Below are 51,492 nucleotides of genomic sequence, written 5' to 3'. Positions count from 1 at the left end.
GTGATCGTGGGAGCGCCCCACTTCTTCTCCAGCACGACGTTGCGGCCCTTGGGCCCCAGGGTCACCTTGACGGCGTCGGCGAGCTGGTTCATACCGCGCTCGAGGCCGCGCCGGGCGTCCTCGTCGAACGCGATCATCTTCGAAGCCATTCCTGCTCCTGTGGTCGATGGGGGTTTGCCGGGACGGCGCCCGCGACGGACGGCCCGCCGGGCGGGCGGACGGCCCGCCCGGCGGACCTCGCCGTCCTGGCACACGCCTTGCGGTTGGCACTCTCCAGGCGTGAGTGCCAGGCGTCTCGTCGTACTCTACCCACAACTTGCGTGGCGCGCACCTGGTGCGCGCCACGCAATATCGGGTAGGGTCGCGTCATGAACGACGACGCCATGGACCTCCGGGCGCGCAACCGGCAGGCCACCCGCGAGGCGATCAGCCACTCCGCGCTGCGCCTGGCCATCGAGCAGGGCCCTCACGGGCTGGCCATGGTCCGCGTGCACGACATCGCCACGGCCGCGGGTGTCTCACCCCGCACCTACAACAACTACTTCTCCAGCAGGGAGGAGGCGATCTGTTCCTTCCAGGCCGATCAGTCCAGGCGGGTGGGGCAGGCGCTGCGCTCCCGGCCCGCCGGCGAGCCGCTCGACCAGGCCGTCATCGCGGCCGTGGTCGAGCTCTACACCGACCCGGAGCCCGACAAGGCCGGCCTGCGCATGATCATGTCGACGCCCGCGCTGGAGGGCGAGGCGCTGAAGGCGTTCAGCATGGCGGAGGGCCCGCTCGCCGAGGCGATCGCGGCGCGCACCGGCGCCGACCTCTCGCGCGACCTGTTCCCCGCCGTCACGGCTGCGGCGGTGGCCGGCGCCATCCGGGTGGCCGGGCGGCGCTGGCTCGAGCCGGGCAACACCGACGCGTTCGCCGCCATCCTGCGCCGCGCCCTGTCGTGCGTCCTTCCCGCCGGGCCCGCCGAAGACCAGCGCGATCGGTGACCCGGCCGAAACGTGCCGGCCGGCTGCCACTGGGCGGCAGCGGATGGTGGACCGCGCGAGGTCCCGTGCAGGACGATGCCGGACGTGGTTCCCGAGGGCGGGCGCCGTCGGGGTTCGAGAGAGGACGACCGGGAGGTCCGCGGTGGCGAAGGTGGACGAGGACAGGATCGCGATTCGCGAGCTCGTGGAAAACTGGGCCTTGTGGCGTGACGCCGGTCTCTGGGAGCGGTTCGCCACGCTCTGGCATCCCGTGGACGGCTGGATGAGCGCCACCTGGTTCCAGGGGCCGGCCAATGAGTTCATCACGCGCAGCCGCGAGGGGTTCGAGGCCGGGGTGAGCATCCTGCACTTCCTCGGCGGTCACACGTGTGACGTGGCGGGGGAGCGGGCGGTGGCCCAGACCAAGATGACCATCAACCAGCGGGCGGCGGTCGACGGCGTGGAGGTGGACGTGGTCTGCACGGGCCGCTTCTACGACTTTCTCGCCGTCCACCACGGCGTCTGGAAGCTCGTACGCAGGCAGCCGATCTACGAGAAGGACCGGCTGGACGTCGTCGACCCGGCGGCGACGCTGGCCTTGGACGCCGAGCTGCTGGGGCGTTTCCCGGTCGGCTACCGCCACCTGGGCTATCTGCAGACCAAGGCGGGTTTCACCGTGAAGGGCGGCCTGCCCGGCCTGGTCGGCCCGGCCGTTCAGCGCCTGTATGACGAGGGCGCCGAGTGGCTGGCCGGTTCGCCCACGCCCGGCACCGTCTGAGCGCCCCCGGGCCAGTCCGGGGGCAGTCCCGGGTCAGTGGACGATCATCCACATCTGCTCCTCGTTGTAGTGCTCGGTGCGTGACAGCATCTCGAACTCGGTGGCCGGCACCACCTCGTCGCGGCGGCCATTGATCGCCCGGCCGTAGCCTGAGGGCCGCACAGGGCCGGCATCCCGCTGCGGGTGCCGTCCCGACGCGCTCGCGGGCTCGTTTCCCGAAAACGGGGGCGCAGCAGGACTGCCAGTGACGAAATGACGTCTAGCGCCGGGTATGCCCCAAATGGCGCGAATAACGACAATAACCGCGCTGGCCGCGTTGTACCGCACCGACCAGATCGACTTCCACCTGCGCAAGGGCCTGGACAACGGGCTGACCAAGGACGAACTGGTCGAGGCGATCACCCACCTGGCCTTCTACGCCGGCTGGCCGGCCGCCATGACCGCGATGAAGACCCTCAAGACCATCGTCGAGCAGGCCGAGGGCGACACCGGCTGACGCGGCCCCATGACCCGAGAGCGAGGAGCCATCATGCGAGGAGCCGTCTTTCACGCCCCCGGCGACGTGCGCTTGGAGGAGCGTCCCGCCCCGACGGTGGTCGATCCCGGCGATGCCGTCCTCCGTACCGTGGCCACCTGCGTGTGCGGGTCCGACCTGTGGTACTACCGTGGCATCACTCCGTTCCCCGAGTCCTCACCGATCGGGCACGAGTACGTCGGCGTCGTCGAGGAGGTCGGCGGCGAGGTCGCCACGATCAAGCCCGGCCAGTTCGTCATCGGCTCGTTCTTCGCCTCGGACAACACCTGCGCCAACTGCCGGGCCGGCTACCAGAGCTCGTGCCTGCACCGTGAGCTTATGCTCGGCTGCCAGGCCGAGCTGGTACGCGTCCCGCTGGCCGACGGCACCCTGGTGGCCACTCCCGGCGAGCCCGCCGCCGAGCTGGTGCCCACCCTCCTGACCCTGTCGGACGTCATGGGCACCGGCTGGTACGCCGCCGTGGCCGCCGAGGTCAAGCCCGGCGCGACCGTCGTCGTGGTCGGTGACGGCGCCGTCGGGCTGTGCGCTGTGCTGGCCGCCGCGCAACTCGGCGCCGAACGGGTGATCGCCATGAGCCGTCACGAGACGCGGCAGAAGCTCGCGAGCGCGTTCGGCGCCACCGACATCGTGACCGAGCGAGGGGACGAGGGCGTCGCCCGCGTCAAGGACATGACCGACGGAGTCGGCGCCGACTCCGTGCTGGAGTGCGTCGGCACCCACGAGTCGATGCTGCAGGCCCTGCGCTCGACCCGGCCCGGCGGCAACGTGGGCTTCGTCGGTGTCCCGCACGGAGCCGACCTCCCGGTCGAGGAGCTGTTCTACTCGCATGTCGGCCTGCGCGGCGGTCCCGCGCCGGTGCGCCGTTTCCTGCCCGACATGATCGAGCGGGCGTGGGACGGGCGGATCGACCCGGGCAGGGTGTTCGACCTGACGCTGCCGCTGGAGCAGGTCGCCGACGCCTACCGCGCCATGGACGAGCGCCGCGCCATCAAGGTGCTGCTGCGCCCCTGACCCGCGCGCGGTCAGGGGCGCGGACGTCGGACAGGACGTGCGGCGCGCGGGCGTTGATCTCAACCGTGGTTGAGGATGCAGGATGGGTGGTCAGGCCTCGCTTCGACCCCGAGGAGCACGTACGTGAGCAAGGACACCGGCTTCTACTCGATCATCGACTACACCGTTGACGGCTTCGACACCCAACGGGAGTTCGTGGAGGCGTTCGCGGAGATCATGGAGCGGTGGGTGCGTTTCCATCCCGGCTACCGGTCGGCCCGCTTCCACGTGAGCACCGACGGCACCCGCGTCTACAACATCGTGCGCTGGGCGAGCGAGGCGGACTACCGCCACTTCGTGGAAACGTCGGACACCGACGGCCGGATGGCCGCCATCAGCGGCGCCCTGGAGAGCCTGTCCGGCACGGCCGAACCCCGGATGAGCGGGATTCCCACCTACACCGTCGTGCGGGAGATCGGCCCCGGGCCACAGCACCTGGACTCCTGACCGCATCGGACATCCCGCCTCACGACAAAGGACCTTCATGCACGTCGAGATCTACGCCGATGTCCTGTGCCCGTGGTGCTACATCGGCAGGCGGCGCCTGACGGCGGCCCTGGAGACGGTCAACGACCGTGACCGGGTGCGGACCATCTGGCGCGGGTACGAGCTCTCACCGGAGGAAGGCCGGGTCCCGGGTCCGACCGCGGCCGAGGCCATGGCCGGATGGTGGGGCGCCCAGGCATCGGCCCGCGTGGCGCTGATCCGGTCCCTGGGCGCCGCGGAAGGGCTGGAGCTCAACCTGGAGCTGGCCCGGCCGGTGAACACCTTCGACGCGCACCGGCTGTGCCAGCTGGCCGCCGACCGGGGCCGGGCCGACCAGATGATGGAACGGCTGCTTCGCGCCTACCACACCGAAGGGCTCAACGTGGCCGACCCGCTGGTGCTGCGAGACCTGGCCCGCGACGCCGGCCTGGACGCCGATGAGGCGCAGGCCGTCCTGTCCGGTGCCGACTACGCCGAGGCGGTGCGGGCCGACCGGCGCCGCGCGGCCGAGTACGGCGTCACCGGAGTCCCCTCACTGGTGATCGACGGGCGGCCACCGGTCTCGGGCGTCCAGCCCGTGGCCGAGCTGCGCCGGCTCCTGAACCATGGTCTGACCAGCCCCTACGGTGCTCCGGCCAGGTCCGACCGGTCCGGCTGACCTGTCTTCCACGCCCGGTGCCGCGCTCAGGGCGTGCCGGTGTGGCGCGCGACGACCCCGGCCGCCAGCTCGGCTCCGTCGAACGCGCCGGAACGGGCGCGGCCGGCCAGGGTGCGGGCGATGATCCGGTCGGTGACCGAGGGCAGGTGCCGGGCCAGGAACAGCTCGACGGCTCCGCGCCGGGTGGTCGCCAGGTCGCGGCGCCGTCGACGGCCGAGCGCCGCGCGAAGCACCGCGTCGACCACGCCCTCCAGCGGCTCGTAACTGCTCAGGCCCTCCAGCGACAGGCCGGCGGCGGCGGTCGAGTCGTGGATGGGGCTGCGCACCGCCGACGGGTAGACGCACGAGACGGTGACGTGAGTGCCGATCTCCAGGCGCAGCGCGTCGGCGTACGCGACGAGCGCGCGTTTGGAGGCGCCGTACGCGGCCGCGAGAGGCAGCTGCATGACGGCCATCCGCGAGGAGAGCATGACGACCCGGCCACGGGATCGGACGAGGTCGTCCACGCAGGCGGCGGTGACACGCCAGGTGCCGAGCAGGTTGATGTCGAGCTGGCGGCGGGCCTCGGCTCCGGGCGGCAGCTCGGCCGGGGCGGGGCCGCCGACGCCGGCGTTGTTGATCAGCAGGTCGAGGCCGCCGAGTTTCGCGATGGCGGCCGACACGGCGGCGGGCACGCCGGCGTCGTCGGTGATGTCGCAGGCCAGGACCTCGACCGGGTCGTCCGAGCGCGGGTTCAGATCCAGGCCGACGACGTGCGCGCCGAGCCCGGCCAGCCGGGCGCTGATCGCCCGGCCGAACGTGCCGGACGCGCCGGTGACGATGACGCGCAGGCCGCGCGCGTCCCGGCGGCGACCGGTCGTCCGGCCAGGAGCGGCGGGGGAGGTAGGGGAGGCGGGGGAAGTGCTCACGCGCGGGTCTCCTCGCGGCGGGTAGGGGTGAACGGCCGGGCGCCGCGCAGCAGCCGCGCCCGGCCGGCCTTCGTCTCGCGCGGCAGCGCGGCGACGTAGCGGTCGAAGTCGACGCGCATGGCCGGTCGCCGGTCGCCCCAACGCTCGGTGGCGGCGCGCAGCGCGCGGGCGACGGAGCGCCGCTGCTCGGCCGCGGAGGGCAGCGCGTAGCGGCCGGACAGGTGGGCGGCGACCAGCTTGGCCTGGGCTTCGACGATGGGCAGGGCCGCGCCGGTCGACTGCATGAGCCCGACGAAGGCCAGACTCGGATCCCGCAGGTGGAAGATCCGCTGGTACAGCGGCAGCCGTTCCGGATCGTCGCCGAGCCAGTGTGAGGTGAGGAAGGGCATGGTCACGCGGTAGCCGGTGGCCCAGACGATCACGTCGACCGGGTCGGAGGCGCCGTCCGCGAAGACGACGCGCCCGCCGTCGAGACGGTCGATGCCCGGCCGGGGGGCCACCTCGCCGTGGGTGAGGCGGTGCAGGATGGTGTCGCTGATCGTGGGGTGGTTCTGGAAGAGGCCGCCCGAGGGGGCGGGCAGCCCGTACCTCTGCGGGGTGCCGACGGCCAGTCTGAGCAGGGTCTCGGCGATGCGCTGGCGCACCCGCCAGGGCAGCGCCGACATGGCGGCGCCGGTCGCGTCGGCGGGCCGGCCGAACAGGTACTTCGGCACGATGTGCACGCCGTGACGGGCCGAGAGCAGGACGGGCCCGCGCGCGACGTGGGAGGCGTCGACGGCGATGTCCATCGCGGAGTTGCCCATGCCCACCACCAGCACCCGCCGGTCGCGGAAGACGTCGGGGGTGCGGTAGTCGTGGGCGTGCATCTGGATGCCGGCGAACGTGCCGGGGTAGCCGGGCTCCGGCAGGCGCGGGTCCCAGTTGTGGCCGTTGGCCACGGCGACGGCGTCGTAGCGGCCGGCCTCGCCCGATGCGGTGGTCACGGTCCAGGAGTGTCCGGCGTCGTCGCGCTCGACGGAGCCGACCGTGGCGCCGAACCGCAGGTGCGGGGTGAGGCCGAAGGTCTCGGCGTAGTCGGCGAGGTAGCCGGCCACCTGGCCGGCCGACGGATAGTCGGGCCACTCGGCGGGCATCGGGAAGTCGGCGAACTCGGTGCGGCCCTTGCTGGTGTTGAGGTGCAGGGAGGCGTAGGCGGGGGACAGGCCGCTGCCGTTGTCGCCGGCCCACAGGCCGCCGGGCCGGTCGCCCTTCTCGTACGTGACGACGTCGAGGCCGGCGTCGAGCAGGGCCTTGGTCGTGGCGAGTCCGGCCGCTCCGGCGCCGATCACGGCGACACGGCAGGCAGGGAGCATGGGGGCGTTCTCCTCGAAGGGCGCGGCTACGTCAGAGAGCGGGGCTATGTCAGAGGGCGGGCTACGTCGGAGGGCGGGCTACGTCGGAGGGCGGGGCGAGTGGGGCCACCGTCCGCCTGCGGGTAAGTGTTGTGGCAGTTTCCAACGTATGGCCTGATCGCGGCCTGGGCCATGGTGCTCCTTACGGTTTTGCCGCCCGAGGTTGTGACGGATCACAACCTCGGGCACGATCGCGGGGTGGACTCTCGCGACGACTGGACCCCCGTGGTCGACCTCATCGAACGGATCGCCGGCGACGCCGACCTGATGGCGTCAGTCGCGTCCGTGGTGCGGGCGAAGGTGCGGGAGATCGCCGTCCTGCCCTCGCCCGACATCGCCGGGCACACCCGCGCGCTGCTCGTCGCGGCGACCCGGGCGCTGGCGGCCAGGCGCGGCCCGACGGAGGCGGAGCTGTCGTTCGTGGAGGAGCTCGCCGTCACGCGGGCCCGGCAGGGCGTGCCCATCGAGGCGGTTCTGGGAGCCATCCACGTGGCCGAGCGGGCGATCTGGTCACGGGCGCGGGAGGTCGCCGGCGCGGCAGGGGTCGGCCCTGACCGCCTGCTGGACGCGCGCGAGCTGTACGACGACTGGGCGGAGGCCATGCGGGCCCGGCTGATCGCGGCGCACCATGCCACGAAGGCGGGGCAGGGCCCGCGCACCTGGGATCGGGAGGCGTCGATCCTGCGCCGCCTGCTCGACGGAGGTTCGGCGGCCGCGCTGGCGGCGGCCGAGGCGGGCCTGCCGGTCACCGGCGGCCTGTGGGTGGTGGCCGCCCGTCCGGGCGAGGCCGCGACGGGCCTGGAGCGTTCGCTGCGCGAGCAGCCCCCGGTGCTGTGCGCGGTGGTGGACGGCCTGCTGGTCGGGGTGCTCGGCCGCGCTCCGTCGAGCCGCGCCGCCAGGGCGGGGGCGGTGGCCGGGCTCGCCGGTCCGGCCGACCCGGAGGACCTGGCGACCGTACGGCGCCTGGCGGTCGCCGCGCTGAACGCCGCCGAGTCGACGGGCCGGGACGGCGTGGTGCACGTCGCCAGGGTGCCGGCGCTGGCCGCGATGGCCGACCGGACCGAGCTGGCGGCGGTGCTGCTCGACCATCACCGGCCTGCGTGGACGGCACTCGGCACGCGGGCCGAGCCGGTCGCCCGTGCGGTGTGCGCCTGGCTGGAGGCCGACCGCGACGTGGCCACGGCGGCCGAGCGGCTGTTCGTGCACCCCAACACGGTGCGCAACCGGCTGCAGCGCTTCGCCGACGTCACCGGCATCGACCCGTACGCGACGTTCGGCGCGGTGGACGCCTGGTGGCTGTGCCACGCCTGGCTGACCCGGGCCTGACCGTCCTGCCGCTCGACGGCGAGACCGGCTACCGCTGACCGGCCGCCCTTGATTCGGTGATGAGCCTGAAGGTCACCGCCGACGCCCACAGCCAGATCAGCGCCCCGCCGAGCAGCAGCCATCGCAGGTCCGCCAGAGGGAAGGCGGCGAACCCGAGGACGAGGTAGGCCGGCGCGGTCACCAGGCAGTAGGCCGCCCACCCGCGCTGCCCGAGCCGGACGAAACGGCGGGCGAAGACCAGGCAGGCCACGATCAGGGTCAGGCCGGTGAAGACCGGGGCCAGGTTGTGCAGCATGCCGTGCCAGCTCGGCTCGCTCACCACGTCAGGCGTGCCGGGTGGGAAGCCGGCGGCCGGATCGGTGGGAAACACGCCGCCCCAGATCAGCCCGAACCCGTACAGACCGATCAGTAACGGCCCCCACGTTCCGGCGGGACCCGGATGCAGCAGGCGCCGCAGGCCGACGGCCGAGACCAGCACCAGCAGGCCGGAGACGACGAAGTTGGCCGTCTGGATCCAGCCGTGATCGCCCAGGCTCAGCTGGCTGAGCGCGTGGCGCACGGGATCGAACCCGTCGCGGGTGAGCTCCTGGAGGACGACCGTGGCGACGAACAGCGGGCCGGCGGCGACGCCGCACCACAGCAGGGCCGTCGTCGAGGCTGCTGCGGGTGCCGTCTCGAGCGCTCGCGGGGCGTGACTCATGTGCACTCCTTTCATCGGGATGCGCGTACCTTTTCAAAAGGAATCTTGAATATAAAAATCAATTTTGTCAATGCGTCATCGCGATCCCCGTCCGGGATGACCGCTCACCCTCCGCCGCGGCGACGACGGGTGAGCCGAGGGTGCCCGGCCGGTCGGTCAGTCCTTGAGCCGCATGGCCGGATCGGCCGTGCGGACGAAGCCCAGCGAGCGGTAGAGCGGCTCACCCTGCGTGGAGGCGCGCAGGTGGACGGCGGTGATCCCGCGGTCGCGATACCAGTCGAGCAGTGCCGTCACGCAGAGCCGCGAGTAGCCCCGTCGCCGGTAGGCCAGATCGGTCACGACGTTGAAGACGTATCCGGACACTCCGCTGGGATTCCTCGGGCCGCCGAGCCGGAACTCCACGGCCCCCACCGCGCAGGCCGCCAGCTCGCCCGGCCGGTCGGGGCGTTCCACGACGAACGCGACCATCGACGGGTCCGGCTCGTCCAGCCGGCGGCGCAGCGCCTCCACGGCGCTCCGCATCCACGCGTCGCCCTCGGACTCCTGGCCCGGCAGGTCGGCGAACATCACGCCCCGCAGTCGTACCAACTCCGCGGCGTCCGCCGCCGTCGCCCTCCGCGCGTCACCCATCCGCCAGACCTTAGCCGCTCGGCCTCGCGCGGGGCCGAGCGGTCCGGGGTCGGCGGTCCGGCTCACGCCGCTCGACGTGCCGTCCGCCGCCCTGGGCGAGGGCACCCGCGACCCGGCGCCGGGCGAAACGCTCAGGTGGCCGGACGGGCGAGCCACTCCGCGAAGCGGGTCTCGGCGATGCGCGCCTCGCCGACGGGGACGAGGGTGTCCTCGACCAGTTCGATGCCGAAGTAGCGCGCGTGAGGGTCGGGCACCACCTCGCGCGGATCGCGCCACGCGCTCAGGCCGCGCCGTACGAGGTCGTCGAGACGGAACCGTTCGGGCCCGGCCACCTCGACGACGCCGTTCACCGGCGGGCCGACGGCCACGGCGGCCACGGCGTCGGCGATGTCGCCGGCCGCGATGGGCTGGATGAACGCGGTCGGCACGCGGATCACGTCACCATCGGAGCCCGCCTCGGCGATGCTCTTGACGAACTCGAAGAACTGCGTCGCCCGGACGATCGAGTATTGGATCGAGGAGCCCTTGATCAGCTCCTCCTGCGCGGCCTTCGCGCGGAAGTAGCCGCTCTCGGACAGCCGCTCGGTGCCCACCACGGACAGCGCGACGTGATGTCCGACGCCCGCCTCCGCCTCCGCGGCGAGCAGGTTGCCGGTCGACGTCCTGAAGAAGTCCAGCGCCACCGCGTCCTCGAAGGAGGGCGAGTTGGACACGTCGACGACCACCGACGCGCCCTCCAAAGCCTCCGCCAGTCCGGCGCCGGTGACGGTGTCGACGCCCGAGGACGGCGACGCGGGCACCGCCTCGTGACCGCCCTCGCGCAGGTCGTTCACCACTTTCCTGCCGATGAGCCCACTGCCGCCGATGACCACGATCTTCATGGGATCCCCCCGTTGCCCCTGTCGACCCGGAGAGATCTCCGCACCGCTCACCGGTCGTTTCTGACACCTTTCAAACGGTTGACATCCTCCCCTTCGTCAGCGAGGAGGAATCCCGAGGCCGCGGTTGAGGGGTCCTGTCTCAACTCCGGCCCTCGCGCCGGCGGGACGCGGTGTGCCCCGTCGCGCTGCGTGTCGTCACAGCGCGGGAGCGAGGCCGGTCACGGCGTCGCCGATCCGGCCGCGCCACAGGCGGGCCTGTTTGGGCATGTTCCAGCCGAGGACGCCGGTGATGGTGGCGTTGCGGTGGTAGAGCGCGACGAAGCGGCGTTCGGCCGGGTCGCCGTCCACGACGGTCGGCTCGGCGCCGGCGGACGGGGTCCCGTGGACGTGGATCCTGGCGTCGAACTGGTCGGTCCAGAAGTAGGGCACGGGGCGGTAGGGGCGGTCGTCGCCCAGGATGCAGGACGCGACCAGGCCGCCCTGTTCGGTGGCGTTGGTGCGGTTCTCCAGCCTGATCAGGGTGCCGGCCAGCCAGCCGGTCTCGGGCACGGCCCCGATCGCGACCACGACCACGTCGGCCGGCAGCACCTCGCCGGTGCCGAGGCGCACGCCCGTCACCCGCCCGTCGTGCCCGTCCAGCCCGCTGACGCCGGCGCCCGGCCGCAGCCGCACGCCGCGCTCGGCGTGCAGGTCGGCGAGCAGCCCCGCGATCATCGGTCCGAGCCGGCCGGCCAGAGGCGCGGGCTCGGGGCCGGCCAGCGTGACCGCCGCGCCCAGCTCGCACGCGGTGGCGGCGATCTCGGCGCCGAGCACCCCGTCGCCGACCACCACCAGCCGCGCCGGATCCCGCAGGTCGGCCCGCAGGTCGGCCCGCAGCGCGAGCGCGTCGTCGAGGGTGCGCAGCACGTGCACCCCGGCCAGCCCGGCCTGCCCGGGCAGCGTGCGCGGGCGCAGCCCCGTGGCGACCACCACGGCGCCGGCGCGCAGGGTGCGGCCGGACGCGGTGTGGACGGCGCGCCGCTCCACGTCCAGCCCGACGGCCGGGTCACCGAGCAGGAACTCGGCGCCCAGGGCCGACAGCGCCTCCCGTGGCCGCAACCGGGCCCGGTCAGGGGCCCAGGCGCCGGACAGGACCTGCTTGGACAGGGGCGGCCGATCGTAGGGCAGGTGCGGCTCGGCGCCCAGGACGGTCAGGCCGCCCTGGTAGCCCTTGCGCCGCAACGCCTCGGCCGTGGCGAGCCCGGCGGCGGAGGCGCCGACCACCACGACATCGGCGGGAACGCTCACCCGGCGTCGCTCAGTTCGATGGCGGACGCGGGGCAGACGGCCGCGGCCTCGCGCACCGTCGCATGCAGGTGCTCGGCTGGCTCGGCCTCCAGCAGGACCACGATCCCGTCGTCCTCACGCTGGTCGAACACCTCCGGCGCGAGCAGCACGCACTGGCCGGCGCCGCAGCACCTGGCCTCGTCCACGGTGACTTTCATCAGGGGGTTCCTCTCCGTATCAGGTCGGGTCGGGTGTGACGGGGGCCGTCCACACCGCCACGATCGCGTCGATCAGCCCGGTCGCCGCGCCGTGCCAGCCGGCGCGGGGAGTGGGCATGCCGTCGGCGAGCGCGCGCTCGCGTTCGGCGCACATGTGCAGCAGCAACTGCGTCGCCATGTCACCGCGTTCGGCCCGCACCTCGGGCGGCAGCGCGGGCAGGCAGCGGTTGAGCCCGTCGAGGATGTCCAGGAGCGTGGGCGAGGTGAGCGCCTCGTCGATCATGATGTCGCGCAGGGCGGGATCGGTCAGCACCTGGACGCTGAACCGGGCGAACCAGGTGGGGTTGCCCAGGGCGGCCAGGTGCTCGGTGAACGGGCGCACCAGGCAGGCCACCCAGTGCCGTACCTCAGCGGAGTCGCCGGCCTCGGCCAGCATGCGGGTGCGGATGCGCTCGATCGGCTCCACGTGCTTGCGCACGATCGCGCGCACCAGGTCGGTCTTGGTGCCGAAGTGGTAGCCGACCGCGGCGTTGTTGCCCTGTCCGGCGGCCTCGCTGACCTGGCGGTTGGACACGGCGAACACCCCGTGCTCGGCGAACAACCGCTCCGCCGCCGCCAGGATCTGCCCGCGCGTCGCGTTGACCCGCTCGGCCCGGGCCGCCATCCTCACCACCGCACCGGGACTTCGCGCAACCCCCCGACGACCAGGCCGTCCACCTTCGGCAGCTCGTCCACCGGCACGGCGAGCTCCAGGGTCGGCAGCCTGCGCAGCAGCACCTCCAGCACGACCTGCAGCTCGGTCCGGGCGAGCGCCTGGCCCAGGCAGGAGTGCGCCCCGGAGCCGAAGGACAGGTGCGGATTGGGGCTGCGGCTCAGGTCCATCTCGTCGGCGCCGTCGAAGACGCTCTCGTCGCGGTTGGCCGCGGCCATGCTGCAGATCACCGTCGTACCGCGCGGCAGCACCGTCCCGCCGACCTCGGTCTCCTCGCGGAGGTAGCGCGGCAGCCCGAAGCCCGAGTTGGCGTCGAACCGCAACGACTCCTCCACGGCCGTGCGCACCAGCGACCGGTCGGCCAGCAGACGCTCCCAGCGGGTGCGGTCGGCCAGCAGCATGCCGACCATCTTGCCGATCATGTTGGCGGTGGTCTCGTGCCCGGCCACCAGCAGCGCGATGCCGGTGACCAGCAGCTCGACGTCGGACAGGCCGCCGCCGTCGGCGTCCGCGCTCCTGATCAGCTCGCTGATCAGGTCCTCGCCCGGCTGCTCCCGCTTGGCGGCGACGTGCTCGGACATGTACTGGGCGAACTCGGCCTGCGCGGCGTCGATCTCCACCTTGGCGAACTTGGTCAGGTTGAGCATCGTGTCGGACCAGTACGCGAACCTGTCGCGGTCGGCGGCGGGCACCCCGAGCAGGTCGCAGATCACGTACACGGGCAGCGGGAAGCCGAGGCTCGCCTTGAGATCGGCGGGCCGGCCGAGCTTGACCATGTCGTCGATGAGCTGGTCGGCCATCTCCTCCATCACGGGCCGCAGCGCGGCCATCCGCTTGGCGGTGAACCACTTGCCGACCAGCCGCCGCCAGCGCTGGTGCCCCTCGCCGCTGTCGGGGATCACCTGCGCCATCTCGCTGCTGAACAGCCCGCCCGAGTCGTCGGCCGACAGCCGCGCCGCGTCGTCGGCGTTGAGCAGCCGGGTGAAGCGCGGATCGGCCAGCACCTGCTTGACGTCGTCGTAGCGGGTCAGCAGGGACGCCTCGTCCCCGCTGGGCAACTCCACCCGCGCGACCGGGCACTGCCGCCGCAGCCGCGCCCACTCGGCCGGCGGCTCCAGCGGCGCGTCGTTGGGGATGGGATAGCTCAGCGTCTTCTTACCGTGGTCCTGGCTCATTGTCACCTTTCGGGTCAGCCTCCGTCGTCAGGCAACCAGAGCGGCCAATTCAAAGTCAAGCGACTGACTTAAAACCTTGGCCAAGACCCGGCTGTGCGACCATGGTGCGAAACCGCCTCTCGTGATGAGTGACCGTCGATGGTGCGCACCTTGGTCGTCCTCCTGGTGACAGCGGCGCTGCTGGCCGGGCTGTTGTGGGCGGTCCAGCGCCGGCTGATCTACCTGCGCGACCGCGGGCCGGTGCCGCGTGCCGCCGACGTGATCCAGGGGGCGCGCGACGTGTCGTTCACCACGGACGACGGGGTCCGGCTCGGCGCCTGGTTCGTCCCCGGCGACCACGACGTGACCGTGCTGATCGCGGGCGGCAACGCGGGCAACCGGCTGGACCGCGCGGCGCTGGCCCGCGCCCTCGCCGCGCGGGGGCTGCCGGTGCTGCTGATGGACTACCGCGGCTACGGCGGCAATCCCGGCAGCCCGACCGAGGAAGGCCTGCACCTCGACGTCCTCGCCGCCCGCCGGTTCCTCGGGGACACGCGGATCGTCTACTTCGGCGAGAGCCTCGGCGCGGCGGTGGTGACCAGGCTCGCCACCGAGCACCCGCCGGACGGGCTGGTGCTCCGCTCGCCCTTCACCGACCTCGCGGCGGCGGGCCAGGTCAACTACCCCTACCTGCCGGTCCGGCCGCTGCTGCGCGACCGCTTCCCGGTCGCCGAGCGGCTCGCCACCGTACGAGCGCCCACCATGATCCTGTACGGGACGGGCGACACGATCGTGCCCCCACGGCTGAGCAGGGCGGTCGCCGAGGCCGCCGGGGGAGAGGTCACCCTGGTCGAGGTGCCGGGAGCGGGCCACAACGACCCCGTCCTCCTGGACGGCCCGGACGTGGTCGGCGCGGTGGTGGACCTGGCCCACCGGATCGCCGGCGGCCGTTGAACCACCCGCCCCCGGCGACCGGCGCGACCACTCACCCGCCGTACGGACGCGTGATGATCTCCAGATTGTGGCCGTCCGGGTCGGACCAGTAGAGGCCGCGGCCGCCGTCGTGGGTGTTGACGGTGCCGGGCTGGTCGTGGCGCGGGTCGGCCCAGAACGTGAGGCCGCGACCCTTGATCCGGTCCCAGATCTGGTCGAACTCCTCCTCCGTGACCAGGAAGGCGTAGTGCTGCGGGTGCACCGGACCGCCGCTCTGCATCACGTCCAGGGAGACGCCGTTGCCCAGCTCGACCACGCGGAACGGGCCGAACAGGGGCGCGGGCTCCAGCCCCAGCAGATCGGTCAGGAAGGCCGCGGTGCCGTCGCGGTCGGTGGATTCGACGATGGTGTGGTTCAGCTGCACGGCCATGGCGCGGCCCCCTCCGCTCGCTCCGGGTCTTCCTCGAACCTAACCCGGGCCCGGCGCGGGCGGCACTCCGCCACGCGGCACCCGCCTTAGGGGTGATAAATCCGGCGACTCCGGCGAGCGACCGGGGTAGAGTTCCAGAGTCCTGTCGTCTCCGATAGAGGTGGACGTTGCGCATCTGAGGTCCGCGATCACCGCGCGGTACGGCCTGGGCCGTACGCGTCACCCCGCGGCCGGCTTTCCCGGCCCCGTGACCCCGCGTGGAATGCGACCTCGGTGCATGAGCCATCCTCACCCTTCGGAGGGCCGCCGCACCCTTCTTCCGGCCCGGTCGCCGCGTGGTGCTCGCACACGAAGTCCCCATCCACCGCGTGCGACTGCGAGAAACCATCATGACCAATCCCGTCAACGCCTCCGTGACCTGCTCCGCCCTGTCCTTCCGGTGGCCAGACGGCACGACCGTCCTCGACGGGCTCTCCCTCAGCATCGGCCGGGGCCGCGTCGGCCTGGTCGGCGCCAACGGCTCGGGCAAGTCCACCCTGCTGCGGCTGCTGGCCGGCCGGCTGCGCCCCTCCCAGGGGTCGGTGGCCGTGGGCGGTGACCTCGCCTACCTGCCGCAGAACCTCACGCTCGACACGACCCTGCGCGTCGACCAGGCGCTGGGCATCGCCGAGCGGCGCGCCGCGCTGCGCGCCATCGAGGCCGGAGACGTGCGCGAGGAGCACTTCGAGATCGTCGGCGACGACTGGGACGTCGAGGAGCGGGCACTGGCGACGCTGGGCTCGCTCGGGCTCGGCGACGTCGAGCTGGACCGCACCGTGGGGCGGCTGTCCGGCGGCGAGACCGTCCTGCTGCGGCTGGCCGCGCTGTTGCTGGAGCGTCCCGACGTGCTGCTGCTCGACGAGCCGACCAACAACCTCGACCTGTTCGCGCGCCGCCGGCTGTACGAGGCCGTCGACTCCTGGCGTTCCGGCGTGCTGGTCGTGGTCAGCCACGACCGTGACCTGCTGGAACGGGTGGACCGCATCGCCGAGCTGCGTGCCGGTACGGTCACCTGGTACGGCGGCGGCTGGTCCGCCTACCAGGAGGCTCTGGCCGTGCAACAGGAGGCGGCCGGGCGGATGCTGCGGGCCGCCGAGGCGGACGTGCGGCGGCAGAAACGCGAGCTGGAGGAGACCCAGATCAAGGTGGCGCGCCGCCAGCGGCACAGCAAGAAGCTGGACGCCCAGCGGCGGGCCCCGAGGATCGTCGCCGGCGAGCGCAAGCGGTCGGCGCAGGAGTCGGCGGACAAGCTTCGCAACCTGCACGAGGAACGCCTGGAGGAGGCGCGCGAGCGGCGCGAGGAGGCCGCGGACGCGATCCGTGACGACGCCGAGATCCGGGTGAGCCTGCCGCACACCGCCGTGCCCGCCGGCCGTACGGTGCTGCGACTGCGCGAGCTGAGCCTGCGGTTCGGCGGGCTGCGGGGCGGCGAGCTCCAGGTGCACGGGCCCGAACGCGTCGCGCTGGTCGGGCGCAACGGATCCGGCAAGACCACGCTGCTGCGGACCCTCGCCGGTGAGCTCGCGCCGCTGGCGGGCGAGGCCAGGGCGCTCGTGCCGCTGCGGTTCCTGCCGCAGCGGCTGGACGTGCTGGACGACGAGCTGAGCGTCGCCGCGAACGTGGCCCGCCTGGCTCCCGGCGTCGCCGACAACCACATCCGCGCGCAGCTCGCGCGGTTCCTGTTCAAGGGGGCACGCGCCGAGCAGCCGGCGGGCACACTGTCAGGCGGTGAACGCTTCCGGGCCGCCCTCGCGGCGACGATGCTGGCCGCGCCGCCCCCGCAGCTGCTGATGCTGGACGAGCCGACCAACAACCTCGACGTGGCCGGCGTCCGGCAGCTGACCGGTGCCCTCGACTCCTACCAGGGCGCCCTCCTGATCGCCGGGCACGACCTGCGGTTCCTCGAATCGGTGGGCATCACCCGCTGGCTGCTCCTCTCGGACGAGCTCCGGGAGACCACCGCCGAGGAGGTGCGCGACCTGCTGGAGGCGACGGCGGGCTGACCACCCGGGGACCGTCCTGTCTAGGCGGGCAGCGGCCGGTCGTTCACCACGTGCTTCATCACGAGCGTGGAGTTGAGCCGCTGCACGCCCGGCAGCGCCGACAGCACGTCGTCCTCCAGCTCCTGGTAGGCGGTCAGGTCGGCGGTGACGACGCGCAGCAGGTAGTCGGGGTCGCCGAACAACCGCTGGGCCTGGACCACCTCCGGCACCCGCGCCACCGCCTCCTCGAAGCCCAGCAGCGTGTCACGGTCCTCCTGGCGCATGGTGACGAACACCAGCGCCTGGAACGTCAGGCCGACCGCCGCCGCGTCCACGATCGCCCGGTAGCCGCGGATGACACCGCCGCGCTCCAGCTCCCGCAGCCGGCGGTGGCAGGGCGAGACGCTCAGGCCCACCCGCGCCGCCAGCTCCGTGATCGTCAGACGGCCCTCCTCCTGCAGCAGCGCAAGGATTTTCCGGTCGATCGCGTCCATGTAGAAGATTCTTCCACAGTAGCCGCAGAACGGGGCAAGAGTTGGAAGCACTTTCCGGCTGATCGACACTATTCTTCGCCCATCATCGCTATCAGGGGAGATGGTGTGCGTGACGGCCGGTTCCGTGTTCGCCTTCTGGGGCGTCGCGCTCCTGCTCATCGTCGTGCCGGGCGCCGACTGGGCGTTCACCATCGGCGCCGGGTTGCGTGGCCGGTCGGTGTATCCGGCGGTGGGCGGGCTGGTCGCCGGCTACACCGTGGTCACCCTCGTCGTCGCGGCCGGGGTCGGCGCCCTCGTCGCCGCGAACCCCGCCATCCTGACCGGCCTCACCGTGGTGGGCGGCCTCTACCTGATCTGGCACGGCGCGACGACCTTCGCCCGCCCCGCCACGCTCACCGCGCCCGCCGACGGCCCGGCCGGCACCGACTGGAACACCTTCCTGCGCGGGATCGGCGTCAGCGGCCTCAACCCCAAAGGGCTGCTGATCTTCCTCGCCCTGCTCCCGCAGTTCACCGACCCGCGTGCCGCCTGGCCGGTCGCCGCGCAGATCGGCGTGCTCGGCCTGGCCTTCGCGACCACCTGCGGCCTGTTCTACCTCGCCGTCGGCCGGCTCACCCGCGCGCTCCTGCACGGCCGTTCCGCCGGCCGCCTGATCGGACGTCTGTCCGGAGCCGCCATGATCGGCATCGGCGCATCGCTCCTCGTCGACCGTCTGGTGGGCTGAACCGCGCCGATCAGCGAGGTGCCGGGGCCGGGGCCTAACGCGGGGACGCCGGGAAGCACCATCCGTCGAGGAGCTCGCCGATCGTGGCGGCGCACAGCAGGTGCGGGTGCAACCGCCTGGCCCGCTCGCCCGGGATGCCGCCGGCGAGGGCGGCGTCGATGAGCGCGGCGCCGATCCACGCGGGGTCGGCGGGCTGCCCGTCTTCCCTGGTGATCAGCAGCTCGCCGGCGGGCCGGCCGCGGCGCAGCACGTCCAGCAGCAGGCGGGCCGGCCGGGGCACCGGGACGGCGACGATGTCACCTCCGTGGTTGCGGAAGGTGATGACACTGTGCTCGGTGCCGTCGACCTCGGCCACGGTACGCAGCCCGCGGGCGGTCAGGCCGGCCAGCGTGCCCATCGGGGCTCCGGTGCCCTCCAGCAGCGCGACGGCGGCGGCGGTGGCCAGCCGGCCGTCGGCGGCCAGCCGGGCGACACCCTGGCGCAACAGCCGGCGTTCCTCGCGCGAGAGCGGCCGGCGGGCGCGGGTGGCCTCGGCGGGCTCGGCGGGCTCGCCGGCGGGACCGTGCGCCGGCGCGCCGCGCAGCCGGGCGTAGGTGTGGAAGGACGCCAGGGTGGCGCGCCTCCTGGCCACCGTGGAGCCGCCCAGCGGCTTGCCGGGTGTGCGCACGCCGACGGTGAGCGTGCCGGCGGCGGCGGCGTCGCGGTAGGAGTCGAGGTGCTCCTCGGTGACCGCGAGCAGCTCGACCGGGGGCCGAAGGGCGTGCAGCCAGCGCAGGAAGGCGGCCAGCACCCGCAGCCGGGTCCGCCGGCCGGTCAGGGAAGGCGTGTCGGCCAGCCAGCCGGCCACGGTGCTCCGGGCCTGCGCGTCGAGGGCGTCGACCAGGTCGACGTCGTCGCCGGGCACCTCGCCGCCGTCGCGGGACCGGCGGCGCGGTCGTAGCCCGGCGATCTCCCCGACGCTGGTCACCGGCGGGCCGATCGGGGGAGCGGCGGTCTCGGTCACTCCTCGGACGCCGGCTGAGGGGGAGCTGAGGGGCAGGGTCGTCCTCGCCTGCGGGCCGCTGCCGTCGAGTGGGTGCGTGTTCATCGACCGCTCCAGGTGACGACCAGATCAGTGGGGACGTTCAGCCGGAAGCCCCCGGCCGCCGCGAAGGCACGGCGACGACGGGATGGCGAGCTGGGGAGGCCGGTCACGATGGTGATCGTCTCACGATGGCCGCGCAGGCTCCAATTCCGGCGGCGGCGCGTGACCGCCCGTCCCGGGTAGAACGCCGTTCGGTTGCCGCGTAGGGTGGCGGGATGCGCGCGTTGATCTGTGAGAAGCTGGGTTCGGTGACGGTGGCCGAGACGCAGGCCCCGGAGCCCGCCGCCGGCCAGATCGTCATCGACGTCGAGGCCGCGGGCGTCAACTACGTGGACGCGTTGTTCGTCCACGGCCGCTACCAGATCAAGCTGCCGCCGCCGTTCGTGCCGGGCAGCGAGGTCGCCGGCACGGTCAGCGCCGTCGCGCCGGACGTGACCTGGCCCTCGGTGGGCACGCGGGTGGTGGCGATGTGCGGGCTGGGCGGGTTCGCCGAGCGGGTCGCCGTCCCGGCCGCCGGCGCGGTGGAGATTCCCGGCGCGCTGGACGCGGCCCGGGCCGCCACGTTCACCCAGAGCTACTGCACGGCGCTGTTCGCGCTGCGGGACCGGGGCGGGCTGCGGGCGGGGGAGACCGTGCTCGTCCTCGGCGCGGGCGGCGGGGTCGGGCTGGCCGCGGTGCGGGTGGCGACCACGCTCGGCGCGACGGTGCTGGCCGGCGCGTCGAGCGAGGACAAACGGCGGGCCGCGCGCGACGCGGGAGCGGTCGCCGTGGTCGACACGACCGCCCGGAGCGTCAAGGAGGCGGCCCGCGAGTTCTCCCCCGGCGGGGTCGACCTGGTCTACGACCCGGTGGGCGGTGACCTGGCCGATCCGGCGCTGCGGTCGCTGCGGCCGGGCGGCCGTTACCTGGTGATCGGGTTCGCCTCGGGGGCCATCCCGTCGCTGCCGCTCAACCAGGTGCTGTTGCGCAACCGCGCGGTCATCGGCGTCGACTGGGGAGCCTGGTCGATGTCCGATCGAGCGGGGCAGCACGCGCTGCTCACCGAGCTCCTCGGCCTCGTCGACGACGGCGCGCTGAGCCCGGCCGCCCCGGCGACCGCCCCGCTGGAGTCCGGGGCCCGGATCCTGGACGACCTCCTGGAACGCCGGGTCACCGGCAAGGTCGCGCTCATCCCCTGAGGGCGGCGCCGGAGGATTGTTCGCCGGCGTCGGCAGGTCCTCCTCTCAACGCCCCGCCGGGGGGCGCTGAGAGGAGAGCGCGGCACGGTCGGCGCTAGGCGGTGACCGGCCTCGCCAGGTAGCGGCCCTGCGGGTCGCCCACGATCTTGCCGTCCTCCAGCACCTGCCGGCCGCGCAGGAAGGTGTCGGTCACCCTCGCGGTCAGCTCGAAGCCCTCGAACGGCGTGTACTCCTGGGTGGATTCGGAGTCGGCCGCGCGCACGGTCCAGGACGAGTCCGGGTCGACGAGGACGAAGTCGGCGTCGAGGCCCTCGGCGATCGCGCCCTTGGTCCGCAGGCCGAACCGCCGCGCTGGGTTCCAGGACAGCAGCCGGGCGACGTCGCCATAGGACAGCCCGCGCCGGGAGCCCTCGCTGATCAGGCCGGGCAGCAGGTACTCGGCGCCGCCGAACCCCGACTTGGCCACGAAGACGTCGTCGCGCGGCTCGCCGAACTTCTGCTCGTCGCGGCAGCAGGCGTGGTCGCTGACCACCCAGTCGACCTTGCCGTCGAGCAGGTGGCCCCACAGCGCCTCGACGTCCTCGCGCGGGCGCAGCGGCGGGTTGACCTTGCCGCCGATGCCGCTCGCGGTGGTGATGTCGGCGAGCAGGTGGCCGATGGTCACCTCGCGGCGGAAGTCGATGTGCGGGAACGCCTCGGCCATCCGCAGCGCCGCGTCCATCGCCTTGGCCGACGACAGGTGCAGCAGGTTGATCGTGGGCAGCCCGGTCTCGTGCGCGAGGTAGGAGGCGATGCTGACCGCCAGGCCCTCCGAGTGCGGAGGACGGGAGGCGCTGTAGGCCGCGAGGCCGGTGAGCGTGCCCTCCTCCTCCACCATCTTCGTGTACGCGCTCATGATCTCGGCCGTCTCGCAGTGCAGGGACAGCGAGATCTCGTCGGCCAGGTCGGGGAACTGCTCGCGGGCCGCCTGGATGCCGCGCATGACGAACTCGAAGTGCGCGTAGTCGTACCGCTCGCCCTCCGGGATCATGAGGAACGCGTTCTGGTCGGCGGACCGCCCGTGCAGGCCGTGGCTGCCGTAGAACATGAACACCTTGAACGACGTCACCCCGTGCTCGCGCACCAGGGCGGGGATCTCGTCGATGTGCCCGCGCATCATGGGCGCGAGGTGGAAGGCGTAGTCGACGTACGAGCGGTCCTCGGAGGCGGCCAGGACCTCGGGGAAGACCTCCCCGTACGGACCGCCCTTGTTGAGGTAGTACTGGCCGGTGCGCATGTAGGTGAGGGCGGAGGTGACGCCGCCCTGGGCGCAGGCCCGGCTCTCGGTCTCGGTGTCGACGGACAGCGGGTTGTAGATGCCCCAGTGCTGGTGGGCGTCCACCGCGCCGGGGAAGGCCAGCTTGCCGCCGCCGTCCACGACGGTGCGCGCCCCGGCAGGGTCGAGGCCCGGCGCGACGGCGGCGATCCGGCCGTCGAGGATGCCGATGTCGGCGGTCTCCGGCTCGGGCCGGTCGTGCCGGACGACCCGGACGTTGGTGACGATCACGTCGAACGATGCCACGTGGTTCTCCTTTGAAGGCTCAGAGGGCGGAAGGCGGGGTCTCGGTCAGCCGGGTGAGCGGGCGCATGACCTCCGCCACGCCGGGCAGGTGGTCGAGCCGCATGACGAGGTCGCGTACGGTCCGGGCGGACTCCTCCGGCAGCCGGCCGGCCACGTTCTCGCGGAACTTGCGCGCGAGCTCGGCGTCGGACAGCGGCCGGGCCGGGCCGCCCCGGTTGGCCAGCGCCTCCTCGGTCCACTCGCGGCCGTCGTCGGAGCGCACCCGGACCACCGCGGGGAACTGGTGCGGGAAGATGGCGTCGCAGCGCTCGTCGGGGACGACGTCGACCAGGGCCATCAACGCCCGGCGGGCCGGGTCGCGGGCCAGCTCGTCGGTGTAGTCGTCGAGGCCCACGCCGAGCCCGGACCCGCCGACCAGCCCGGCGACCACCGCGTACGGCCCGCTGAACTGCGCCTGGTAGCCCGTCTCCGGGGCCCGCTTCTGGTCGAGCGGCTGGCCGATGGTGCGGATCACCGCCGACGGCACGCCCAGCTCGATGTGCTCGATCCGGTCGAGCGGGACGCCCCGCTCCCGGAGCGCGATGCCGGCGTCGACGGCCGTGTGGGTGAAGTGGTTGGCCGGGTAGGGCTTGAAGAAGATCCCGGGGACCGCCCACTCCTCGCCCAGCCCGGTGAGCACCTGGTCCAGGTCGGTCTCGCCGCGCAGGAACGCCTCGAAGAAGCCGAAGCGGCCCTCCAGGACGGTGGGCGGGCCGGTGAAGCCGCGCCGGGTCAGCTCCGCGGCGGTGACGGCCGACTGCGCGGCCCAGCCGCAGTGCAGCCGCTTGACCGTGCCGCCGGTGCGGTTGGCCTCGATGATGCCGGACGCGAAGGACGCGGTGATCCCCAGCGCGTGCCCGACACCGTCCGCGCCGAGCCCCATCAGCAGCGCGGCCGCCACCGCGCCGCCCATCGCGCCGCAGATGGAAGTCGCGTGCTGGCCGTGCTCGAAGAAGACCGAGTTGCCGAGCTCGCTGTCGTAGCCGGCCATGCCGAGCCGTACGGCGACCTCCAGCCCGGCGGCCACCGCGGCGACCGTGTCGGCTCCCGAGGCCCCGGAGGACTCGGCGGCGGCGAGCGCGGCCGGCACGACCGCCGCGCTCGGGTGGAGCACCGACGGCAGGTGGGTGTCGTCGTAGTCGAGCGAGTGGGCGAGCACCCCGTTGGCGAAGGCGGCCTGCGGGGCGGGCAGGCGGTCGGCCACGCCGACGGCGCTGGCCTGCGGCGCGCCACCCTGGTCGGCCACGTAACCGGCGGCGGCGGCGCTGGTCGGCAGCCGGTAGGCGGCGACGCAGAGCCCCAGCACGTCGAGGATCCGGCGGCGCACGCTCTCGGTCACCGCGTCCGGCAGCGGCCCGGTCAGCGTCCCGGCCGCGAACCGGGACAGTTCGCCCGCGAGGGCCGGAGTCTCAGCCACGGCCGACCACCGCCAGGGGGCGCACGGGGGACCCGGTCGCGCCGAAGATGGGCAGCGGGGAGAGCACGAAGGCGAACTCGTGCACGCCGTCGGCGGCCAGCTCGTCGAGCACCATCGTCTCGATGATGTAGACGCCCCGCTCGACGAGCAGGACACGGTGGGCCGGCAGCAGGCTGTGGCCGCCGCCCGGCTTGAGACACTCGAAGGCGATGGTGTCGGCGCCGACCGCGTGCGGCTCGTGGTCGGCCAGCCAGGTCGCGCCGGCCTCGCCGACGCCGGGCACACCCGACTCCAGGCCCGTGTAGGCGTCGCGGTCGCCGAACAGGCGTCCCCAGCCGCTGCGGATGAGGACCACGTCGCCGGCGCCGATGGGCGTGCCCTGCCGCTCGGCGGTCGCCGCCAGGTCGTCGGGGGTGATCTCGTAGCCGGGCGCGCAGCCCTCCGGCGTGCCGAGGGCGGCCGGCACGTCGAGCAGCACGCCCCGGCGGAGCATCGGGGCGATGGTGTGGGCCCCGAGGGCGGCGAACCTGCCGCCCCGGCTCGCCTCCACGGCGTCGGAGCCGTCGATCAGCCTGCCGTCCTGCGACACGTGGGAGAAGGCGTCGATGTGCGTGCCGACGTGGGTGCCCATCGTGATGACGTCGTTGGCGGCCGAGCCGCCGTCGGCCCGGACCATGTCGCCGTGACGGCGCGGCAGCGCGTGCCAGAAGGCCGGGTGGTTGGGCGACTGGGGCATCCCGATGGTCAGGGGCCGTCCCAGGTCGTAGATCCGGATCCCGTCCTGGACGGCCCGCAGCAGCAGGCCGGTCGTGGTGGTCGCATGCGCCTCTTCTGCGCTCGACTCTTCTCGGCTCAACGCTTCTGGGCTCGACTCTTCTGGGCTCAACGCTTCTGGGCTCAACGCTTCTCGTCCTTCGTCACTGGTCCGAACGCCGGTGATGCCGACGCCTGTCATGCGATCACCCGCCTGGTGCGCAGATCCTCCACCGTCTCGGCGTCGAAGCCGAGCTCGTCCAGGAGGATCCCGTCGGTGTCGGCGCCGAGCGGCCGCCCGGTGAAGCGGATGCGGCCGGGGGCGCCCGTCATCCGCCACATCACGTTGTGCATGAGCACGGGCCCGAGGTCCTCGTCCTCGACGTGCGTGAGCATGCCGGTGGCCCGCACGTGCGGGTCCTCGACGAGGTCGCGGGCGCTGTAGACGGGCGCGACGGCCGCGCCCACCCGTTCGAACTCCGCCATCACCTCATCGCGGGTGCGCTCCGCGATCCACGACCCCACGTAGGAGTCGAGCAGGTCGGCGTGCTCCGCCCGCTCGCGGCCGGAGGCGAACCACGGCTCGTCGATGACCTCGGGGTGGCCCACCAGCGTCAGGACCCGTTCGGCGATGCGCTGCGCGCTGGTCGACACCGCGACCCAGCCGCCGTCCTTGCACAGGTACGTGTTGCGCGGGGCGTTGTTGGACGACCGGTTGCCCTGCCGCCGGCCGACGACGCCGAGCTGGTCGTAGACCGTGGGCCCCGGCCCGACGGCGGCCATGATGGGCTCGATCAGGCTCAGGTCGACGACCTCGCCCCGCCCGGTCCGCTGCCGGGCCCACAGCGCCATCATCGTCGCCGACGACGCGGCGATGCCGCAGATGCTGTCGGCCAGGCCGAACGCCGGCAGGGTCGGCGGGCCGCCGGCCTCACCGGTGAGGTGGGCGAACCCGCTCATCGCCTCGGCCAGCGTGCCGAACCCGGCGCGGGCAGCGTACGGTCCCCGCTGGCCGAAGCCGGTGATGCGGACGATGACCAGCCGGGGGTTGGCCTCGTGCAGCGCCTCCGGTCCGAGGCCCCAGCGTTCGAGCGTGCCGGGCCGGAAGTTCTCCACCAGCACGTCGGCCGTCACGGCCAGCCGCAGGAGGATGTCGGCGCCCTCGGGAGCCGACAGGCTCACCCCGAGCGCCCGCTTGTTGCGGGAGATCTCCTTCCACCAGAGTGGCACCCCGTCCTTGGACGGTCCGTGCCCTCGCATGCCATCCCCGTTGACCGGGTGTTCGATCTTGATGACTTCGGCGCCCTGGTCGCCGAGGATCTGGCAGCACAGGGGTCCGGCGAGGATGGTGGACGCGTCCAGCACCCTCAGTCCCGTCAGCGGCCCGTCTTCCACCTTAGCTCCATGTTCCGCTATAGCGAACGCTGGTCCGCTCAGAGGTTAGTTCATTGCTTCTTGCCAGGTCAACGCACCGTTCACCGGGCGCCACCTGAAGGCACCGGCCGGCGCTCAGCCGGCGAGCGCCGGGCCGATGGCGTACGCGCGCACCACCGCGGCCGCCAGCGACGTCCCCCCGCCGGGGTAGCAGTCGCCGAACGGCGTCGCCGCGACGTTGCCCGCGGCGAACAGGCCCGCCACCGGCTCCCCGGAGGTGGACAGCACCCGGCCGTCGTGGTCGGTCACCACACCCCCGCACGTGCCGAGGGTCGCCGCGTGCACGGGCACCGCCGTGAACGGTGGCCGGCCGATCGGCGCCAGGCACGGGTTGGGCTCGACCGCCGGGTCGCCCAGGTGGCGGTCCGCCACCGACGAGCCCCGCGCGAACAGCCGGTCCGTGCCCTCGGCCGCATCGGCGTTGAACTCCTCCACCGTCGCGGCCAGGCCGTCGGCGTCGATCCCGCAGGCACCGGCCAGCTCCCGCAGCGTGGGCCGGGTCACCGCCCACGCGGGCGTCGTCCCCGGCGGCGCTCCCGCGACGGGATAGCGCTCGCCGTAACCGCTGTCGTAGACGAGCCAGGCGGGGGAGTGCCGGGGCACGCCGGTGGCCGGGTCCACCTCCCTGAACACCTTGGTCAGGTCGTGGTAGCTCTGCGCCTCGTTGACGAACCGGCGACCGGCGGCGTTCACCATCACCGACCCGGGACGGGTCAGCTCGACGTTCGCCAGCCGGCCGGTGGGCCGGCCGTCGTAGCGGGCGTCCGGATCCTGGAACGCGGGAACGCCCCACGAGGCGGTCATGTCACGCACCCCCGCCCCCGCCCGCAGCGCCATGAGCAGGCCGTCGCCCGCGTTGCCGGGCGCGCCGATCGGCAGCAGCGGCGCGGGCAGGAAGGCGCGCTGCAACTCGGCGTTCCACTCGAAGCCGCCGCTGGCCAGCACGACCGCGCGCCGCGCGCGGACCCGCCGGAGGCCGCCGCCGGACGCCACGCTGACGTCCCAGGCCTGGCCGGCGCGGTCCATGGCCGTCGCCCGGGCGCCGGTGACGAAGGTGACCCCGCGGTCGTGCGCGGACAGGGCGAGCGCTCCGGCGAGCGCGCCTCCCATGGTCCTGATGCCCTGCTCGGCGCGCTGCCGGGAGAGCGCGCCGAGATCCAGGCCGTGCCCGTGCTCCCGCTCGACCATGGTGATCGACGGCAGGTACGTGGGCGTCCTGAGCAGCTCGTCGAGGCCGGGACGGGCGCGGGCGTCGAACGGCAGGTTGTCCAGCGCGCGCCCGCCCGCCACCGCCCCCGGCGCGTCCGCCCGGTAGTCGGGCCGCCCGAGCGCGGCCAGGCCCACCTCGGTCTCGTCGCACAGGTAGCGCACGGCCTCGGGGGCGGTGCGCAGGAACCACTCGATCCGTTCGTGCGGCACCGCGCCGCGCGTCACCGCGGTCAGGTACGCCACGGCGTCCTCCCGCGTGTCCGGGAACCCGGCCGCCGCCATCAGGTGGTTGCCCGGCACCCAGATCACCCCGCCCGAGACGGCCGTCGAGCCGCCCAGCGACCGGGCCCGCTCGACGAGCACGACGTGGTGGCCCGCGTCGGCGGCCCGGCAGGCGGCGACCAGACCCGCCGCGCCGCTGCCGAGGACCAGCACGTCGCAGGCCGCGGGCGGTTCGGCGGAGGCCGTGAAGGCGCCTCTCGCGTTCATCGGATTTCCTTCCATGCCGCACGATTGAGGAGGACCAGGACGGAGGCCAGCGCGACGAACAGCGCGGCCAGCGCCCAGCCAAGGGAGTAGGAGGAGTACTGCGCCGCGGCGCCGACGGCGAGCGGCCCCACGATGCCCCCGGCTGAGCCGCCGGCCTGCATCAGCCCCGACGCCGCGCCGGGACCCGCCGGATAGGCCTCGGCGATGACCAGGGCGATCACCCCGGTCCAGCCCCAGCCGGCGCCGCCCGCGATCAGCATGCCGAGCAGGCCCAGCATCCGGTCGCCGGAGGCGAGCAGCAGGAAGCCGCAGGCTCCCACCGCCATCAGCGCCGCGACGGTCAGCCTGCCGTGGCGACGGCGTCGGCCCAGCCCCAGCCCCAGCCGGACGGCGATGATCACCGCGCTGCCCGCGGCCAGCGCCGTCCCCGCCGCGCTCTGGCTGAGCCCGACCGTGACGCCGTAGTCGACGAAGAAGCCGCTCAGCGCGTTGGCCGCGGCCGAGCACAGGAAGAAGGCCCCGGTGATCATCAGCAACGGCCGCAGCGGCGTGAGCGGCACCCGGGGTTCCGGAACGCCGCCCGCCCTCGCCGGGGGCGACGCGTCGGGGACGCGCAGCGTCATGAGCACGACCACCGCCACGGTCCCGACGAGGAACACCAGCCGCCAGTGCATGATCGTGGCGAGCAGCGGCAGCGCCAGGCTGGCCAGCAGCGTGGACGCCGGCAGCGAGGCGCGCTCGACGCCGAACGCCATGGGCCGCCGGGCCAGGCCCACGTTGCGGACGATCAGCAGCGCGCCGATCGGCCCGCCCACGGCCGAGCCGACGCCACCCACCGCCAGCGACACCAGCAGCCCGGCCCAGGAGCCGCCGAACACCGCGACCCCGACCAGCGAGGCGCCCGTCATCGCGGCCGCGAGGCGCAGGGCGCGGCGCGGGCCCATCCGGTCCGCGATGCGGCCGCCGAACGACATGGCGACCGCGCTGACCGCGTAGAACAGGCTGATGGTCAGGCCCAGCGCCGCACTGTCCAGGCCCAGGTCGAGCCGGATGGCGACGCCGAGGGTCCCCGCCAGGTAGGCGGGATACATGTACGTCATGCCGAGCAGGACGGCCAGCGTGACCGCGCGCCGCGCCGATCCCGCCTCGCCGGGCTCCTCGGACGCGGAAGGGATAGCGGGGGGTTCGACGGCTCCGCCGCCGGCTCCGGTTACCACTGCGAGGTCCTACCGACTGCTCGTGAAGGGTCTCAGCCCCAGATCTCGTCCGCGTAGGAGATGTTGACCTGGCCGCGCCAGCCGCTCGCGTCGTCCTTGGCCCACCTGTCGCGCCACTCGGCCGCGTGGTTCAGGATGACGGGGTCGCCGTAGTGCAGCTTCCCGTCGGCGTGGTAGGCGTCGTGGTCGTCGACGTACATCAGGTCGAAGTGCTTGAACCACTCCTCGCCGCGGACGTTCCGGCTGATCACGAAGTTCGCGTAGTCCTGGATCCGGGGGTTCTGGCGGAAGGCGCGGTAGTCGACGTTGCGGGTGTAGTCCTCGTACTCCGCCAGGTCGGTGCCGGGCTTGAGGTTGTAGGTGAGCAGTACCAGTTTGCGGGCCATGGAAGGTCTCCTTGATGGGGGTCTCGTACAGGGGTCGTCAGGCTGGGGGTCAGCTGGGCGGAGCCGGCTCTCCGCCAGAGGCGCGGGCGCGCCACTGGGGCTCGATCTCGGTCTCCGCGCGGGCGTCGAGCACGCCGCTCTGCGCCAGGTCGTTCCAGACGCGCTGCTCGACGATCTTGCCGTCGCGCAGCCGGAAGCGGTCGACGTAGCGGACGCCGTCGTAGCGGACACCGGCGTTGTTCTCGCCGAACAGCGTTCCCATGGACCAGACGACCACGTCGCCGGCCTCGTCGGTGAACGCCTCGTACTCCTCGCGGTGCTTGTCGACGTGCCGGTAGCGGATCGCCGAGGCCGCCGCGAGCTCGTCCAGGGTGGTGTGGCGCCGCCCGCCGGGGAAGATCATGACCGCGCCGTCGGCGAGGTGCCGGGCCGCGGCGTCGCGGTCGCCCCGGCCGAGGGCCGCGAGGAAGTCCTCGACCACCGCCACGGCCGCGCCGGTGCCGCCGCTCATGACGCCTCCTCCGCCGGCTCGCCGGACGCGGCCATCCGGGTGGCCGCGCAGCGGATCGAGCGCAGGATGCTGCCGTATCCGGTGCAGCGGCACAGGTTTCCGTTGATCGCCTGGACGATGGCGTCGTCGTCGGGGTCGGGCATCCGGTCGAGCAGCTCGCGCGCCGTCAGCAGCATGCCCGGCAGGCAGTAGCCGCACTGGAACCCGAACTCGTCCCAGAACGCCCGCTGGACGGGGTGCAACTCGTCGTCGCCGGCCACGCCCTCGATGGTGGTGATCTCGGCGCCGTCGGCCTGCACGGCCAGCACCGAGCAGGACTTGACCGACGCGCCGTCGACCAGGACCGTGCACGCGCCGCAGTCACCGGTCAGGCAGCCCACGTGGGTTCCGGTCAGGCCCACGTCCTCCCGCACCGCGTGCACCAGGAGCTTGCACGCCTCGACCTCGATCTCGCGTTCCCGGCCGTTGACGACCAGGCGAATCCTGTTCACGACTCTCCTTCGGCTTGCTGCAGCGCGTCGGCGACGGCTCGCACGGCCACCACGGGGGCGACCCGCCTGCGGTAGTCGCCGTCGGCGAGGACGTCGCTCCACGGCTCGGCGAGCGCCGCGTCGACGACCTCGCGTACGTGCGCCCGCCAGGCAGGGTCGGCGACCCCGGCCTCCGGCGGGTCGAGCGTGACGAGCAGCGGCGTCGCGGCCACCGCGCCGAGCGCCACGCGCAGGGCGCCGTCCGGCCCCGGCACGCAGGCGGCGGTGGCGATCGGCCAGCTGCTCTCGTTGAGCTTCAGCTTCGTGTAGCCCGGACACGGGCCGGTGGGCGCCGGCAGCGCGATGGCCGCGAGCACCTCGCCGGGACGGCGGGCGGTCGCGAAGGCGCCGGTGAAGAAGTCGCCGGCGGCGACCTCGCGGGTGCCTCCGGCCGACGCCAGCCGCAGCCGCGCGCCCAGGGCGACCAGGGCGGCCGGCACCTCGGACGACGGGTTGGCGTAGCAGGCCGAGCCGCCGATCGTGCCCTTGTTGCGGATCTGCGGGCCGCCGGTCACGCCGCCCGCCACGCGGCGCAGCAGCGGGGCCAGCGTCCGGCTGCGGGGGTCGGACAGGACGTGCGCGTAGGTGGTCGTGGCGCCGACCACGACCACGCCGCCATCGGCCACGCGACCGTCGGCCACGCGACCGTCGGCCACGCGACCGTCGGCCACGCGACCGTCGCTCACGCCGTCGTCGGCCACGGGTCCGTCGTGCGGGCCGCCGCCGCCGTCGAGCGTGATCCCGGACAGCCCGGCCCGCGACAGGTCCACGACCACGTCGGCCACGGTCTTGCCGTGCGTCATGTCGGGCACGAGCATGGTGCCCCCGCCCAGGACCACGGCGGTGCCGGACGCCGCGGACAGGGCGGTGACGACCCCGTGCAGATCGGCGGGGGCGTGGTAGGCGAAGTTCTTCGTGATCATCGGGTGCGCGCCTCGTCGATCAGAGCGAGCACGGCCGGCGGGGACAGCGGCACCTCGCGCACCGTGACGCCGAAGGGCGCGAGCGCGTCCTCGACGGCGTTGGCCACGGCGGCCTGCGCGCCGCCCACGCCCGCCTCGCCCGCGCCCTTGTTGCCGTACATGGTGAAGGGGCTGGGGGTGACCTGGTGTTCCAGGCGGATGGTGGGCAGGTCGCCCGCCCGGGGCATCAGGTAGGTCTTGAACCGGTCGCTGGTGAGCCGGCCGTCGGCGTCGTAGGTGAGCCGCTCGGAGAGCGCCGCGCCGAGGCCCATCACGATCGCCCCGTGGGCCTGCCCCTCCACCAGCGCCGGGTTGATGATGACGCCGCAGTCGTGCGCCATCACGAAGTCCACGAGCTTCGTCACCCCGGTCTCCGGGTCCACCTCGACCACGGCGGCGTGCAGGCAGTTGGAGTAGGTCGGGTACGGCTGGATCCGGCCGCGCTCGTCCGGGACGTGGTCGATGTTGCCCGGCTTGTAGGCGCGGGTGGCCTCCAGGACCGGTTCGACGTCGTTCGCGATGGCGAACGCCCGCGTCAGCACGGCGGCGGCCACCTCCGGCACCGGCACGGACCGGCCGTCGCCGGTCGCCCGGAGCCGCCCGTCCGCGACTTTCACCTCGTCCACCGGCACGTCGAGCATCCGCGCGCCGACGACGGCCAGTTTGGCGCGCACGTCGCGGGCGGCCAGCGCCGCCGACCCGCCGCCGACCACCATGCTGCGCCCGCTGAAGTTGCCGAACCCGCTCGGGCACCGCTCGGTGTCGCCCTGGACCACGGTGATCCAGCTCAGCGGCACGCCGAGCTCGTCGGAGACGATCTGCGCGATCCCGGTGTCGTTGCCGCCGCCCGGCGAGGTGACGCCGGTGTAGACGGTCACGCCGCCGGTCATGGTCATCCGCACCGTCGTGACGTCGAACCCCGAGACGAAGGAGCCGGGGCCGTCGGCCGACTCGGGGGTCAGCTCGAAGGCCAGCCCGATGCCGAGGTGTCGTCCGGCCGCGCGGAGCTCGGCCTGCCGCAGGCGCAGGGCGTCGTAGTCGAGTACCCGCAGCGCCTTGTCGAGCAGCCCGGGGTAGTCGCCGCTGTCGATGTTCAGCCCGGTCGCGGTCCGGTAGGGGAACCGGTCCGGCGGGATGAAGTTCTTCCGCCGCACCTCCGCCGGGTCGGCGCCGAGGCCGCGGGCCACCAGGTCGACCATCCGCTCCATGACGAAGTGCGCCGAGTCCTTGCCGAAGCCGCGGGCGGCGTTCAACGGCGGCTTGTTGGTCACCACGACGTGCAGCTCGGCCCGCACGTTGGGCACGGTGTAGCCGGACGCGAGCGTCGTGGCGGACATGTTCGGCATCGCCCAGCCGGCCTGCGCCGACACCGCGCCCGTGTTGGCCACGATGCGGTCGCGGACGGCCACGATCCGGCCGTCGCGCATGGCGCCGATCGTGAACCGGTGCACCTGCTCCCGGGCCCCCGCCATGAAGCACTCGCGGCGGTCCTCGATCCACTTCACCGGCGCGCCGGTCAGCTTGCTGAGCAGGCAGACCAGGGTCTCCTCCGGGTGCCCCTGCATCTTCAGCCCGAAGCTGCCGCCGACCCGCGCGGTGATCACCCGGATCGCCGTCTCGTCCAGGCCGAGGCTCGTGGCCAGCATCCAGCGGAGCTGGTGCGGGTTCTGCAGCGACCCGTACACCGTCAGCGTGCCGTCCAGGTCGTCCCAGGAGGCCAGGTAGCCGCGCGGCTCGATCGGGGCCGTCGTGGTGCGGGAGATCCGGATCGTGTCGGAGACGACCAGGTCGGCCCCTGCCAGGGCGGCGTCGACGTCGCCGGTGCCGTAGTGGTTGTGCAGGATGACGTTGTCCGGCCACTCCTCGTACAGCCGGGGCGCGTCCTGCTCCAGCGCCGCGTCCGCGTCCAGCACGTGCGGCAGCCGCTCGTACTCCACCCGGACCAGCGCCGCGGCGGCCTCGGCCTCGCGGCGCGTGCCCGCGACCACGGCGGCGACCGGCTCGCCGGCGTAGACGACCTTGCCGGTGGCCAGGCAGCGCACGTCGGCGTGCCGTCCGCCGCGCGCGGCCGGCTCGATGAAGTGCGGGATCGGCCCCGCGTGCGCGGCGGCCTCCTCGCCGGTGAGCACCAGCACCACGCCGGGGCTCGCCGCGGCGGCGCGCACGTCGACGTCCACGATCCGGGCGTGCGCCAGCTCGCTGCGCACCACCACGGCGTGCCGCGTCCCGGGCAGGCTGTAGTCGTCCAGGAACCGGCCGCGCCCGGTGAGCAGGGCGGGCCCGTCGGCCTTACGCACCGGCGAGCCGATGGCCCGGACGCCGGCCTTGCCGCTGGTCGTCACGGTCATGGCAGCCGGACTCGCACGCGCTGGCCGGTGCGGTGAAACGGGTTGCGCTTCTCCACGTCGAGCTGGTCCAGCTCGCCGTTCTCGTCCACCTTGCACTGCAGTCCCCGGGTCAGCCGCTCGTGGCTGGTGATGAGGAAGAGCTGTCCGTCGACCGAGGGGAACGGCGGCTCGTGCCAGGTGCCCCGGTACAGGTTGATGGACACGTCGCCGGGGATGATGAACGCCTTGATCTCGTCGAGCACCGGGAAGCCGTTGTCCAGGGGCACCTGCGGCGGCGCCACCACGGCGACGTACGGCCGGCCGCCCAGCGGGATCATCGTCTGGGTCATCTCGACGTGCCGCTCCAGGTAGCGCAGGTTGTCACCGCGCAGGCCGACCCGGAACACCAGGAACTCCGGCGGGGTGTCGGAGTCGAGCCGGACCGGCCCGTGCACGGCGTTGGCGCCCGAGTAGAAGTTGATCGGCAGCTTGGGAGTGGCGTCCAGCGACATCACCTCGCCGTAGGGGGCGAACGCCTCGGCGGTGAACTCCTCGGGCGTGATGACGTGCTGGGGACTGTCAGGACTGAGCAAGGTTTCTCTCCCGTGGTCTCGCGGTGGTCTCGCGGTCGGCTTCTCGCGGTCGGCTTCTCGCGGTCGGCTTCTCGCGGTCGGCTTCTCGCGGGGGGCGTGCCGGCGGTCAGGCCATCAGCAGGGCGGTCAGCTCCCGTACGGCGCAGCCGCCCGGCGGCGAGAGCACCAGGTCGGCCGCCTGGTCCGCCGCCCGTTCGCCGGTCACGGGACGCGCGTACCCGCGGAACTTGCCGAGCAGTTCCTCCCTGCTCAGCGGGGCGCGCCGGTCGCCGGCCGGCAGGTCGACGAAGCTCTCGTACCGCTCGCCACCACGGGTGGTGACGATCACCCGGGTCGCGGTGAACTCGGGGTACAGGGCGTTCATCTCGTCGGACACCCGGATCCGCACCCGGGACGCCACCTGGTGCACCAGCGGGTCGGCCAGCTTGCCGGGCGCGTACTGGGCGCCGGAGACGTCGCGGTCCACGACGGCGACCGCGGCGACGTACGGCAGGCTCAGCGTGCAGGGGATCGCCGACTCGGCCGGCGTCACCGAACGCTCGACCAGGATCCGCGCCACGTCGTACGTCTCCACGTCGATGTCGGCGACCTCGGCCGGGTCCAGGTCGTGCTCGGTGGCGAGGTCCACGCACGCCTGGGCGGCTCCGTGCGTGTGGCGGCAGCCGGCGAAGCGCTTCTGGTGCACCTCCAGGATGGTCCACTCGGTGCCGAGCCCGTCGGTCAGCCGCGGGTCGCCCGCCGCGCCGCCGAACAGCGCGATCATGCCCTTCGGATGTTCCAGCACCTCCGGCCAGCCGCTCAGCCCGGCGTGGGCGTGCAGCGCGCCCTCCACCCCGGACCTGGCGATCTGCCCGGCGAACGCGGGCTTGACGGTGTGCCCGGTGAAGATCTGCTCGATCATCACGGCGGGCACGAAGTATCCCGCCGCGCCCATCGCCGAGGCGATGCCCGCCGCGTCCAGCCCGAGGAGCTTGGCGCAGCCGGCCGCCGCCCCGTAGCCGGCCGCCACCGGGAACCAGCCCTTGGCGGTGGCGCCGGGGTGCAGGACCCGGCCGATCCGGTCGGCCACCTCGTAGGCGGCCACGGCCGCCACGACCAGGTCGCGCAGGCTCGCGCCGGTGGACTCGGCCACCGCGAGCAGCGCCGGCAGCGCGTGGGACGGGTGGAACCCGCCGAACCGGTAGCCGTCCTGGTGCTCCAGCACGTCGGAGGCGCAGCCGTTGAGGTAGGCGGCGTCGGGCACGGAGGTGGCGAAGTCGGTGCCGAGCACCGTGGCCTCCGGCCGTCCGCCGCGCGAGCGGACCAGGCCGGTGATGGCCGCGATCTCCGGCACGCGGCTGCCCGCGAGGGCGACCCCGAAGAAGTCCAGCAGCAGGACCTGCGCCTTGGCCACGACCTCCTCGGGCAGGTCGTCGTAACGCAGGCCGGCCGCGAACCCGGCCAGGGCCGAGGTCGCGCCGGTCGGCTCGCTCATGACACCTCGCCGAGCTGGGCGCGCAGGCGCTGCACGATCTGGCCGAACCGGGGATCCTTGGAGATGTCCAGGCCCCGGGGACGCTCGAAGTCGATGTCCACGATGTCCTGGATGCGGCCGGGGCGCTGCGAGAGCAGCACGACGCGGTCGGCGAGGAACACCGCCTCGGAGATCGAGTGCGTGACCAGGACGACCGTCTTGCCGGTGTCCATCCAGAGCTGCTGCAGCATGGCGTTCATCTGGTCGCGCGTCATCGCGTCGAGCGCGCCGAACGGCTCGTCCATCAGCAGGATGGACGGCCGGTGGATCAGCGCCCGGGCGATGGCGACGCGCTGCTGCATGCCGCCGGACAGCGCGCGAGGGTAGTGCTCCAGGAAGTCGGACAGGCCGACGCTCTCGGCGAGCGCCTCGGCCCGCTCGCGGCGTTCCTTCTTCTTGACCCGCTTCACCTCGAGGGGCAGCGCGATGTTCTTCCAGATCTTGCGCCACGGCATGAGCGTGGCCTGCTGGAAGACGAACCCGAGCGAGCCCAGCGCCTCCTGCGACGGGTTGGCGTCGCCTTCGGCGAACAGCGTCTTGTCGCCGATCGTGATCGAGCCCTCGGTCGGGGTGATCAGGCCGCCGAGCATGCGCAGCAGGGTGGTCTTGCCGCAGCCCGACGGTCCCAGCAGGACGACGAACTCCCGGGGCTTGATCTCCAGGTCGGTCGGCAGCAGTGCGCGGACCCGCCCGGCGTCGGTCGTGTACTCCTTCCCGACGCCCTTGATGGAGATCGCCGCGCCGCCGGCGGGCGCGGGATCCGGCGACGGCGTGACGCCGGCGGGATGGTTCATCGTTACTCCACGGTCGGTGGTGCTGGTGCTGGCAGGGGCGCCGTCAGTCGACATACGCGGTCGCCGACAGCTCGTCCCAGGCTCCGCCTGGTCCGGGGTCGCGATACTCGGTGGTGGGGGCCGCGTCCGAGCGGATGAACGACATCGTTCCGCCACGCGAGTAGAGCGGGCCGTGGAAGACGTGCGGGGACCGGAAGAAGTAGCCGCCGGTCCTGATGACGCCGAGCGGCCCCATCATGACGTCTCCGTAGATCTTGAAGGACTCCTCGTACTGGGGGTGGGCCTCCTCCAGCGGCGACTTCCAGCCCGGCATCATCCCCGCGAGGTAGACGAAGACCGTGTCGTCGGAGCGCAGCACCTTGGACATGGCGCCCGTCTCCAGTTGGACCTCGCCGCTCCATCCGGCGGGCACCCACGGCTCGCGCTCGGTGGCGATCCGCAGCGGCGGCTCGCCGGAGCCGGTGCCCGGCGCGAAGCCGGGCGCTCCCCAGAAACCGCAGTAGACGGTGAGCCCGCGCACCGAGGCGACCAGGTCGAGGGCCGTGCCGGCCTGCGCGTAGACGTAGTCGCCGACGCGCAGCGGCTCGCCGTCGAGGACGCCCTCGCCGCCGATGACGAACAGGTCCACCGCGCTGGCCAGCACTCCGGAGTGCCGTCCGGTGAGGCGGTGGATCGCGGTCTCCGCGCCGGTGCCGGCGTCGCCGCTGAGCAGCCGCTTCCGCCCGCTCTGGGCGGCGCCGAAGTCGCCCTCGGGGACCGCCTGCCACGGCACGTCCTGGCTCTGGATGAAGTCGACGTCAGGCCTGTTCCACATCACATGCTCCCTGGATCGGTGTCCGCGCCGGCCGCCCGGCGTCCCAGCATCCGGCCGAAACCGAGGGCCGGGGTGACACTCATGCCGCTCACGAAGGACTTGCCGGACAAGGTGCTGCCACCGAGGACCTCGCCCGCCGCCCACAGGTTCTCGAACGGCCCGTCGGGGCCGAGGACCCGCAGCTCGCCGTCCACCGCGAGGCCGGCCGGGCTCTTGAGCGTGGAGCCGTGGTTCAGCACCGCGTGGAACGGCGGCTCGGCGATGGGGGCGGGCAGGTGCGTCCGGCCGAACTCGTCCCTGCCCGAGGCGACGGCCTCGTTGTAGGCCGCCACGGTGCGGGCCAGCCCGTCGGCGTCGAGGCCGGCGGCCTGCGCGAGCGTCCGCAGGTCATCGGCCATGGCGAACGACGGGTGACCGGCGAACGCGTCGTCCAGTTCCGTCTCGCTCCAGGTCGGGAACAGCGCGGGCGCCTCCCGGCGGATCGTGGCGTCGTACACCACCCAGAACTTCAGCTCGGGCTGCTCCAGCAGGGCGTTCTCGCGGAGGTCGACGCTCGGCGCGTCCTCGGCCACGAACCGCTCGCCCCGGGCGTTCACGTGGATCTCCCACGGCTGCCGGGCCTGCGGGGTCAGCGCCGGGTAGTCGTCCAGATGCACGGTCTCCCACGAGCTGCCGGACTTGAGCACGCCGCCGTACGTCGGGAGGAACCGTTCCTGGCCGCGTACCCGCCCGCCCGCGGCCACGGCCGCGAGGAGGCCGGAGCCGTCCGCGCCGGGCGAGCCGGGGCCCGCCAGCGGCGAGCCCGCGGTGAACCGGGGGAACAGCTCGGGGTTGCCGGCGTAGCCGCCGCTGGTGAGGATGACGACCCGCGCCTCGATGTCGTGGAGCGTTCCATCCGGCCGGCGGACGGTCAGCCCGTCCACCCGGCCGGGCGCCGAGGCGAGCAGCTCGACCAGCTCGGTGTTCAGCTCCAGCGTCACGGAACCGGCCGTGGCCTCCTCGAACGCGGGCGCGAGCACGTCCAGCACCGACCGGCCCGCGTTGCGCCCCCAGTAGGTGCGCGCCAGCAGGTACGGCTCGTGGAAGTGCAGCACCGCCGGGGCCTCGGGGTCCATGTCGAACCCGGACTCCATCAGCCACTCGATGGTGGCGGGCGCGTGGCTCACCGCGAGCCTGACGAGGACGGGGTCGGCGGTGTTCTTGCTGATCCGCATGACGTCGTCGAAGTGCAGGTCGGGGCTGTCGCGGATGCCCTTGGAGCGCTGGAGCGAGGTGCCGCCCGCGGAGAGCTGGCCCCAGGAGCGCCACAGCGTGCCGCCGATCCGGTCGGCCTTCTCGATGACGGTGACCCGCAGCCCGTGGCGCGCGGCCTCGATGGCGGCCGGCAGGCCGGCCGTGCCGGCGCCGATCACCACGAGGTCCGTCGTGGCCGGCCTACCGGTCATCGCGCGTGCCCCGGAGTCGTGATGTGCAGCATGAACGAACCCCTCAGACCGCGTCGACGAACGTCGTGTTCACGAAGTCGGTGACGGGCCGGGACTTGTCCTTCATGATCCCCGACTTGCGCATGAGCTCGACGGCGCTCTCCCACGCGGCCACGTCGATCGACAGGAACTTGCCGTTCTTCGGCGTGCTCACCTTGACCTCGCCCGCGACCTTGGCCTTGGCCAGCTCCTTGTCGGAGACCTCGATCTCGTTGAGCTTGCCCATGGCCTCCAGCACCTTGTCGCCGTTGGCGGGGTCGGCCATGAACTCCCAGGCCTTGCGGCAGGCGCGCAGGAAGCCGGTGATCGCCTCGCCCTCCTTCTCCGCGGTCTCCCGGGTGACGAGGTAGGAGTCGCCGGGCAGCACCGCGAACTCGTCGGTGTTGAGGTAGTGCAGGTCGATGTTCTTCTGCTTGAACGAGGTCTCGGTGCCGATGAAGGTGATGAACCCGTCCACGTCGCCGCGCCGCAGGAACTCCAGCGAGCCCACGTCGGCGCCGGTCACGACCTTCTTCACCTTCGACGGGTCGAGCCCGGCGGCCACCGACATCGCGTCGAGCTGCAGCTCGGTGGTGCCGCCCTTGGAGATGACGCCGATGGTCTTGCCCTGCCACTGCTCGGGGTGGGTCAGGGGCTTGTCCGGCAGCGACGCGACGCTGTACTGGCTGACCTGGTCCTTCTGGCCGATCGTCACCACCTCGGTGTTCTGGTCGGCGATGAGCGGGCAGGTGATGACGGAGGCGGCCTTGCCGAACATCGCCTGCTTGGCGGCGACCTGCGAGATGGGGCTGGCGGTGCCGGTGCCGCCGACCGAGGTGATCAGCAGGCCCTCCTCCGCGAAGAAGCCCTGATGGGCCGCCACGTACACATCGCAGTGCGCGATGATGTGCTGGAACGGGGTCATGTAGACGAGGTTGCGCAGGTCGGCGCCCCCGGGCCCGGAGGAGGCGGCCGTCGTGGTGCCGGCGTCGTCCGACCCGCAGCCGATGAGGAACTGGCTCCCGGCCAGCGTGCCGACGATCAGCCCGGTCGTCTTGAAGAAATTGCGGCGATCCATGGGATGCGTCCTGTTCTCGGAGGTTCTCGGAAATTCTCAGAGGGAGGTGGGGCGGCCGGACGACTCGTGCCACGGGATCGCGAATCGCCGGATGGCCGCCGTGATGGCGTAGAGAAGGAAGCCGAGCACCGTCATCACGATCACGGCGGCGAAGAGCATGTCGGTGCGCAGGCTGGCGAGCATCGTCGTGGCGAGGGCGCCGAGCCCTTCGTCGCCGCCGAGGTATTCACCGACGACCGCGCCGGTGATCGCGAAGACGATCCCCAGCTCGACACCGGTGAGCACGTACGGCAGTGAGGACGGGATGTCGAGCGAGATCACGCGCTTCCACCAGGGGGCCTGGATGACGCGCATGAGGTCGCGGTGACCGGGGTCGATCGAGCGGATCCCCAGGATGGTGTTCTGCATCATGACGAAGAACGCGATGATCGCCGCCATGAAGATCTTGGAGGTCGTCCCGAACCCGAACCACAGCAGGAAGAGCGGCACGATCGCCACCTTCGGCACCACCTGGGTGGCGACGAGGAACGGCGAGAGCACCCGCTCCAGGTTGCGAGCCTTGCCGAGGACGATCCCGAGGCCGATCCCGACGGCGGCGGCGAGCGCGAAGCCGACGAGCGTCTCGTACAGGGTGACCTGGATGGCGTCGTAGATCATCGTGCCCTGCATCAGCTCGATCATCGCGGTGCCGACCTGCTCGGGCGGCGGCAGCATGAGCGAGCTCACGTCGAACAGGAGGGTGTAGGCCTTCCAGATGCCGAGGAACACCAGGAGGAGCAACGGGGTGGTGATCCACAGCATCACCGGTGAAGCGGCCCACTTCTTACGGGACACGCGAGGTCTGGGGCCCTCGGGGGCGAGGTCAGGGCTCGGCATGTAGATCTCCATACTCACGGTTGTATCGCTTAGCGGAACGCCGTACCGGTAGGGAGGATGCTAGATGTGCCCTGGAGCGAGGGTCAAGGTTCTGTCTCCCCATTTTTCCAAATGAGAGCAAAGTGACCGATTTGTACCGATATGACACTCTATAAGGAGATAACAGGGAACGACAAAGCGGACACGAAACGTGATGTCCACAGGTGAAAGGGGACGCCGCCGACACCCGTAGAACTCCGGACCCCGCCGCGCGCGACGTCGCCGGATGACTCCCGGAGAGTGCGGAGAGGGGTGGTTACGGCTGGGCGGGCCGGTAGCCGAGCTGCCGCGACACCTCGGCCGCGGCCTCCTTGACGAGCCGGCCGTACTCCTCGGTCTCGCCGGCGCTGAGGCGGCTGACCGGGCCGCAGACCGAGATGGAGCCGTAGACGCGGCCGGTGGCCTCATAGACGGGAGCGGCCACCGAGGCCGCGCCCTGCTGACGCTCGCCGAGGCTCACCGCGTAGCCGCGCCGCCGGGTGAGCTCGAGCTCCTCGAGCAGGCGGTCGGAGTCCTGGATGGTGATCGGGGTCAGCGCGTCGAGCGGCCCGGAGGCCAGGCAGGAGCGGATCTCGTCGGGCTCCATCGCGGCGAGGATGGCCTTGGACGAGCCGCCGGCGTGCAGCGGATAGAGCCGGCCGAGCTGCACCGACATCTGGATCTCCTGCGGAGACAGCACCTGCGTCAGGTACATCCGCTGGTAGCCGTAGCGGACGGACAGCGTGGCGGTCTCGCGGGTGCGGGCCACGAGGCGTTCGAGGTGCGGCTGCGCGATCCGCGGCACCTCCATCTGCGCCATGGCCGCGAGGCCCACGCTCACCGCGCCGGGCCCGAGACGGTAGCGGCGGGTGCGCTCGTCGAAGGAGAAGAAGTCGGCGGCGACCAGGGTGCGCACCACGCGGTGCACCACGGCCTTGCTCAGGCCGAGCGATCGGGCCAGCTCCGAGACCCCGATGTCGGGCTCCTTGGCGGCGGCCACAGCGAAGATCACCTGAAGGGCGCGCTCCACACCGCTGCTCGTCTGCCCCTCGTCGGACGTGCCGGCGCCGTTCGCCGGCGGACGCCCGGTGTCTCCCGAGTTCATGTTCTCAACCGACCGCACAAAGCCAAAGCATAGCCGCGATCCGTGCACCACCGGCTCCCGGCGAACGGGTTAATTGTCCCGTTTCGCGAACATCTGCGCGTGGCCTTGCGCGGAACCGGCGGAAACCGGGGGAGTGGCCGGTGAATCCGCTCCGAGGTCGCCGTGTCCCCGGCGCGCGCCGGGAATTCCAGTGCCGTCCGCACCATGACGTGCCGACGAGTGCGCGATGGTCCTTCGCCCGGCGAATCCCCGCTCCCGCCTCTTGTCCTTTCTCGTGGAATCGCCCTGGGCGCCAGGTCAGCGGGCGTGCGCGCCCTCCCGTCGTCGCCGGACGCCGCGTACCGATCTCGGCCGGAAGAGGGGCCGGCGAGCGAAATCCGGCGGCCCGCGGATTCGCGCCGGTGATTGAAAGGTAAACCAGGCTATTTCGTCCCGCTTAAAGCCCGGCGGCACCGGCGTACGACGCTGTTCCCGGCCTCCGGGATCTCCATTCAGGACGAGGCGTTCACGGCCGTGAAAAAGTCATTTCCGGGGCTTCCAGCTCCGTGACCAACGCGCTTGGACCTCCTGTGATGGGTCGTCGCGCACGTCCCCCGATGGAGCAACTCCCCGCCCTGGCCTACCCCGGGGGCGGCGACAAGGTCGCCACCTACCGCCGACCGGGCAGGTGAGCGCCGCCACCGCGCATCTCCTCCTCGACGTCGCGGACGGCCATGGCCAGGGCGCTGGTCAGCTCCGGCAGGCGGTCCCGTGAGAACCGGACGGTGGGCAGTGACACCGAGAGCGCGGCCAGGGCCCGGCCGTCCTCGCCGCGCACGGGCCGGCCGACGGCGGTGACGCCCGACTCGGTCCTGCCGGCGTTGATGGCGAAACCCCGCTCGCGGACGGTCCGCAGCTCGCGGCGGAGCGCCGCCAGGCTGGGGCGCTGGTCGAGGCGCCCGGCCCACTTCGCCTCGCTGTAGAGCGCGTCGAGGCGCTCCGGCGGCAGGTCGGCGAGCAGGACCTTGCCGCCCGAGGCCAGGTGCGCGGGGAAGACCATGCCCTCGCGGTTGCCGACCCGCAGCGCTTGCGCGCACTCCACCGATCCGATGAACCGTACGTGGTCACCGGCCAGGATCACCAGGTTGGCGCTCTCGCGGACCCGCTCGACCAGGGCGGCCAGGTGCGGCATGGCGACCGAGCGCAGCAGCGCGGTGCGCGACTGGGAGCTCGCGCCCAGCGACAGGACCGGCCCGGCGGCGTAGCGGCGGTCCCTGGTCTGGATCGCGAAGTCCCGGTACACCAGCATCGCCAGCAGCCGGTGCGCGGTGGAGGGCGCCACCCCGAGCCGTTCCGCCGCCTCGCCCACGCCGAACGGGCCCTCGACCTGGAGCAGGACCGCGAGCTGGAGGGCATGATCGACACTGCGCACGGAGTAGTTGGGTGGATTCTTCAGAGCAGAATCTCCTGTTCTTTTCCTGTGCCCAGAATACAAGCTTGCACCACGGCGCCGCCGGTGCGCCGCCGTGCCATCCCCGCGCCGAGGCCGTGTCACGGCACGTCGAAGGAGCCAGACATGACTGAGAACGCGAACTCCCCGGTTCGCCTCGCCGTGGTCGACTCACCGGACCAGCCGACGCCGTCGGCGGCGCTGGAAGAGCTGTACCACGGCTTCGAGAAGGAGCTGCTGGTCCCGCTGTGGACCGAGATCGGCGACCTGATGCCGGCGCACCCGCGCTCCAGGGCGGTCCCGCACCTGTGGCGGTGGGACAACCTGCTCGCGCTGGCCGACCGGGCCGGGCACCTGGTGCCCGTCGGCCGCGGCGGGGAGCGGCGGGCGATCGCGCTGGCGAACCCGGCGCTGGGCGGCCGGCCGTTCGCGACGCCGACGCTGTGGGCCGCGATCCAGTACCTGATGCCGGGCGAGGACGCCCCGGAGCATCGGCACACCCAGCACGCGTTCCGGTTCGTCGTCGAGGGCGAGGGCGTGTGGACCGTGGTCGGCCGCGACCCGGTGCCGATGCGCCGCGGCGACTTCCTGCCCCAGGCCGGCTGGAACTGGCACGCCCACCACAACGCGACCGACAAGCCGATGGCCTGGATCGACGGCCTGGACATCCCGTTCCAGTACGTCACCGAGGCGCAGTTCTTCGAGTTCGGCCGTGACGAGATCACCGCGGCCGAGCGCACCACCCCCGAGCGCTCCCGGTCGGAGCGGCTCTGGGGGCACCCCGGCCTGCGCCCGGTCTCCGCGCCCGGAGCCCGGCCCGGCACCCCGCTGCTGGCCTACCGGTGGGCCGACACCGACCGCGCGCTGACGGACCAGCTCGCACTCGAGGCCGAGGGCCACCCCGGGACGGTCGAGCCGGGCCACGCGGCGGTGCGCTACACCAACCCCACCACGGGCGGCGACGTGCTCCCGACCATCCGGGTGGAGATGCACCGGATCCGCGGCGGGGCCGAGACCGCGCCCCTGCGCGAGGTCGGCTCCTCGGTGTACCAGGTCTTCGACGGCAGCGGGCGGGTCACGGTCGGCGACGCGTCCTGGTCGGTCACCCGCGGCGACCTGTTCGTGGTCCCGTCGTGGGTGCCGTTCTCGGCCAGGTCCGAGGCCACGGCGTCCGACTCCGACTCGGGCGCCCTCGACCTCTTCAGATTCAGTGACGGGCCGATCTTCGAGGCGCTCCGCCTCGACCGCGCCCACGTGGAAGGACAGACCTCATGAAGCTCGCCACCATCCGCACCGCCGACGGCGCCACCCGGGCCGTACGTGTGGAGGGGGAGACCCTGGTCGACCTCGGTTTCGCCGACGTCGGCGAACTGCTGGCCCAGCCGGACTGGGCCGGGCGGGCCGCCCGTGCGCAGGGGAGCGCGGTCGAGAGCGCCGGCTACGCGCCGGTCGTCCCCCGCCCCGGCAAGATCGTCTGTGTCGGCCTCAACTACCGCAACCACATCCTGGAGATGGGACGGGAGCTGCCGGAGTACCCGACGCTGTTCGCCAAGTACGCCGAGGCGCTCATCGGGGCCGACGACGAGATCCGGCTGCCGCCGGAGTCCGGCCAGGTCGACTGGGAGGCCGAGCTCGCCGTCGTCATCGGCACGTCCGTGCGGCGGGCGGGCGAGGCCGAGGCGGCCGAGGCCATCGCCGGGTTCGCCGTCCTCAACGACGTCACCATGCGCGACTGGCAGTACCGCTCGGCGATGTGGCTGCAGGGCAAGACGTGGGAGGGCAGCACGCCGTTCGGTCCCTACCTGGTCACCCCCGACGAACTTCCCGGCGGCACCCGGCCGTCGCTCACCCTGACCGGGTCCGTCGACGGCGAGGTGGTGCAGCGGGCCGACACCTCGGACCTCGTGTTCGATCCCGTCGCCCTGGTGCGCTACGTCTCCACGATCATCACGCTCAACCCGGGCGACGTCATCGCCTCCGGCACCCCCGGCGGCGTGGGACACGCCCGCAAGCCCGCCCGCTACCTCGCCGAGGGCAGCGTCCTGACCACCGAGATCACCGGGCTGGGACGGTCCGAGGCGAAGACCGTCGCCGAGCCGGTGGCCTGATGGCCGCGAGCAGGAGCCGCGCCGACGGCCTGCGCTGGACGGCCCAGGGGAGCGAGCTCTTCTTCGGGGTGTTGCGGGCCCTGCCGGACGAGCGGCTGGCCGGGCCGACGGCGCTCGACGGCTGGACAGGCCGGCATCTGCTGGCCCACGTCGCCGCCAACGCCGACGCGCTGGTCAACCTGGCGCACTGGGCGCGCACCGGGGAGGAGACGCCGATGTACTCCTCTCCGGGCCGGCGCGACGCCGACATCGAGGCCGGCGCCACCCGGCCGGCGGCCGAGCTGCGCGCCTGGGCCACGCGGTCGGCCGACGTACTGGACGCGCGGCTGGCCGAGCTGGACGAGTCGCAGTGGGCCCGGCGGGTCCGCACCGCCCAGGGCCGCACCGTCCCGGCCGGGGAGATCCCCTGGATGCGCGCCCGCGAGGTCATGGTGCACGCCGTCGACCTCGACGCCGGGGTGGGCTTCGACGCCCTCCCGGCCGGCTTCCTCGCCGCGCTGATCGACGACATCACCGCCAAGCGGTCCGGCGCCGGCGACGGCCCCGCGCTCACCCTCACGGCCACCGGCCACGACGGCGCCTGGGCCGTGTCCGGCGCCGGCGACCCCACGCCGGTGACCGGCAGCCTCGCCGGCCTCGCGGCCTACCTCTCCGGCCGGCGGAGCGACGGTGTCACCGCCGCCGGCGACCGGCCGGCGCCCGAACTCCCCCGGTGGCTCTAGCTCCCGGCGCGACGTGATGGAAGGAAGACCGGACATGTCCGAAGACGGTAACGACGTCGACGTGGTGGTGGTCGGCGGCGGGATCGGCGGCCTGGCCAACGCCCTCGCCCTGACGGGCAAGGGCCTGCGGGTGCGGGTGCTGGAGCAGGCCTCCCAGTTCGGTGAGGTCGGCGCCGGTCTGCAGATCGCGCCCAACTGCACCCGCATCCTCGACCGCTGGGGCCTGCTCGACGAGGTCAAGTCGCTCGGCGTGCTCCCCGAGAGCATCGTCATGAAGGACGCCGTCGACGCCGACGTCCTCACCCGGCTCGACCTGCACGACGTGGAGCGGCGCTACGGCTTCCCGTACCTGGTGATCCATCGCAGCGACCTGCACGGCACGCTGCTGCGCGCCTGCCAGCGGGCGGGGGTGGACCTCGTCAACGACGTCACGGTGACCGCGTACGAGCAGGCCGAGGGCGGCGCCGTAGCCGTCCACGACGGAGGGCGGGAGTTCGGGGAGGTCGTCCTGGCCGCCGACGGCCTCCACTCGGTGGCCCGCCGGATCCTGAGCGACGACCAGCCGGTCAGCTCCGCGTACGTCGCCTACCGGGGCGCCATCCCGGTCGACCGGGTCGCCGACCTCGACGTACGCCTCAAGGACGTGGTCGTCTACGTCGGCCCCCGGTGCCACTTCGTCCAGTACCCACTGCGCCACGGCGAGATGTTCAACCAGGTCGCGGTGTTCGAGTCGCCGAAGGCGCGAGCCGGCGAGGAGGACTGGGGCACGCCGGACGAGCTCGACGGAGCCTTCGAGGCCACCTGCGCCCAGGTGCGGGCCGGGCTGCCGCTGATGTGGCGTGACCGCTGGTGGCGGATGTTCGACCGGGACCCGCTCGCGGACTGGGTCCGGGGCCGGATCGCCCTCACCGGCGACGCCGCCCATCCGCCGCTGCAGTATCTCGCGCAGGGCGCGGTCATGGCCATCGAGGACGCCTGGGTGCTGGCCGAGCACGTGGGCGCACAGGGCGTGACCGGCTCGGCGGCCTCGGGGACTCCGACGGGCGTCGACTGGGACGCCGCGCTGGCGGCCTACAACGCCGTCCGCCCGGAGCACTGCCGCCGCGTGCTGACCACGGCACGGGCCTGGGGAGACCTGTGGCACCACGACGGGGACGAGCGGCTGTGGCGCAACGAGGTGCTCCGTGACCGCGACGTCTACGACTACGACTACGTGGACTGGCTGTTCGGGCCGACCGCTCTCACGCCCGGCGAGCTGTCCCCGATGTACCCGTCTCGTGCCCGTCGCGCCGGGTAAGGAAAGCGGTAAACTACACAAAGTTCGTATGAGGAACTGTTGTTCGCATAGCGAACACTGAAGGAGGACGGCATGGGTGGGGCCTTCGTCTACGCCGCGGCGCGCACACCGTTCGGCAGGTTCAACGGCGCGCTCGCCGGGGTCCGTCCGGACGACCTGGCCGCCACAGCCCTGCGCGGCGCCCTGGCCAAGGTCCCCGAGCTGGATCCGGCCGCCATCGGCGACGTCGTCTGGGGCAACGCCAACGGCGCGGGCGAGGACAACCGCAACGTCGGCCGGATGGCCGTCCTGCTGGCCGGGCTGCCGGTCAGCGTGCCCGCCACCACGGTCAACCGGCTGTGCGGATCGAGCCTCGACGCGGCCATGATCGCCTCCAGGACCGTGGAGAGCGGCGACGCCGACATCGTGGTCGCCGGGGGAGTGGAGTCGATGACGCGGGCCCCGTGGGTGCTGCCCAAGCCGTCGCGCGCCTTCCCCGCCGGAGACGCTACCGCCGTCTCGACCACGCTCGGCTGGCGGCTGGTGAACCCGAGGATGCCCGAGGAGTGGACGGTCTCCCTGGGCGAGGCCAACGAGCAGTTGCAGGAGACCTACTCCATCTCCCGGGAGCGGCAGGACGCCTTCGCGGCCCGCTCCCACGCGCTGGCCGACGCCGCCTGGAACTCCGGCTTCTACGACGACCTGGTCGTGCCGGTCGAGGGCGCCGACCTCGCGCGCGACGAGGGCATCCGCCCCGGCACCACCCCGGAGATCCTCGCCGGGCTCAAGCCCGTCTTCCGCCCCGGCGGCACCATCACGGCCGGCAACGCCTCGCCGATCAACGACGGCGCCTCGGCCGTCGTGCTCGGCTCGGAGGCCGCCGCGAGCCGCGTCGGCGCCGACCCGATCGCCCGCGTCGCGGGCCGCGGCGCCTCGGCACTGGAGCCCCAGCTGTTCGGGTACGCGCCGGTCGAGGCCGCCGACCGGGCGCTGCGCCGGGCCGGCATCGGCTGGGACGACGTCGGGGCCGTCGAGCTGAACGAGGCGTTCGCCGTGCAGTCGCTGGTCTGCCTGGACGCGTGGAAGATCGACCCCGACATCGTCAACACCAGGGGCGGCGCCATCGCCATCGGCCACCCGCTCGGCGCCTCCGGCGGACGAGTCCTCGGCACCCTCGCCCACGTGCTGCGCGAACGGCGTGAGCGGTGGGGCGTGGCCGCCATCTGCATCGGCGTCGGCCAGGGCCTGGCCGTCGTCCTCGAGAACGTGAGCGCTTCCTGACCTCCCCAGGCGCTTCCTGACCTTCTCCCCAGGGCTGAAGCCCGGGGCCTCCAGCAAAGGACATCCGATGACCTTGGTCACCGCCGATCCAGGCGCCGCCGTCGCGGGCATCGCGGACGGCTCCACCGTCCTCATCGGCGGGTTCGGCATGGCCGGCATGCCGGTCACCCTGATCGACGCGCTGATCCGGCAGGGCGCCACCGATCTGACCGTGGTCAGCAACAACGCCGGCAACGGCGACACCGGCCTGGCGGCGCTGCTCGCGGCCGGCCGGGTGCGCAAGATGATCTGCTCGTTCCCCCGGCAGAGCGACTCCTGGGTCTTCGACTCCCTCTACCGGGAGGGGCGGATCGAGCTGGAGCTGGTGCCGCAGGGCAATCTCGCCGAGCGGATGCGCGCCGCCGGCGCCGGGATCGGCGCCTTCTACAGTCCCACCGGCGTCGGCACGCCCCTGGCCGAGGGCAAGGAGACGCGCACCATCGACGGCCGCGACCACGTGCTGGAATATCCGATCAAGGGTGACGTCGCGCTCATCCGCGCCCACGTGGGCGACCGGATGGGCAACCTCGTCTACCGCAAGACCGCCCGCAACTTCGGGCCCGTCATGGCGACCGCCGCGACGACGACGATCGCCGAGGTGCACCGGGTCGTCGAGGTCGGCGAGCTGGATCCCGAGACCGTCGTCACCCCTTGCGTCTACGTTGACCGGATCCTCGACCTGAGCGCAGCGGAGGTCTCAGCGTGACCGTCTCCCTCAACCCCGACACCAACCCCGACGTGCACCCCGACGCCCGGACCGTCGAGCACACCGGCCGCGGCCCGCTCGACCGCGACGAGCTGGCCGCCCTCGTGGCCCGCGACATCCCGCCGGGGTCGTTCGTCAACCTCGGCATCGGACAGCCGACCACGGTCGCCGACCACCTCCCCGCGGGCTCCGGGGTCATCCTGCACACCGAGAACGGCATGCTCGGGATGGGCCCCGCCGCGCACGGCGACGAGATCGACCCCGACCTGACCAACGCTGGCAAGATGCCCGTCACCGAGCTGCCGGGCGCCTCCTACTTCCACCACGCCGACTCCTTCGCGATGATGCGCGGCGGCCACCTCGACGTGTGCGTGCTCGGCGCCTACCAGGTGTCCGAGCGTGGCGACCTGGCCAACTGGCACACCGGCGCCCCCGACGCGATCCCCGCCGTGGGAGGCGCCATGGATCTGGCCATCGGCGCCAAGAACGTGTTCGTCATGATGACGCTGTTCGCCAGGGACGGCACGCCCAAACTCGTCCCGGAGTGCACGTACCCGCTGACCGGGCTGGCCTGCGTGAGCCGTCTCTACACCGACCGGGCGATCTTCCACCTCGGCCCGGACGGCGTGACGGTCGCCGAGACCTACGGCACGACCGTCGAGGAGCTCGCCTCCCGGCTGGACGTCACCCTGCGCACCCTCGGCGGCCGCGAGGACGCCGGCTAGAACGCGGCTGGAGCCGGGCCTCACGGGCCGTCCGCGAACGTTCCGAGAACGGCGGCCGGCCCCTCAGGACGTCCGCGAACGTTCCGGGCGCGGCCAGGGCCGCCCGCCCAGGCGCTCCACGTCCGTGTTGAACCGCTTGAGGTAGGCGGCGAAGGCGGCGACGTCCTCGGGCGACCAGTCGGCCAGCACCTTCTCCAGGCCCCGGATGTTCCGGGCGTGCTCCTCGTCGAGATGGCGCTCACCCGCCGACGTGAGGCGGAACTTGCGCGCCATGCCGCCCTCGGGATCGGGGATGCGCTCGACCAGCCCGTCGCGCAGCAGGGCCGTGGTCTGGCGGTTGAGGGTGGAGACGTCCAGGCAGAACGCGTCGCTGAGCTGCCCGATGGACATCGGGCCCTCCATCCGCAGGCGGCTGAGCAGGGTGTAGGCGCTGCGGTCGACGTGGCGGAAACGCCCGAGCAGCATCGTCTCGTACTCGATCAGATGCGTGGGCTTGTCCATGCCGGTCCTACTCCCTTGGCGCGCCTGCGTGTCTGCCTTGTGATGTGTAACCCCCATATTATGTGCATGTCACACACCATGTGTAGAGTGCACATCATCTGTGTCGGTCCGGAGTGCGAGGGAGTTCCGCGTGGGGGAGCCCGCGACCCGTTCCCGCCCTCAGGGCATCGTGATCGTGATGGCGGTGGCCGGCATCGTCGCCTCGCTCACCCAGACCCTGGTGGTGCCGCTGATCGGTGAGCTGCCCCGGCTGCTGGGCACCAGCGCGTCCAACGCCTCCTGGGTGATCACCGCCACGCTGCTGGCCGGAGCCGTCACGACGCCGGTGACCGGCCGGCTCGGCGACCTCTACGGCAAGCGCCGCATGATGCTCGTCTGCTCGGTGCCGCTCGTCGTGGGCTGTGTGATCTGCGCGCTGGCCGGCTCCCTCGCGCCGATGATCGTGGGCCGTGGCCTGCAGGGCATGGGCATGGGCCTGATCCCGCTGGGCATCAGCGCGCTGCGCGACCTGCTGCCGCCCGAGCGGCTGGGCCCCTCCATCGCGCTGATGAGCTCCTCCATGGGCATCGGCGGCGCGCTCGGGATGCCGATCGCGGCCGGGGTGGCCGAGTACGCCAGCTGGCGGGTGCTGTTCTGGGGCACGGCCGCGCTCAGCGTGCTGGTGGCCGTGCTGATCGGCACGCTGGTGCCGCCCACGCCCGCCCGGACCCCGGGACGCCTCGACGTCGTCGGCGCGCTCGGCCTGGGCGCCGGGCTGGTGTGCCTGCTGCTGGGCGTGTCCAAGGGGGCCGACTGGGGCTGGACCAGCGGCACCACGCTCGGCCTGCTGGGCGCCGCGCCGGTCGTCCTGCTCGCGTGGGGCTGGTGGGAGCTGCGCGACGACACTCCGCTGGTCGACCTGCGGGTCACCGCCCGGCGTCAGGTGCTGCTCACCAACCTCGCCTCGATCGTGGTCGGCTTCGCCATGTACGCCCAGGCGCTGATCATCATGCAGATCCTGCAGCTTCCGAAGGCCACCGGCTACGGCCTGGGCCAGTCGATGCTGGCCGCCGGCCTGTGGATGGCGCCCTCGGGCCTGATGATGATGCTCGTCTCAC

General features: G+C 72.8%; 52 protein-coding genes and 2 pseudogenes (1 of these 54 cut by a window edge). 20 read left to right on the top strand and 34 right to left on the bottom strand.

Going from position 1 to position 51,492, the window contains the following annotated elements; genetic code table 11:
• The first annotated feature begins 368 nt into the window (after window positions 1-368).
• Both IEY82_RS19955 and IEY82_RS19950 read left to right on the top strand, forming a co-directional pair.
• Window positions 369-983, top strand: a complete 615-nt coding sequence (locus IEY82_RS19955) for a TetR/AcrR family transcriptional regulator (RefSeq protein WP_189125659.1) — start codon at window positions 369-371, stop codon at window positions 981-983.
• A gap of 142 nt (window positions 984-1,125) precedes the next feature.
• Window positions 1,126-1,740, top strand: coding sequence for a nuclear transport factor 2 family protein (locus IEY82_RS19950; protein WP_225263392.1), 615 nt, complete (start codon window positions 1,126-1,128; stop codon window positions 1,738-1,740).
• Window positions 1,741-1,773: 33 nt separating this feature from the next.
• Here IEY82_RS19950 and IEY82_RS39930 read toward each other — a convergent pair whose 3' ends face one another.
• Complete coding sequence (locus IEY82_RS39930; protein ID WP_263648261.1) at window positions 1,774-1,902, bottom strand: hypothetical protein; 129 nt, start codon at window positions 1,900-1,902, stop codon at window positions 1,774-1,776.
• Window positions 1,903-2,020: 118 nt separating this feature from the next.
• Here IEY82_RS39930 and IEY82_RS19945 point away from each other — a divergent pair, with 118 nt between their 5' ends.
• From IEY82_RS19945 to IEY82_RS19930, 4 genes are all read left to right on the top strand, one after another.
• Entirely contained in the window at window positions 2,021-2,236 is a 216-nt protein-coding gene (locus tag IEY82_RS19945; protein ID WP_225263390.1) for a carboxymuconolactone decarboxylase family protein, read from the top strand.
• 33 nt (window positions 2,237-2,269) lie between these two features.
• Complete coding sequence (locus tag IEY82_RS19940) at window positions 2,270-3,286, top strand: zinc-dependent alcohol dehydrogenase family protein (RefSeq protein ID WP_189125656.1); 1,017 nt, start codon at window positions 2,270-2,272, stop codon at window positions 3,284-3,286.
• Window positions 3,287-3,409: 123 nt separating this feature from the next.
• A complete protein-coding gene (locus IEY82_RS19935; RefSeq protein ID WP_189125655.1) occupies window positions 3,410-3,772 on the top strand; it encodes an antibiotic biosynthesis monooxygenase in 363 nt (120 codons plus the stop codon).
• Between the two features lie 37 nt (window positions 3,773-3,809).
• Entirely contained in the window at window positions 3,810-4,469 is a 660-nt protein-coding gene (locus IEY82_RS19930) for a DsbA family oxidoreductase (protein ID WP_189125654.1), read from the top strand.
• Between the two features lie 26 nt (window positions 4,470-4,495).
• On the opposite strand, the gene IEY82_RS19925 is transcribed toward IEY82_RS19930, so the two are convergent.
• Window positions 4,496-5,377 (bottom strand): SDR family NAD(P)-dependent oxidoreductase, encoded by an 882-nt coding sequence (locus IEY82_RS19925; protein WP_225263380.1) that lies wholly within the window; start codon window positions 5,375-5,377, stop codon window positions 4,496-4,498.
• Window positions 5,374-6,729 carry a flavin-containing monooxygenase gene (locus tag IEY82_RS19920; RefSeq protein ID WP_189125653.1) on the bottom strand — a complete coding sequence of 452 codons (1,356 nt, stop codon included), beginning with the start codon at window positions 6,727-6,729 and terminating at the stop codon, window positions 5,374-5,376. The genes IEY82_RS19925 and IEY82_RS19920 overlap by 4 nt, the downstream gene beginning before the upstream one ends.
• Before the next feature lie 237 nt (window positions 6,730-6,966).
• Here IEY82_RS19920 and IEY82_RS19915 point away from each other — a divergent pair, with 237 nt between their 5' ends.
• Complete coding sequence (locus IEY82_RS19915) at window positions 6,967-8,094, top strand: helix-turn-helix domain-containing protein (protein WP_225263378.1); 1,128 nt, start codon at window positions 6,967-6,969, stop codon at window positions 8,092-8,094.
• A gap of 28 nt (window positions 8,095-8,122) precedes the next feature.
• Here IEY82_RS19915 and IEY82_RS19910 read toward each other — a convergent pair whose 3' ends face one another.
• The 7 genes from IEY82_RS19910 to IEY82_RS19880 form a co-directional block, all read right to left on the bottom strand.
• Window positions 8,123-8,794, bottom strand: coding sequence for a DUF998 domain-containing protein (locus IEY82_RS19910; protein WP_189125651.1), 672 nt, complete (start codon window positions 8,792-8,794; stop codon window positions 8,123-8,125).
• Between the two features lie 156 nt (window positions 8,795-8,950).
• A complete protein-coding gene (locus tag IEY82_RS19905) occupies window positions 8,951-9,424 on the bottom strand; it encodes a GNAT family N-acetyltransferase (protein WP_189125650.1) in 474 nt (157 codons plus the stop codon).
• Between the two features lie 131 nt (window positions 9,425-9,555).
• On the bottom strand, window positions 9,556-10,305 hold the full coding sequence (locus IEY82_RS19900) for an SDR family oxidoreductase (RefSeq protein WP_189125649.1): 750 nt from the start codon (window positions 10,303-10,305) through the stop codon (window positions 9,556-9,558).
• A gap of 195 nt (window positions 10,306-10,500) precedes the next feature.
• Window positions 10,501-11,592, bottom strand: coding sequence for an NAD(P)/FAD-dependent oxidoreductase (locus IEY82_RS19895; protein WP_189125648.1), 1,092 nt, complete (start codon window positions 11,590-11,592; stop codon window positions 10,501-10,503).
• On the bottom strand, window positions 11,589-11,789 hold the full coding sequence (locus tag IEY82_RS19890; protein ID WP_189125647.1) for a ferredoxin: 201 nt from the start codon (window positions 11,787-11,789) through the stop codon (window positions 11,589-11,591). Before IEY82_RS19890 ends, IEY82_RS19895 begins: the two co-directional genes overlap by 4 nt.
• 19 nt (window positions 11,790-11,808) lie before the next feature.
• Window positions 11,809-12,453 (bottom strand): TetR/AcrR family transcriptional regulator, encoded by a 645-nt coding sequence (locus IEY82_RS19885; protein ID WP_189125683.1) that lies wholly within the window; start codon window positions 12,451-12,453, stop codon window positions 11,809-11,811.
• 2 nt (window positions 12,454-12,455) lie between these two features.
• On the bottom strand, window positions 12,456-13,676 hold the full coding sequence (locus IEY82_RS19880) for a cytochrome P450 (RefSeq protein ID WP_189125646.1): 1,221 nt from the start codon (window positions 13,674-13,676) through the stop codon (window positions 12,456-12,458).
• Between the two features lie 138 nt (window positions 13,677-13,814).
• On the opposite strand from IEY82_RS19880, the gene IEY82_RS19875 reads away from it, so the two are divergent.
• Entirely contained in the window at window positions 13,815-14,609 is a 795-nt protein-coding gene (locus tag IEY82_RS19875) for an alpha/beta hydrolase (protein WP_189125645.1), read from the top strand.
• A gap of 31 nt (window positions 14,610-14,640) precedes the next feature.
• On the opposite strand, the gene IEY82_RS19870 is transcribed toward IEY82_RS19875, so the two are convergent.
• Window positions 14,641-15,018, bottom strand: coding sequence for a VOC family protein (locus IEY82_RS19870; protein WP_189125644.1), 378 nt, complete (start codon window positions 15,016-15,018; stop codon window positions 14,641-14,643).
• A gap of 389 nt (window positions 15,019-15,407) precedes the next feature.
• Here IEY82_RS19870 and IEY82_RS40370 point away from each other — a divergent pair.
• Window positions 15,408-16,001: pseudogene (locus IEY82_RS40370) on the top strand (ATP-binding cassette domain-containing protein); the annotation flags it as partial.
• Between the two features lie 135 nt (window positions 16,002-16,136).
• Window positions 16,137-16,878: pseudogene (locus IEY82_RS40365) on the top strand (ATP-binding cassette domain-containing protein); the annotation flags it as partial.
• Between the two features lie 202 nt (window positions 16,879-17,080).
• Here the strand turns inward: IEY82_RS40365 and IEY82_RS19860 are convergent.
• Window positions 17,081-17,533, bottom strand: coding sequence for an Lrp/AsnC family transcriptional regulator (locus IEY82_RS19860; protein WP_189125643.1), 453 nt, complete (start codon window positions 17,531-17,533; stop codon window positions 17,081-17,083).
• A gap of 100 nt (window positions 17,534-17,633) precedes the next feature.
• Between IEY82_RS19860 and IEY82_RS19855 the strand changes: the two genes are divergently transcribed.
• Complete coding sequence (locus IEY82_RS19855; protein WP_372459735.1) at window positions 17,634-18,257, top strand: LysE family translocator; 624 nt, start codon at window positions 17,634-17,636, stop codon at window positions 18,255-18,257.
• A gap of 34 nt (window positions 18,258-18,291) precedes the next feature.
• Here IEY82_RS19855 and IEY82_RS19850 read toward each other — a convergent pair whose 3' ends face one another.
• Window positions 18,292-19,344, bottom strand: coding sequence for a site-specific integrase (locus IEY82_RS19850; RefSeq protein ID WP_189125641.1), 1,053 nt, complete (start codon window positions 19,342-19,344; stop codon window positions 18,292-18,294).
• Window positions 19,345-19,556: 212 nt separating this feature from the next.
• Between IEY82_RS19850 and IEY82_RS19845 the strand changes: the two genes are divergently transcribed.
• Complete coding sequence (locus IEY82_RS19845; RefSeq protein ID WP_189125640.1) at window positions 19,557-20,519, top strand: NADPH:quinone oxidoreductase family protein; 963 nt, start codon at window positions 19,557-19,559, stop codon at window positions 20,517-20,519.
• A gap of 94 nt (window positions 20,520-20,613) precedes the next feature.
• Here the strand turns inward: IEY82_RS19845 and IEY82_RS19840 are convergent, their stop codons facing one another.
• The 20 genes from IEY82_RS19840 to IEY82_RS19745 form a co-directional block, all read right to left on the bottom strand.
• Window positions 20,614-22,080 carry a dihydroorotase gene (locus IEY82_RS19840; RefSeq protein ID WP_189125639.1) on the bottom strand — a complete coding sequence of 489 codons (1,467 nt, stop codon included), beginning with the start codon at window positions 22,078-22,080 and terminating at the stop codon, window positions 20,614-20,616.
• A 19-nt stretch (window positions 22,081-22,099) separates the two neighbouring features.
• The gene (locus IEY82_RS19835) at window positions 22,100-23,536 is read right to left on the bottom strand and encodes an MmgE/PrpD family protein (protein WP_189125638.1); all 1,437 of its coding nucleotides are present in this window, start codon (window positions 23,534-23,536) and stop codon (window positions 22,100-22,102) included.
• Window positions 23,529-24,392 carry a cyclase family protein gene (locus tag IEY82_RS19830; protein WP_225263376.1) on the bottom strand — a complete coding sequence of 288 codons (864 nt, stop codon included), beginning with the start codon at window positions 24,390-24,392 and terminating at the stop codon, window positions 23,529-23,531. Before IEY82_RS19830 ends, IEY82_RS19835 begins: the two co-directional genes overlap by 8 nt.
• Window positions 24,393-24,487: 95 nt before the next feature.
• A complete protein-coding gene (locus tag IEY82_RS19825) occupies window positions 24,488-25,684 on the bottom strand; it encodes a CaiB/BaiF CoA transferase family protein (protein ID WP_189125637.1) in 1,197 nt (398 codons plus the stop codon).
• A gap of 114 nt (window positions 25,685-25,798) precedes the next feature.
• On the bottom strand, window positions 25,799-27,421 hold the full coding sequence (locus IEY82_RS19820; protein WP_189125636.1) for an FAD-dependent oxidoreductase: 1,623 nt from the start codon (window positions 27,419-27,421) through the stop codon (window positions 25,799-25,801).
• Window positions 27,418-28,638, bottom strand: a complete 1,221-nt coding sequence (locus tag IEY82_RS19815; RefSeq protein WP_189125635.1) for an MFS transporter — start codon at window positions 28,636-28,638, stop codon at window positions 27,418-27,420. The genes IEY82_RS19820 and IEY82_RS19815 overlap by 4 nt, the downstream gene beginning before the upstream one ends.
• 32 nt (window positions 28,639-28,670) lie before the next feature.
• The gene (locus IEY82_RS19810; RefSeq protein WP_189125634.1) at window positions 28,671-29,024 is read right to left on the bottom strand and encodes a RedY/HapK family protein; all 354 of its coding nucleotides are present in this window, start codon (window positions 29,022-29,024) and stop codon (window positions 28,671-28,673) included.
• A 49-nt stretch (window positions 29,025-29,073) separates the two neighbouring features.
• Window positions 29,074-29,535, bottom strand: a complete 462-nt coding sequence (locus IEY82_RS19805) for a nuclear transport factor 2 family protein (RefSeq protein WP_189125633.1) — start codon at window positions 29,533-29,535, stop codon at window positions 29,074-29,076.
• Window positions 29,532-30,026: a (2Fe-2S)-binding protein gene (locus tag IEY82_RS19800; protein WP_189125632.1), complete on the bottom strand. Its 495-nt coding sequence runs from the start codon at window positions 30,024-30,026 to the stop codon at window positions 29,532-29,534. Before IEY82_RS19800 ends, IEY82_RS19805 begins: the two co-directional genes overlap by 4 nt.
• Window positions 30,023-30,988, bottom strand: a complete 966-nt coding sequence (locus IEY82_RS19795; protein WP_189125631.1) for an FAD binding domain-containing protein — start codon at window positions 30,986-30,988, stop codon at window positions 30,023-30,025. The genes IEY82_RS19800 and IEY82_RS19795 overlap by 4 nt, the downstream gene beginning before the upstream one ends.
• Window positions 30,985-33,375, bottom strand: a complete 2,391-nt coding sequence (locus IEY82_RS19790) for a xanthine dehydrogenase family protein molybdopterin-binding subunit (RefSeq protein ID WP_189125630.1) — start codon at window positions 33,373-33,375, stop codon at window positions 30,985-30,987. The genes IEY82_RS19795 and IEY82_RS19790 overlap by 4 nt, the downstream gene beginning before the upstream one ends.
• On the bottom strand, window positions 33,372-33,947 hold the full coding sequence (locus IEY82_RS19785; RefSeq protein WP_189125629.1) for an ureidoglycolate lyase: 576 nt from the start codon (window positions 33,945-33,947) through the stop codon (window positions 33,372-33,374). The genes IEY82_RS19790 and IEY82_RS19785 overlap by 4 nt, the downstream gene beginning before the upstream one ends.
• A 106-nt stretch (window positions 33,948-34,053) precedes the next feature.
• Window positions 34,054-35,421, bottom strand: a complete 1,368-nt coding sequence (locus IEY82_RS19780; protein WP_189125628.1) for an MmgE/PrpD family protein — start codon at window positions 35,419-35,421, stop codon at window positions 34,054-34,056.
• Window positions 35,418-36,254, bottom strand: a complete 837-nt coding sequence (locus IEY82_RS19775; protein WP_189125627.1) for an ABC transporter ATP-binding protein — start codon at window positions 36,252-36,254, stop codon at window positions 35,418-35,420. The genes IEY82_RS19780 and IEY82_RS19775 overlap by 4 nt, the downstream gene beginning before the upstream one ends.
• Before the next feature lie 43 nt (window positions 36,255-36,297).
• Window positions 36,298-37,068, bottom strand: a complete 771-nt coding sequence (locus tag IEY82_RS19770; RefSeq protein ID WP_189125626.1) for a hypothetical protein — start codon at window positions 37,066-37,068, stop codon at window positions 36,298-36,300.
• On the bottom strand, window positions 37,068-38,513 hold the full coding sequence (locus IEY82_RS19765) for an FAD-dependent oxidoreductase (protein WP_189125625.1): 1,446 nt from the start codon (window positions 38,511-38,513) through the stop codon (window positions 37,068-37,070). Before IEY82_RS19765 ends, IEY82_RS19770 begins: the two co-directional genes overlap by 1 nt.
• Window positions 38,514-38,556: 43 nt before the next feature.
• Window positions 38,557-39,609, bottom strand: coding sequence for an ABC transporter substrate-binding protein (locus IEY82_RS19760; RefSeq protein ID WP_189125624.1), 1,053 nt, complete (start codon window positions 39,607-39,609; stop codon window positions 38,557-38,559).
• A gap of 36 nt (window positions 39,610-39,645) precedes the next feature.
• Window positions 39,646-40,485, bottom strand: coding sequence for an ABC transporter permease (locus tag IEY82_RS19755; RefSeq protein ID WP_225263374.1), 840 nt, complete (start codon window positions 40,483-40,485; stop codon window positions 39,646-39,648).
• Window positions 40,486-40,780: 295 nt separating this feature from the next.
• The gene (locus tag IEY82_RS19750; protein ID WP_225263373.1) at window positions 40,781-41,608 is read right to left on the bottom strand and encodes an IclR family transcriptional regulator; all 828 of its coding nucleotides are present in this window, start codon (window positions 41,606-41,608) and stop codon (window positions 40,781-40,783) included.
• Window positions 41,609-42,257: 649 nt separating this feature from the next.
• Window positions 42,258-43,019, bottom strand: a complete 762-nt coding sequence (locus IEY82_RS19745; RefSeq protein ID WP_225263371.1) for an IclR family transcriptional regulator — start codon at window positions 43,017-43,019, stop codon at window positions 42,258-42,260.
• Between the two features lie 144 nt (window positions 43,020-43,163).
• Here IEY82_RS19745 and IEY82_RS19740 point away from each other — a divergent pair, with 144 nt between their 5' ends.
• From IEY82_RS19740 to IEY82_RS19710, 7 genes are all read left to right on the top strand, one after another.
• Window positions 43,164-44,312, top strand: coding sequence for a cupin domain-containing protein (locus IEY82_RS19740; protein WP_189125622.1), 1,149 nt, complete (start codon window positions 43,164-43,166; stop codon window positions 44,310-44,312).
• Entirely contained in the window at window positions 44,309-45,145 is an 837-nt protein-coding gene (locus tag IEY82_RS19735) for a fumarylacetoacetate hydrolase family protein (RefSeq protein ID WP_189125621.1), read from the top strand. The genes IEY82_RS19740 and IEY82_RS19735 overlap by 4 nt, the downstream gene beginning before the upstream one ends.
• The gene (locus tag IEY82_RS19730) at window positions 45,145-45,867 is read left to right on the top strand and encodes a maleylpyruvate isomerase family mycothiol-dependent enzyme (protein WP_189125620.1); all 723 of its coding nucleotides are present in this window, start codon (window positions 45,145-45,147) and stop codon (window positions 45,865-45,867) included. The genes IEY82_RS19735 and IEY82_RS19730 overlap by 1 nt, the downstream gene beginning before the upstream one ends.
• A 34-nt stretch (window positions 45,868-45,901) precedes the next feature.
• Window positions 45,902-47,164 carry an FAD-dependent monooxygenase gene (locus IEY82_RS19725; RefSeq protein WP_189125619.1) on the top strand — a complete coding sequence of 421 codons (1,263 nt, stop codon included), beginning with the start codon at window positions 45,902-45,904 and terminating at the stop codon, window positions 47,162-47,164.
• A 72-nt stretch (window positions 47,165-47,236) separates the two neighbouring features.
• Complete coding sequence (locus IEY82_RS19720; protein WP_189125618.1) at window positions 47,237-48,424, top strand: thiolase family protein; 1,188 nt, start codon at window positions 47,237-47,239, stop codon at window positions 48,422-48,424.
• Between the two features lie 67 nt (window positions 48,425-48,491).
• The gene (locus IEY82_RS19715) at window positions 48,492-49,169 is read left to right on the top strand and encodes a 3-oxoacid CoA-transferase subunit A (RefSeq protein ID WP_189125617.1); all 678 of its coding nucleotides are present in this window, start codon (window positions 48,492-48,494) and stop codon (window positions 49,167-49,169) included.
• Window positions 49,166-49,894 (top strand): 3-oxoacid CoA-transferase subunit B, encoded by a 729-nt coding sequence (locus IEY82_RS19710; protein WP_308015989.1) that lies wholly within the window; start codon window positions 49,166-49,168, stop codon window positions 49,892-49,894. The genes IEY82_RS19715 and IEY82_RS19710 overlap by 4 nt, the downstream gene beginning before the upstream one ends.
• A gap of 63 nt (window positions 49,895-49,957) precedes the next feature.
• Here IEY82_RS19710 and IEY82_RS19705 read toward each other — a convergent pair whose 3' ends face one another.
• Window positions 49,958-50,395: a MarR family winged helix-turn-helix transcriptional regulator gene (locus IEY82_RS19705; RefSeq protein ID WP_189125616.1), complete on the bottom strand. Its 438-nt coding sequence runs from the start codon at window positions 50,393-50,395 to the stop codon at window positions 49,958-49,960.
• 130 nt (window positions 50,396-50,525) lie between these two features.
• Here IEY82_RS19705 and IEY82_RS19700 point away from each other — a divergent pair, with 130 nt between their 5' ends.
• Window positions 50,526-51,492 carry the 5' portion of an MFS transporter gene (locus IEY82_RS19700; RefSeq protein ID WP_225263368.1) on the top strand. The gene runs 470 nt beyond the window's last position, so the window shows 967 of its 1,437 coding nt (coding positions 1-967); its start codon is at window positions 50,526-50,528; its stop codon lies off the right edge, out of view.

This window comes from Nonomuraea cavernae (genome assembly GCF_014646355.1).
Lineage (GTDB): Bacteria > Actinomycetota > Actinomycetes > Streptosporangiales > Streptosporangiaceae > Nonomuraea > Nonomuraea cavernae.
This window is presented reverse-complemented; position numbering and strand designations above follow the sequence as displayed.

What these genes read in the sequence shown, in the direction of transcription:
- IEY82_RS19810 (WP_189125634.1), bottom strand. Translation starts at nt 29,024, where the DNA reads ATGGCCCGCAAACTGGTACTGCTCACCTACAACCTCAAGCCCGGCACC.
- IEY82_RS19765 (WP_189125625.1), bottom strand. Translation starts at nt 38,513, where the DNA reads ATGACCGGTAGGCCGGCCACGACGGACCTCGTGGTGATCGGCGCCGGC.
- IEY82_RS19755 (WP_225263374.1), bottom strand. Translation starts at nt 40,485, where the DNA reads ATGCCGAGCCCTGACCTCGCCCCCGAGGGCCCCAGACCTCGCGTGTCC.
- IEY82_RS19730 (WP_189125620.1), top strand. Translation starts at nt 45,145, where the DNA reads ATGGCCGCGAGCAGGAGCCGCGCCGACGGCCTGCGCTGGACGGCCCAG.
- IEY82_RS19740 (WP_189125622.1), top strand. Translation starts at nt 43,164, where the DNA reads ATGACTGAGAACGCGAACTCCCCGGTTCGCCTCGCCGTGGTCGACTCA.
- IEY82_RS19790 (WP_189125630.1), bottom strand. Translation starts at nt 33,375, where the DNA reads ATGACCGTGACGACCAGCGGCAAGGCCGGCGTCCGGGCCATCGGCTCG.
- IEY82_RS19870 (WP_189125644.1), bottom strand. Translation starts at nt 15,018, where the DNA reads ATGGCCGTGCAGCTGAACCACACCATCGTCGAATCCACCGACCGCGAC.
- IEY82_RS19715 (WP_189125617.1), top strand. Translation starts at nt 48,492, where the DNA reads ATGACCTTGGTCACCGCCGATCCAGGCGCCGCCGTCGCGGGCATCGCG.
- IEY82_RS19875 (WP_189125645.1), top strand. Translation starts at nt 13,815, where the DNA reads ATGGTGCGCACCTTGGTCGTCCTCCTGGTGACAGCGGCGCTGCTGGCC.
- IEY82_RS19900 (WP_189125649.1), bottom strand. Translation starts at nt 10,305, where the DNA reads ATGAAGATCGTGGTCATCGGCGGCAGTGGGCTCATCGGCAGGAAAGTG.
- IEY82_RS19725 (WP_189125619.1), top strand. Translation starts at nt 45,902, where the DNA reads ATGTCCGAAGACGGTAACGACGTCGACGTGGTGGTGGTCGGCGGCGGG.
- IEY82_RS19940 (WP_189125656.1), top strand. Translation starts at nt 2,270, where the DNA reads ATGCGAGGAGCCGTCTTTCACGCCCCCGGCGACGTGCGCTTGGAGGAG.
- IEY82_RS19890 (WP_189125647.1), bottom strand. Translation starts at nt 11,789, where the DNA reads ATGAAAGTCACCGTGGACGAGGCCAGGTGCTGCGGCGCCGGCCAGTGC.
- IEY82_RS19850 (WP_189125641.1), bottom strand. Translation starts at nt 19,344, where the DNA reads ATGAACACGCACCCACTCGACGGCAGCGGCCCGCAGGCGAGGACGACC.
- IEY82_RS19945 (WP_225263390.1), top strand. Translation starts at nt 2,021, where the DNA reads ATGGCGCGAATAACGACAATAACCGCGCTGGCCGCGTTGTACCGCACC.
- IEY82_RS19845 (WP_189125640.1), top strand. Translation starts at nt 19,557, where the DNA reads ATGCGCGCGTTGATCTGTGAGAAGCTGGGTTCGGTGACGGTGGCCGAG.
- IEY82_RS19775 (WP_189125627.1), bottom strand. Translation starts at nt 36,254, where the DNA reads ATGAACCATCCCGCCGGCGTCACGCCGTCGCCGGATCCCGCGCCCGCC.
- IEY82_RS19910 (WP_189125651.1), bottom strand. Translation starts at nt 8,794, where the DNA reads ATGAGTCACGCCCCGCGAGCGCTCGAGACGGCACCCGCAGCAGCCTCG.
- IEY82_RS19885 (WP_189125683.1), bottom strand. Translation starts at nt 12,453, where the DNA reads ATGGCGGCCCGGGCCGAGCGGGTCAACGCGACGCGCGGGCAGATCCTG.
- IEY82_RS19760 (WP_189125624.1), bottom strand. Translation starts at nt 39,609, where the DNA reads ATGGATCGCCGCAATTTCTTCAAGACGACCGGGCTGATCGTCGGCACG.
- IEY82_RS19955 (WP_189125659.1), top strand. Translation starts at nt 369, where the DNA reads ATGAACGACGACGCCATGGACCTCCGGGCGCGCAACCGGCAGGCCACC.
- IEY82_RS19820 (WP_189125636.1), bottom strand. Translation starts at nt 27,421, where the DNA reads ATGAACGCGAGAGGCGCCTTCACGGCCTCCGCCGAACCGCCCGCGGCC.
- IEY82_RS19735 (WP_189125621.1), top strand. Translation starts at nt 44,309, where the DNA reads ATGAAGCTCGCCACCATCCGCACCGCCGACGGCGCCACCCGGGCCGTA.
- IEY82_RS19705 (WP_189125616.1), bottom strand. Translation starts at nt 50,395, where the DNA reads ATGGACAAGCCCACGCATCTGATCGAGTACGAGACGATGCTGCTCGGG.
- IEY82_RS19905 (WP_189125650.1), bottom strand. Translation starts at nt 9,424, where the DNA reads ATGGGTGACGCGCGGAGGGCGACGGCGGCGGACGCCGCGGAGTTGGTA.
- IEY82_RS19920 (WP_189125653.1), bottom strand. Translation starts at nt 6,729, where the DNA reads ATGCTCCCTGCCTGCCGTGTCGCCGTGATCGGCGCCGGAGCGGCCGGA.
- IEY82_RS19795 (WP_189125631.1), bottom strand. Translation starts at nt 30,988, where the DNA reads ATGATCACGAAGAACTTCGCCTACCACGCCCCCGCCGATCTGCACGGG.
- IEY82_RS19805 (WP_189125633.1), bottom strand. Translation starts at nt 29,535, where the DNA reads ATGAGCGGCGGCACCGGCGCGGCCGTGGCGGTGGTCGAGGACTTCCTC.
- IEY82_RS19930 (WP_189125654.1), top strand. Translation starts at nt 3,810, where the DNA reads ATGCACGTCGAGATCTACGCCGATGTCCTGTGCCCGTGGTGCTACATC.
- IEY82_RS19720 (WP_189125618.1), top strand. Translation starts at nt 47,237, where the DNA reads ATGGGTGGGGCCTTCGTCTACGCCGCGGCGCGCACACCGTTCGGCAGG.
- IEY82_RS19855 (WP_372459735.1), top strand. Translation starts at nt 17,634, where the DNA reads ATGGTGTGCGTGACGGCCGGTTCCGTGTTCGCCTTCTGGGGCGTCGCG.
- IEY82_RS19860 (WP_189125643.1), bottom strand. Translation starts at nt 17,533, where the DNA reads ATGGACGCGATCGACCGGAAAATCCTTGCGCTGCTGCAGGAGGAGGGC.
- IEY82_RS19780 (WP_189125628.1), bottom strand. Translation starts at nt 35,421, where the DNA reads ATGAGCGAGCCGACCGGCGCGACCTCGGCCCTGGCCGGGTTCGCGGCC.
- IEY82_RS19770 (WP_189125626.1), bottom strand. Translation starts at nt 37,068, where the DNA reads ATGTGGAACAGGCCTGACGTCGACTTCATCCAGAGCCAGGACGTGCCG.
- IEY82_RS19750 (WP_225263373.1), bottom strand. Translation starts at nt 41,608, where the DNA reads ATGAACTCGGGAGACACCGGGCGTCCGCCGGCGAACGGCGCCGGCACG.
- IEY82_RS19880 (WP_189125646.1), bottom strand. Translation starts at nt 13,676, where the DNA reads ATGAGCCAGGACCACGGTAAGAAGACGCTGAGCTATCCCATCCCCAAC.